The organism is Zwartia hollandica (genome assembly GCF_019923725.1).
GTDB classification, from domain to species: domain Bacteria; phylum Pseudomonadota; class Gammaproteobacteria; order Burkholderiales; family Burkholderiaceae_B; genus Zwartia; species Zwartia hollandica.
Map to the genome: position 1 here is coordinate 492226 of NZ_JAHXRI010000010.1, position 57383 is coordinate 549608.

Annotated in this window: 53 protein-coding genes, 2 tRNA genes and 1 pseudogene (2 of these 56 only partly in view); 22 read left to right on the forward strand and 34 right to left on the reverse strand. The window is 53.8% G+C overall.

Annotated elements, in window-relative coordinates:
* The 4 genes from KZZ10_RS13110 to fabL all read right to left on the reverse strand — a co-directional run.
* On the reverse strand, nt 1-760 hold the 5' portion of the coding sequence (locus KZZ10_RS13110) for an ApeI family dehydratase (protein ID WP_259661976.1). Its footprint begins 122 nt before the window's first position; only the first 760 of its 882 coding nucleotides appear in the window; it begins with the start codon at nt 758-760; its stop codon lies off the left edge, out of view.
* Complete coding sequence (locus tag KZZ10_RS13115) at nt 760-1188, reverse strand: acyl carrier protein (protein ID WP_259661977.1); 429 nt, start codon at nt 1186-1188, stop codon at nt 760-762. Before KZZ10_RS13115 ends, KZZ10_RS13110 begins: the two co-directional genes overlap by 1 nt.
* A 98-nt stretch (nt 1189-1286) precedes the next feature.
* A complete protein-coding gene (locus KZZ10_RS13120) occupies nt 1287-2045 on the reverse strand; it encodes an SDR family oxidoreductase (RefSeq protein WP_259661978.1) in 759 nt (252 codons plus the stop codon).
* Nucleotides 2046-2050: 5 nt separating this feature from the next.
* Nucleotides 2051-2806, reverse strand: a complete 756-nt coding sequence (fabL, locus tag KZZ10_RS13125) for an enoyl-[acyl-carrier-protein] reductase FabL (protein ID WP_259661979.1) — start codon at nt 2804-2806, stop codon at nt 2051-2053.
* A gap of 142 nt (nt 2807-2948) precedes the next feature.
* Between fabL and KZZ10_RS13130 the strand changes: the two genes are divergently transcribed.
* Together KZZ10_RS13130 and queC are read left to right on the forward strand one after the other, a co-directional pair.
* Nucleotides 2949-4472, forward strand: a complete 1524-nt coding sequence (locus KZZ10_RS13130; protein ID WP_375372567.1) for a CoA-acylating methylmalonate-semialdehyde dehydrogenase — start codon at nt 2949-2951, stop codon at nt 4470-4472.
* 14 nt (nt 4473-4486) lie between these two features.
* Nucleotides 4487-5179 carry a 7-cyano-7-deazaguanine synthase QueC gene (queC, locus tag KZZ10_RS13135; RefSeq protein ID WP_259661980.1) on the forward strand — a complete coding sequence of 231 codons (693 nt, stop codon included), beginning with the start codon at nt 4487-4489 and terminating at the stop codon, nt 5177-5179.
* Nucleotides 5180-5213: 34 nt separating this feature from the next.
* On the opposite strand, the gene KZZ10_RS13140 is transcribed toward queC, so the two are convergent.
* The 8 genes from KZZ10_RS13140 to ugpB form a co-directional block, all read right to left on the reverse strand.
* Nucleotides 5214-6482, reverse strand: coding sequence for a TRAP transporter large permease (locus KZZ10_RS13140; RefSeq protein ID WP_259661981.1), 1269 nt, complete (start codon nt 6480-6482; stop codon nt 5214-5216).
* Entirely contained in the window at nt 6475-6945 is a 471-nt protein-coding gene (locus KZZ10_RS13145; protein WP_259661982.1) for a TRAP transporter small permease, read from the reverse strand. The genes KZZ10_RS13140 and KZZ10_RS13145 overlap by 8 nt, the downstream gene beginning before the upstream one ends.
* A 13-nt stretch (nt 6946-6958) precedes the next feature.
* Complete coding sequence (locus KZZ10_RS13150; protein WP_259661983.1) at nt 6959-7954, reverse strand: TRAP transporter substrate-binding protein; 996 nt, start codon at nt 7952-7954, stop codon at nt 6959-6961.
* A 57-nt stretch (nt 7955-8011) separates the two neighbouring features.
* On the reverse strand, nt 8012-8884 hold the full coding sequence (locus KZZ10_RS13155; RefSeq protein ID WP_259661984.1) for an amidohydrolase family protein: 873 nt from the start codon (nt 8882-8884) through the stop codon (nt 8012-8014).
* A gap of 172 nt (nt 8885-9056) precedes the next feature.
* Nucleotides 9057-10064 carry a sn-glycerol-3-phosphate ABC transporter ATP-binding protein UgpC gene (ugpC, locus tag KZZ10_RS13160; RefSeq protein ID WP_259661985.1) on the reverse strand — a complete coding sequence of 336 codons (1008 nt, stop codon included), beginning with the start codon at nt 10062-10064 and terminating at the stop codon, nt 9057-9059.
* A gap of 24 nt (nt 10065-10088) precedes the next feature.
* Complete coding sequence (gene ugpE, locus KZZ10_RS13165; protein ID WP_259662214.1) at nt 10089-10943, reverse strand: sn-glycerol-3-phosphate ABC transporter permease UgpE; 855 nt, start codon at nt 10941-10943, stop codon at nt 10089-10091.
* A 2-nt stretch (nt 10944-10945) separates the two neighbouring features.
* The gene (ugpA, locus tag KZZ10_RS13170; RefSeq protein ID WP_259661986.1) at nt 10946-11830 is read right to left on the reverse strand and encodes a sn-glycerol-3-phosphate ABC transporter permease UgpA; all 885 of its coding nucleotides are present in this window, start codon (nt 11828-11830) and stop codon (nt 10946-10948) included.
* A gap of 62 nt (nt 11831-11892) precedes the next feature.
* Nucleotides 11893-13209, reverse strand: coding sequence for a sn-glycerol-3-phosphate ABC transporter substrate-binding protein UgpB (gene ugpB, locus KZZ10_RS13175; RefSeq protein WP_259661987.1), 1317 nt, complete (start codon nt 13207-13209; stop codon nt 11893-11895).
* Between the two features lie 201 nt (nt 13210-13410).
* On the opposite strand from ugpB, the pseudogene glpK reads away from it, so the two are divergent.
* Together glpK and KZZ10_RS13185 are read left to right on the forward strand one after the other, a co-directional pair.
* Nucleotides 13411-14923: pseudogene (gene glpK / locus KZZ10_RS13180) on the forward strand (glycerol kinase GlpK).
* 33 nt (nt 14924-14956) lie between these two features.
* Nucleotides 14957-16585 (forward strand): glycerol-3-phosphate dehydrogenase/oxidase, encoded by a 1629-nt coding sequence (locus tag KZZ10_RS13185; protein ID WP_259661988.1) that lies wholly within the window; start codon nt 14957-14959, stop codon nt 16583-16585.
* Here KZZ10_RS13185 and KZZ10_RS13190 read toward each other — a convergent pair.
* A complete protein-coding gene (locus KZZ10_RS13190; RefSeq protein WP_259661989.1) occupies nt 16582-18180 on the reverse strand; it encodes a GMC family oxidoreductase in 1599 nt (532 codons plus the stop codon). The two genes, KZZ10_RS13185 and KZZ10_RS13190, sit on opposite strands and share 4 nt — an antisense overlap.
* Nucleotides 18180-18977: a shikimate dehydrogenase family protein gene (locus tag KZZ10_RS13195; protein WP_259661990.1), complete on the reverse strand. Its 798-nt coding sequence runs from the start codon at nt 18975-18977 to the stop codon at nt 18180-18182. Before KZZ10_RS13195 ends, KZZ10_RS13190 begins: the two co-directional genes overlap by 1 nt.
* Before the next feature lie 46 nt (nt 18978-19023).
* Between KZZ10_RS13195 and KZZ10_RS13200 the strand changes: the two genes are divergently transcribed.
* Nucleotides 19024-19911 carry an alpha/beta fold hydrolase gene (locus KZZ10_RS13200; protein ID WP_259661991.1) on the forward strand — a complete coding sequence of 296 codons (888 nt, stop codon included), beginning with the start codon at nt 19024-19026 and terminating at the stop codon, nt 19909-19911.
* Here the strand turns inward: KZZ10_RS13200 and KZZ10_RS13205 are convergent.
* From KZZ10_RS13205 to KZZ10_RS13240, 8 genes are all read right to left on the reverse strand, one after another.
* Nucleotides 19908-20978, reverse strand: a complete 1071-nt coding sequence (locus tag KZZ10_RS13205; protein ID WP_259661992.1) for a hypothetical protein — start codon at nt 20976-20978, stop codon at nt 19908-19910. The two genes, KZZ10_RS13200 and KZZ10_RS13205, sit on opposite strands and share 4 nt — an antisense overlap.
* 44 nt (nt 20979-21022) lie before the next feature.
* Nucleotides 21023-21928, reverse strand: a complete 906-nt coding sequence (locus KZZ10_RS13210; RefSeq protein ID WP_259661993.1) for a DMT family transporter — start codon at nt 21926-21928, stop codon at nt 21023-21025.
* Nucleotides 21929-21938: 10 nt separating this feature from the next.
* Nucleotides 21939-23279 (reverse strand): serine--tRNA ligase, encoded by a 1341-nt coding sequence (serS, locus tag KZZ10_RS13215; protein WP_259661994.1) that lies wholly within the window; start codon nt 23277-23279, stop codon nt 21939-21941.
* A gap of 127 nt (nt 23280-23406) precedes the next feature.
* Nucleotides 23407-24411: a cytochrome d ubiquinol oxidase subunit II gene (gene cydB, locus KZZ10_RS13220; RefSeq protein WP_259661995.1), complete on the reverse strand. Its 1005-nt coding sequence runs from the start codon at nt 24409-24411 to the stop codon at nt 23407-23409.
* Nucleotides 24408-25835, reverse strand: coding sequence for a cytochrome ubiquinol oxidase subunit I (locus KZZ10_RS13225; RefSeq protein WP_259661996.1), 1428 nt, complete (start codon nt 25833-25835; stop codon nt 24408-24410). The genes cydB and KZZ10_RS13225 overlap by 4 nt, the downstream gene beginning before the upstream one ends.
* 3 nt (nt 25836-25838) lie before the next feature.
* Nucleotides 25839-27155: a replication-associated recombination protein A gene (locus KZZ10_RS13230; protein WP_259661997.1), complete on the reverse strand. Its 1317-nt coding sequence runs from the start codon at nt 27153-27155 to the stop codon at nt 25839-25841.
* Nucleotides 27152-27760 carry an outer membrane lipoprotein periplasmic chaperone LolA gene (lolA, locus tag KZZ10_RS13235; RefSeq protein WP_259662215.1) on the reverse strand — a complete coding sequence of 203 codons (609 nt, stop codon included), beginning with the start codon at nt 27758-27760 and terminating at the stop codon, nt 27152-27154. Before lolA ends, KZZ10_RS13230 begins: the two co-directional genes overlap by 4 nt.
* A 44-nt stretch (nt 27761-27804) precedes the next feature.
* Nucleotides 27805-30180 carry a DNA translocase FtsK gene (locus KZZ10_RS13240; protein ID WP_259661998.1) on the reverse strand — a complete coding sequence of 792 codons (2376 nt, stop codon included), beginning with the start codon at nt 30178-30180 and terminating at the stop codon, nt 27805-27807.
* Nucleotides 30181-30223: 43 nt separating this feature from the next.
* Here KZZ10_RS13240 and trxB point away from each other — a divergent pair, with 43 nt between their 5' ends.
* Nucleotides 30224-31180: a thioredoxin-disulfide reductase gene (gene trxB, locus KZZ10_RS13245; protein WP_259661999.1), complete on the forward strand. Its 957-nt coding sequence runs from the start codon at nt 30224-30226 to the stop codon at nt 31178-31180.
* A complete protein-coding gene (locus tag KZZ10_RS13250) occupies nt 31170-31835 on the forward strand; it encodes a Smr/MutS family protein (RefSeq protein WP_259662000.1) in 666 nt (221 codons plus the stop codon). Before trxB ends, KZZ10_RS13250 begins: the two co-directional genes overlap by 11 nt.
* Here KZZ10_RS13250 and KZZ10_RS13255 read toward each other — a convergent pair.
* On the reverse strand, nt 31818-33878 hold the full coding sequence (locus tag KZZ10_RS13255) for a sodium:solute symporter family protein (protein WP_259662001.1): 2061 nt from the start codon (nt 33876-33878) through the stop codon (nt 31818-31820). The two genes, KZZ10_RS13250 and KZZ10_RS13255, sit on opposite strands and share 18 nt — an antisense overlap.
* Nucleotides 33878-34162 carry a DUF4212 domain-containing protein gene (locus KZZ10_RS13260; protein WP_259662002.1) on the reverse strand — a complete coding sequence of 95 codons (285 nt, stop codon included), beginning with the start codon at nt 34160-34162 and terminating at the stop codon, nt 33878-33880. The genes KZZ10_RS13255 and KZZ10_RS13260 overlap by 1 nt, the downstream gene beginning before the upstream one ends.
* Before the next feature lie 322 nt (nt 34163-34484).
* Here KZZ10_RS13260 and KZZ10_RS13265 point away from each other — a divergent pair, with 322 nt between their 5' ends.
* Nucleotides 34485-34913 carry a DUF1841 family protein gene (locus tag KZZ10_RS13265; protein WP_259662003.1) on the forward strand — a complete coding sequence of 143 codons (429 nt, stop codon included), beginning with the start codon at nt 34485-34487 and terminating at the stop codon, nt 34911-34913.
* 18 nt (nt 34914-34931) lie between these two features.
* Here KZZ10_RS13265 and KZZ10_RS13270 read toward each other — a convergent pair whose 3' ends face one another.
* Both KZZ10_RS13270 and KZZ10_RS13275 read right to left on the reverse strand, forming a co-directional pair.
* A complete protein-coding gene (locus KZZ10_RS13270; protein ID WP_259662004.1) occupies nt 34932-35294 on the reverse strand; it encodes a c-type cytochrome in 363 nt (120 codons plus the stop codon).
* A 12-nt stretch (nt 35295-35306) separates the two neighbouring features.
* Nucleotides 35307-35699 carry a c-type cytochrome gene (locus KZZ10_RS13275; RefSeq protein WP_259662005.1) on the reverse strand — a complete coding sequence of 131 codons (393 nt, stop codon included), beginning with the start codon at nt 35697-35699 and terminating at the stop codon, nt 35307-35309.
* 137 nt (nt 35700-35836) lie between these two features.
* On the opposite strand from KZZ10_RS13275, the gene KZZ10_RS13280 reads away from it, so the two are divergent.
* Genes KZZ10_RS13280 through KZZ10_RS13295 form a run of 4 tightly spaced genes read left to right on the forward strand, consistent with a single transcriptional unit; the run spans nt 35837 to nt 41306 of the window.
* Nucleotides 35837-36727, forward strand: coding sequence for an AAA family ATPase (locus KZZ10_RS13280; RefSeq protein WP_259662006.1), 891 nt, complete (start codon nt 35837-35839; stop codon nt 36725-36727).
* A gap of 2 nt (nt 36728-36729) precedes the next feature.
* Nucleotides 36730-37338 carry a GNAT family N-acetyltransferase gene (locus KZZ10_RS13285; RefSeq protein WP_259662007.1) on the forward strand — a complete coding sequence of 203 codons (609 nt, stop codon included), beginning with the start codon at nt 36730-36732 and terminating at the stop codon, nt 37336-37338.
* Entirely contained in the window at nt 37328-38497 is a 1170-nt protein-coding gene (locus KZZ10_RS13290) for a vWA domain-containing protein (protein WP_259662008.1), read from the forward strand. The genes KZZ10_RS13285 and KZZ10_RS13290 overlap by 11 nt, the downstream gene beginning before the upstream one ends.
* 55 nt (nt 38498-38552) lie before the next feature.
* Entirely contained in the window at nt 38553-41306 is a 2754-nt protein-coding gene (locus KZZ10_RS13295) for a M16 family metallopeptidase (protein WP_259662009.1), read from the forward strand.
* On the opposite strand, the gene dnaJ is transcribed toward KZZ10_RS13295, so the two are convergent.
* The 5 genes from dnaJ to hrcA all read right to left on the reverse strand — a co-directional run bounded on the left by dnaJ (nt 41287) and on the right by hrcA (nt 47365).
* Nucleotides 41287-42417: a molecular chaperone DnaJ gene (gene dnaJ, locus KZZ10_RS13300; protein ID WP_259662010.1), complete on the reverse strand. Its 1131-nt coding sequence runs from the start codon at nt 42415-42417 to the stop codon at nt 41287-41289. The genes KZZ10_RS13295 and dnaJ overlap by 20 nt on opposite strands.
* 90 nt (nt 42418-42507) lie before the next feature.
* Nucleotides 42508-44451: a molecular chaperone DnaK gene (dnaK, locus tag KZZ10_RS13305; protein WP_259662011.1), complete on the reverse strand. Its 1944-nt coding sequence runs from the start codon at nt 44449-44451 to the stop codon at nt 42508-42510.
* 97 nt (nt 44452-44548) lie between these two features.
* The gene (gene grpE, locus KZZ10_RS13310) at nt 44549-45133 is read right to left on the reverse strand and encodes a nucleotide exchange factor GrpE (RefSeq protein ID WP_259662012.1); all 585 of its coding nucleotides are present in this window, start codon (nt 45131-45133) and stop codon (nt 44549-44551) included.
* Between the two features lie 140 nt (nt 45134-45273).
* The gene (hemH, locus tag KZZ10_RS13315) at nt 45274-46344 is read right to left on the reverse strand and encodes a ferrochelatase (RefSeq protein ID WP_259662013.1); all 1071 of its coding nucleotides are present in this window, start codon (nt 46342-46344) and stop codon (nt 45274-45276) included.
* Nucleotide 46345: 1 nt separating this feature from the next.
* Complete coding sequence (gene hrcA, locus KZZ10_RS13320; RefSeq protein ID WP_259662014.1) at nt 46346-47365, reverse strand: heat-inducible transcriptional repressor HrcA; 1020 nt, start codon at nt 47363-47365, stop codon at nt 46346-46348.
* 63 nt (nt 47366-47428) lie between these two features.
* Between hrcA and KZZ10_RS13325 the strand changes: the two genes are divergently transcribed.
* Nucleotides 47429-48328 (forward strand): NAD kinase, encoded by a 900-nt coding sequence (locus KZZ10_RS13325; RefSeq protein ID WP_259662015.1) that lies wholly within the window; start codon nt 47429-47431, stop codon nt 48326-48328.
* Nucleotides 48329-48333: 5 nt separating this feature from the next.
* Entirely contained in the window at nt 48334-49983 is a 1650-nt protein-coding gene (gene recN, locus KZZ10_RS13330) for a DNA repair protein RecN (protein ID WP_259662016.1), read from the forward strand.
* Between the two features lie 21 nt (nt 49984-50004).
* Here recN and fur read toward each other — a convergent pair whose 3' ends face one another.
* Nucleotides 50005-50424, reverse strand: a complete 420-nt coding sequence (fur, locus tag KZZ10_RS13335) for a ferric iron uptake transcriptional regulator (protein WP_259662017.1) — start codon at nt 50422-50424, stop codon at nt 50005-50007.
* 84 nt (nt 50425-50508) lie between these two features.
* On the opposite strand from fur, the gene KZZ10_RS13340 reads away from it, so the two are divergent.
* Nucleotides 50509-51096, forward strand: a complete 588-nt coding sequence (locus KZZ10_RS13340; protein ID WP_375372569.1) for an outer membrane protein assembly factor BamE — start codon at nt 50509-50511, stop codon at nt 51094-51096.
* 32 nt (nt 51097-51128) lie between these two features.
* Nucleotides 51129-51920 (forward strand): 4-hydroxy-tetrahydrodipicolinate reductase, encoded by a 792-nt coding sequence (dapB, locus tag KZZ10_RS13345; RefSeq protein ID WP_259662018.1) that lies wholly within the window; start codon nt 51129-51131, stop codon nt 51918-51920.
* A gap of 46 nt (nt 51921-51966) precedes the next feature.
* Here the strand turns inward: dapB and murB are convergent, their stop codons facing one another.
* Nucleotides 51967-53070: a UDP-N-acetylmuramate dehydrogenase gene (murB, locus tag KZZ10_RS13350; RefSeq protein ID WP_259662019.1), complete on the reverse strand. Its 1104-nt coding sequence runs from the start codon at nt 53068-53070 to the stop codon at nt 51967-51969.
* A gap of 104 nt (nt 53071-53174) precedes the next feature.
* Between murB and KZZ10_RS13355 the strand changes: the two genes are divergently transcribed.
* A tRNA-Gly gene (locus KZZ10_RS13355) sits at nt 53175-53250 on the forward strand.
* 56 nt (nt 53251-53306) lie between these two features.
* Here the strand turns inward: KZZ10_RS13355 and KZZ10_RS13360 are convergent.
* Entirely contained in the window at nt 53307-54293 is a 987-nt protein-coding gene (locus KZZ10_RS13360) for a Bug family tripartite tricarboxylate transporter substrate binding protein (protein WP_259662020.1), read from the reverse strand.
* A gap of 156 nt (nt 54294-54449) precedes the next feature.
* On the opposite strand from KZZ10_RS13360, the gene KZZ10_RS13365 reads away from it, so the two are divergent.
* The 5 genes from KZZ10_RS13365 to aat all read left to right on the forward strand — a co-directional run.
* Nucleotides 54450-54523, forward strand: a tRNA-Cys gene (locus KZZ10_RS13365).
* Between the two features lie 10 nt (nt 54524-54533).
* Nucleotides 54534-55790: an MFS transporter gene (locus KZZ10_RS13370; RefSeq protein ID WP_259662021.1), complete on the forward strand. Its 1257-nt coding sequence runs from the start codon at nt 54534-54536 to the stop codon at nt 55788-55790.
* Nucleotides 55771-56415: a DUF2946 family protein gene (locus KZZ10_RS13375; protein WP_259662022.1), complete on the forward strand. Its 645-nt coding sequence runs from the start codon at nt 55771-55773 to the stop codon at nt 56413-56415. Before KZZ10_RS13370 ends, KZZ10_RS13375 begins: the two co-directional genes overlap by 20 nt.
* A gap of 24 nt (nt 56416-56439) precedes the next feature.
* Nucleotides 56440-57030, forward strand: coding sequence for an NUDIX hydrolase (locus KZZ10_RS13380; protein ID WP_259662023.1), 591 nt, complete (start codon nt 56440-56442; stop codon nt 57028-57030).
* Nucleotides 57031-57055: 25 nt separating this feature from the next.
* A protein-coding gene (gene aat / locus KZZ10_RS13385) for a leucyl/phenylalanyl-tRNA--protein transferase (protein WP_259662024.1) crosses the window boundary here: on the forward strand, nt 57056-57383 show its 5' end (the start). Its footprint extends 413 nt past the window's final position; 328 of the gene's 741 nt are visible here — the first part of the coding sequence; its start codon is at nt 57056-57058; its stop codon lies off the right edge, out of view.

Consider the following 57383-nt stretch of genomic DNA (forward strand, 5'->3'; position numbering starts at 1 on the left):
CTTCGGCGGACAACACAAGCGAAGCACCTGGCGCGGTAAATGCGCGCACCTTCACGTTTGTAATACGACACACACGCACCGGACAGCCAGCCAGCGCCTGGGCAAGTCGCTGCGCCAGTTGCTGTTGCGCATAGAGCAACAGCGTGGCGGGGTACACGGGGCGTGAGGGGAAATGATCTTCAAAAAACGGTGCATGCTCAGGCACGGCGAGCGTCGCCTCGAGCCGATCCGAGCGGTCACTGGGGATATCCGTTAAGGCCGGCTGCGGCACACCACCGAAAGCGCCTGGCGCTCGTCCGACGTTTTTAAGCACCTCAAAATCTGCAGCAAGTGCTTCTGGGGCATCAAACTCATGAATGTCGAGCATCGATCCGAGGGTATCTTGCAACTCAAGCACCAACTGCCCGCCAACAAGCGCACGTCCCTTGTATTGAATAGCCTCTGCATCGCAGGACTCAATATCAACGATCAGCTCAAGCGTTTCACCCGGCTTGGGGAGACGGTGCATGCGCGTATCGCCCGCCAAAGCCGCAACGGGACGATGCGTGAATCCAACTGCAGACATACCGACCCAAGCAGCAAGTTGTCCAATGGCCTCGGCCACCAAACTGACGGGGAAGTGCGAAACAGTGCTTGGGATCGTATAGAGGCCGCTCACGCGAGTGACCCCTTCAATACTGGTAATACGGTCGACGAACGAAAAAGCGGCGAAGCGACCGGTTGGCGAGGCCTTGGCGGCACTCGCCCTGCCGAGAACCATCAGCCAGCGGCTTGTGATGCACGCTGAGCGCGGATCACGAGCTTGCAGAAGGTTTCCGGTGTGTACAAACGCGCGATGTGATCGACACGCATGGGAGTTTTGAAACGCGAAGCGTCGATTTCAGACAGGTATTCGCGCAAACGAGCCAAACCTTTTTCGGTCAGGATGCCGTTTTGCTCAAAATCGGCGACAGCCATATCACCGCGAACATCTTCAATAATCTTGCCGCGTGGCACCTTGATTTTGAAGGCGCGCTCGAGGCGAAACACCATATCGAGAAAATCGATCGATTCAGCATCCAGGCCCTCGATCAGGGATACATCGAGTTTGATGTCATCAACATCGCAGCCTAATGCATCGGCCATCGTTTTTTGGACGGTTGGGAAAACCGCCATGATTTCTTCTTTCGAGATGACTGCTTCAGCCATGATTTACTCCAAATATGTGTCAGCGCGCGTCATTTTAACCCAAGTATCAGGGAAATCCCGCCCTGAAAAAGGCCTAACCGAGGGTAAAAACCGGGCGACTAGCCCATTTTAAAGCCGCCATCCACATAGAGGACCTGTCCCGTCACATAACTGGCGAGATCTGACACCAAGAATCCGACCGCATTTGCCACCTCTTGTGCCTGGCCATAGCGCTTGAGCAAGATATTACGCTTGACCTCATCCTCAGCCAAATCGCGCACTTGCTGAGACATCTCCGTTTCAATCACCCCGGGCGCCACGGCGTTGACCAAGATTTTGCGAGGGGCCAGCTCGACCGCTAACGCACGCGTCAAGGCATCCACGGCTCCTTTACTCGCCGCGTAATTGGCCTGCCCTCTCCCCGCCTTGTTGCCAGCAACCGACGATAAATTGACAATACGACCAGCCCGCTGGGACATCATGTACGGAATGACGGGCCGGGTCACGTTGAAAACACCACCAACGTTGGTGTTGAGCACATCCGAAATTTCGTCGTCTTCCATCGCTGCCATTAAGTTATCGCGCACGACGCCAGCATTATTGACGAGGATATCGATGCGTTCGCAACGCTCGGCTACCGCCTCAACCGCAGCCGCGCAAGCGGCTGAGTCGCTCACATCCACCTGCATTGCGGTAGCTTGACCACCGGCTGCCTGCACACCCGCGACGACCTCGTTGGCGGCCGCTTCATTACCCCGATAAAAGAACGTCACATTGGCGCCCTGACCTGCCAATAGCTCGACAATTGCGCGACCAATGCCACGCGAGCCGCCTGTAACGATTGCAACCTTGCCAGAAAGTCCTGATTCAAATGCCATCGTGATCAACCCGAAATCGCAAAGCCGCCATCCACCACAAGGGTGTGGCCATTAACCCAAGCAGCCTCAGGCAAGCACAACAGATACACCGCATCGGCAACGTTCGTGGGCAACAAGCTGGGTCCGGCCGGCGTGCGTGCCGCAAACTCCGACAAGACCTGCTCTCGATTCGGAAAATGGCTCAAGGCATCAGTATCTACAACACCCGCGGAGACAGTGTTCACGCGAATGCCACGCGGCCCTAACTCTTGGGCAAGTGTGCGTACCAAGGACTCTAGCGCGGCTTTCGATGCACCAATAAACCCATAATGTGGCATCGCTCGCTGAGCACCCAAACTCGACATGGCTATGATGCGCCCCCCGTCCTTCATCAGCGGGGCCGCATGCTGCGCAAGCAAGTTAACTGCAAACGCGTTGGTTTCAAGGCACCAACGGAAATGTTTGAGCGTCATGTCCATCGCTGGTTTCAACACGCCTGAGGCCGCATTGCTAATGACGATATCTAGACGACCGAATTCTTTAGTGATGATCTCAAACATCTCAGTCACGCTATCAGGCACGCCCACACTGGCTTGCACAGCAATTGCCCGACGACCCATTGCGCGAACCTCTGCGCAGACCGCCTCGGCTTCATCCGAGCTGTTGTAATAATTGGCGATGATGTCACAACCGGCCGATGCCAGCTTGAGCGCGCAGGCGCGCCCAATGCCGCGCGCGGCTCCGGTGACTAAGGCAACTTTGCCAGACAGGGGCAGACTCATGATAGGGGATCGCTCCGAAGGAAAGGCAAAGTTTAACCAAGATCGAGGTCAACGAACAATTCTGAGGCTCTTTCCTGAGCCAAGACTTCTCGGGCATCTTACAATGTCAGATCTGTTCGCCTATTCCACTAAAGGATTCAGCATGTCCAAGCAGCCTCCGATGCCCGCCATTCCCGCTCTCGCCTCACACTGGATTCAAGGCAAGTCTGTCGCCGTTGCAGGCGCGCGCAATCAGGACGTCTTTAACCCCGCAACGGGCGAAGCTTCGCGCAAAGTGGAACTTGCCTCGACCGAAACAGTTGCCGCCGCCGTTGCCAGTGCCAAGAGCGCCTTCGCGGCCTGGGCTGACACACCGCCTCTGCGTCGCTCGCGGATCATGAATAACTTTTTAGCGTTGCTTAACGCACGCAAGGACGAACTGGCTTCGATCATTACGCAGGAGCACGGCAAAGTCTTCACAGATGCCCAGGGTGAAGTCATGCGCGGCATTGATATTGTGGAGTTCGCCTGCGGCATCCCTCAACTACTCAAAGGCGACTTTACTGATCAAGTATCTACCGGGATCGACAACTGGACCTTACGTCAACCGCTAGGTGTGGTGGCGGGCATCACGCCCTTTAACTTTCCTTGCATGGTCCCCTGCTGGATGTTCCCTGTCGCGATTGCAGCCGGCAACTGCTTTATTTTGAAACCCAGCGAACGCGACCCTTCGGCAGCGATTTTCATGGCACAACTTCTAAAAGAAGCTGGCTTGCCTGATGGCGTGTTCAACGTCGTGCAAGGCGACAAAGTTGCGGTAGACGGCTTACTCGAACACCCAGACGTCAAGGCCATTAGTTTTGTCGGCTCGACACCAATTGCCCAATACATTTATCAGCGCGGAGCAGACCTTGGCAAGCGCGTGCAAGCACTCGGTGGCGCCAAAAACCATATGGTTGTGATGCCCGATGCAGATATCGAACAGGCTGTGGACGGACTGATCGGCGCGGCCTATGGCTCGGCAGGCGAACGTTGCATGGCGATCTCGGTAGCCGTGTTGGTGGGAGATGTGGCAGACAAGATCGTGCCTTTGCTAGCTGAGCGTGCCAAAACCTTAAAAATTAAGAATGGTCTTGAACTCGACGCTGAAATGGGCCCAATTGTGACGCGTCAAGCACTCGAACGGATCGAGGGTTATATCGATATCGGCGTGAAGGAAGGTGCCAAGCTCGTCGTCGACGGTCGCGGGATCAAAGTGCCTGGCCATGAGCAGGGCTTTTTTACCGGGGGTTCGCTGTTTGATCACGTCACCCCCGAGATGCGCATCTACAAAGAAGAGATTTTTGGACCCGTGCTGTCTTGCGTGCGTGTCAAAGACTTCGCACAAGCGGTCGAACTCATCAACGCGCATGAGTTTGGCAATGGTGTGTCCTGCTACACGCGCGACGGCAACGTCGCACGTGAGTTCGGCCGTCGCATCCAAGTAGGCATGGTGGGCATTAACGTGCCTATTCCTGTCCCTATGGCATGGCACGGCTTTGGTGGCTGGAAGAAGAGCTTGTTCGGGGACATGCATGCGTACGGCGAAGAAGGCGTGCGCTTCTACACCAAACAAAAATCGATCATGCAGCGCTGGCCAGAAACGATTGGCAAAGGCGCCGAGTTCGTGATGCCCACCTCAAAATAAGCGGCGAGCTTCGTATGTCAAAAAGGGCTGTGTGCTTACTGAGCGGCGGCTTAGATTCAACAACATCACTAGCAATTGCCCAGAGCGAGGGCTTTGAAGTCTACGCTCTGAGCTTTCGCTACGGACAGCGTCATTCCATTGAACTCGAAAAAGCAGCTTCCTTTGCAAAGCTGCGCAGCGTGACTCGTCATGTGATCCTAGACATCGACCTGCGCAGCTTTGGTGGCTCGGCACTGACGGCAGATATACCCGTCCCCAAAGGGCATAGCGTCGAAGACATTTCCACTGGCATACCGATCACCTATGTACCTGCGCGCAACACGATCTTTTTGAGCTTCGCGTTAGGCTGGGCGGAAGTGCTAGGCGCCCAAGACATCTTCGTGGGCGTCAATGCGATGGATTACAGTGGCTACCCAGACTGCCGTCCCGAATACATTGCCGCATTTGAACATCTTGGAAATCTCGCCACCCAAGCAGGTGTAGAGGGCCACCAGCGCCTCAAGATTCGCGCACCACTCGTGAAAATGACCAAAGCGGACATCATTCGCAAAGGCATGGAGCTCGGCGTTGATTTCGCAGAAACCACCAGCTGTTACGACCCAGGCCCAACCGGCGCACCTTGCAAGCAATGCGACTCATGCCTGCTGCGCGCTAAGGGTTTTAGTGAAGTTGGCATCGCAGATCCGCTAGATGCCAAGTTCAAATAATTAAACTTGCCGCCAGCTAATGCGGCAAGTTTATCTACTGAAATGCCAGCGAGAAACCTGGTACATAAGTCACCAACATCAGCACCACTAGCATGATGCCAACAAACGGCCAGATCTTGCTCGCCACATCGCTAAGCTTGAGTCCGCTAATGGCCATGCCTACAAACAAACAATAACCAATTGGTGGCGCTGCCATACCAATCGCAACGTTCGTGACAATAATCGTACCGAAGTGAATCGGATCAATCTGAAAGCTGTTGGCGATCGCGATTAGCAGCGGCCCCAACACCACCATGATCGCGATCTCGTCCATGACTGCAGCAAGCAAGAAAAATGCAATATTCAGGACCAGCAGCATGAGCCATTTTTCTTGAATGTTTGCAGTGAGCCACGCAGCGAGCTTCGGCGCAAGTTGCTCTTGGGCCACAAGAATTCCGAAGCCGGTCGAAAACATAATGATCGCCATCACGATCGAGGTAATTTTGAGTGAACGCCAAACGATTGGACCGATATCGGCAATTTTTAGACGCTTCTCAATAAACATGCCGACAAGAATCGCATAAACACAACTAACAACCGCCGCCTCGGTTGGAGTAAACACGCCGCCGTATATGCCTCCGAGTACGATCGCTGGTGCAAGAAGAGCCCAAATCCCATCTCGTAGCGCCTGGCGAATCTCAACAAAAGAAGCCCGACTTTGCACGGGAATCTTGTTGCGCCGAGCATAAATCCAACACACTGCAGACAGTCCAAGGGCCATGATCAAGCCAGGAACAATACCCGCGCTAAACAATCGCGAAATAGATTGCTCAGCAATCACACCCCAAATCACAAACGCAATCGAAGGTGGAATCAGCGGAGCCAGAATTCCCGCACTCACTGCAAGCGCGGTAGCAAAACCCTTGTCATAGCCTCGCGCAGCCATCGCCGGAATCATAATGGCGCCAATCGCAGCGGTCGTTGCGGGTGCGGACCCAGAAATCGCTGCAAACACTGTCGCGGCGACAACAGTGACGTGTCCGAGACCACCCGTGAGATGGCGCACAAACACATCTGCAACCTTGACGAGTCTTGCCGACAAACCGCCCGCAGTCATCAACTCACCGGCAAGCATAAAAAATGGGATTGCAAGCAGCGAAAAAGATTGCGTACCTGCGACCATACTCTGAGGCATCAGCATGGGCTCAATACCCGAAACCACTAAAGAGACGGCCACCACAATACCAATACCAAATGCAAACGGCACACCCAGCAGCATCAGCACGCCAAAGCCAGCCGACAATAACCAAGCTGTGCTACTCATTTAACGACTCCGCATGCGGCAATAAACGCTCAAATGAAAACAAGGCAAGCAACACGCCAAAAGCAGGCGCAAGCGCATAAAGGAGCTCAATTGGAAAACCAATGGCAGCAGAGGTGGCGCCCCGAGTCTCCACCATATACTGCCAGCCGTAAACTGCCAGGAAGACGCCAAGCGCACATAACATCAACGAAATCAAACGCTCAAGCGCCCACCGCAAAGAGGAAGGCAAGACGTTTAGCAACAAATCCATTCGCGCATGCGTCATGCGACGCACGCCGATAGCTGTCGCAATGACAACTACCCAGCCAAAGCCGAGAAGCGCTAATTCCTCGCTCCAGGAGAGAGGAATTCCAAACACATAACGCAAGAAGACCTGCGCCGCCAGCGCCAAAAGCATGAGCAGCACAACAACGACCGCTACATACTTGAGGAGCTTCTCTACCAAATCACAAAAGCGACGCATGAGTCAGTCCAGATTACTTCACTGCGTCGAGCGCTTGATTCATCAACGAATCACCAACAGTCTTGCGGGCTTTTTCGTAAATGGGTTGTACCGACTGACGGAACGCAGTCACATCACCTACGCTATTAACCGTCATACCCTTCTTTTGCAGGCCGGTTAACAAGTCCTTGACGTCGCTACCAGCGGCTTTACGCTGAGCAGCAGTCGCCACTTTTCCAGCTTCGATCACCGCTGCACGTTGCTCTGGCGTGAGCTTATCCATCGTACGCTTCGAGATAATGAGCTCGATCGCCGAATAGGTGTGATTCGTCAACGACAAGAACTTGGTGACCTCATACATCTTGCTGCTATCGATCACAGCAATCGGGATCTCAAGGCCATCAATCGTACCCTGCTGCACGGCTGTAAAAGTCTCACCCCAAGCCATTGGGATGGCAGCGCCACCCAGTGACGTAAACATGTCAATGAACAGTGGGTTCTGCATCACGCGATACTTAACGCCTTTCACATCAGCCGGCACGGTCACAGGCTTTTTGTTATTGATCATCTGACGGAAGCCACCTTCCATGTAACCAAGAACAATAATGTTCTTCTTAGCCAACATAGCGGCCAACTCACCACCCAGCTTTCCATCGAGTGCTTTCTGAGCCTGCGCTTCGTTGGAGTACAAGAAAGGTAGGTCATTAATTTGAAATGCCGGCTCAATCTGAGCAATCACCGCATTCGTGATGATCGCGACATCCACCGTGCCGAACCGCACGCCTTCCATGACTTGCTTTTCTTCACCGAGCTGGCGATTTGGGTACATCTGGACCTGAATAGAACCCTTAGACAGTTTTTCAACTGCTTCTTTGAATGCGCGAGCACCAACAGAGTAAGGGTCCGTAGGACTGTCAGGCGTCGTCCAGCCCATTTTCAAAACAGTTTGAGCACTCGAGATTGCAGGCATAGAAAACGCGCATACAGCCGAAACCAAGGCCGAGAGCGCGAGCATGTTGCGTCGTTTCATTGGGAAGTCTCCTAAATAGATAAAAACGATAAAGCACTAACGTGATGAAGTGAAAACTTAAGCAATAAATGTTGGAAAGTCATAGAGCACCTCAGGATTGCGCACCAGTATCTGTTGACGCAAGCCTTCTGTGGACAACCAATCGAATACGGCGTCGGCGATATCGCCGTCATTGGGCATAGGCGTAGGAATGTTTGGATGAGGCCAATCCGTTCCCCAAACCAAGCGATCCGTGCGAGTTGCCAACAGTGCATCCACGAAGGGGTGAATCGCTGCCCATTTGTTTGTAGCCTCCACCACCCGGTATGCGCCAGACAGCTTGACCCATGCCGTGCCCTCTTTTACTAATGCGCACATATTTTGGAACCCCGCATTGCGCACATCCGGTGTTGAGGGATGCCCAAAGTGGTCGAACACAACGGGCACACCCAGCTTTGCTGCCCAAGAGGGGATGCCCGGCTGCGCACTCACATCCACCAAAAACTGAATGTGCCAACCGAAGGGCTTGATCCGCTCGGCCAGCGCCTCCGCGTCGCTCAATTGATTTCCACCGGCAAACAGGATATTGACCCGTGCACCACGCGTCCCCGCTTTGTGCAGACGTTCAATTTCTGCTTCAGGGGTATCGGCTGCTAGCACGCCCACCGCGCGCAACCTGCCCGGATGCGCCTGCATGGTGTCGTAAAGCGTTCGGTGATCGTAACCATAGACGGACGGATGCACTAAGACCGCACGGTCAGCACCGATCGTATCGTTCATTTTCTCAAATGCGGCCCAGGGCGCAAGGCTCGGCGTATAAGAGCGATTCGCGGTGAAGGGATAGGTTTGGGGGTCTTCAAACACGTGGAAGTGACAGTCCACTGTCCCCCGGGGCAGCCTCTTCTTTGACGCCACCATGGGATCAAAGGGTAAATATTCAGATGTATTCATACTGCAAACCTTGTCGTCCTGACACCGCTTGGCAAGGCAGTTTGCTCGCGGTTTTGCTCTCGATTGCGCTAGACGATATCACAGGCACAACTCGCCGAATACCTGATTAAACCAAACAACCTTGAGGCCGAGTGCTCTATTGGGGTAATTGCCTACATCCGGGGCTGGCCGATCAAGCCAAGCGCCTACCCGTAGATGCGTCAAAACGGTGCGTACGATCAGTGCGCGGCTTAATTCGCACAGAGGCACCAACGGCGGGGCAAGCCTGGTCTTCGTGAATGCGCACAATCAACACATCCTGATTAAGTTGGCAATACACCAAGCGTTCAGCACCCAAGAGTTCAACAGCAACTACCTGCGCCTCCCAACCGTCGTTTGCAAAGTCCAGGTGCTCGGGACGAACACCCAAAATCGTTCCTGCATCAACACCTGGAACGTTTTTCAGTAAGTTCATGGGGGGCGACCCAATAAAGCTCGCAACAAACGTTGTCGCCGGCTTGCTGTACACCTCTTCAGGCGTGCCGAATTGTTCCATCACCCCAGCGTTCATCACAATCATGCGCTGCGCCAAGGTCATGGCCTCAACTTGATCGTGCGTGACAAATAACGAGGTAATGCCCAACTCTCTGTGCAATTTTTGAATTTCAAGACGAGTTTGTGCGCGCAACTTGGCATCCAAGTTAGACAAGGGCTCATCAAACAAAAACACTTGTGGTTGACGCACAATTGCCCGACCCATCGCCACGCGCTGACGCTGTCCTCCGGACAGCGCCCGGGGTTTGCGATCTAGATAAGGCATCAGCTCCAAAATTCCGGCGGCCTTCTCGACGCGCGCACGAATCTCTTCTTTAGGTACTCGCGCAATTTTCAAACCATAGGCCATATTGTCGAAGACGGACATATGCGGATAAAGCGCATAGTTCTGAAACACCATCGCAATATCACGCTCAGCGGGCTCAAGATTATTCACGACGCGGTCGCTGATAGAAATCGTGCCGTCTGTAATTTCCTCCAGCCCCGCAACCATTCGCAGCAAGGTCGATTTGCCACAACCAGATGGGCCAACAATCACGACAAACTCACCGTGCTCGACGTTCGCCGAAAGGTTATGAATGACCTGCACAAAGCTTTTAGGCGTGCCATAACGCTTAACGACGTTCTGAAATGAAATAGCAGCCATCTCAATATCCGCTTTTTATAGACATTATTTTTCCGAATCCACCAAACCCTTCACAAACCACTTTTGCATCAGGATCACAACAAGCGCTGGGGGTAACATTGCCAACATTGCCGTAGCCATCACCACATTCCACTCGGTGTAGGCGTCTCCAGAAATCAGGCGCCGTATCCCAAGGACCACCGGATACATATCTTCTTTTGTCGTCACCAGCAGCGGCCAAAGGTACTGATTCCAGCCATAAATAAACTGAATCACAAATAAGGCGGCGATACTGGTCCGCGATAAGGGCAAGAGAATGTCCCAAAAAAACCGCATGGGTCCCGCTCCATCCATGCGCGCCGCTTCGACCAACTCGTCAGGTACGGTCAGAAAGAACTGTCGAAACAAGAAGGTCGCCGTCGCTGACGCAATGAGAGGAATGGTCAAACCGGCGTAAGAATTCAGCATCCCGAGACTCGCCACCACGCCATACGTGGGTCCGATGCGGACCTCGACAGGCAACATGAGGGTGATGAAAATCATCCAGAAAATCAGGCCGCGCAAAGGGAAGCGAAAATAGACGATCGCGAAAGCCGAGAGAATCGAAATCGCAATCTTCCCAAAGCTAATTAACAACGCCGTGACCAGACTCACCCACATCATGGGCCAAGCAGGATTAATGCGCCCCCCAGCCTCTGTTGAGCCGCCGAAGAGCGCTAGACGATACGTCTCAAACGCATGATCACCTGGCAATAGTGACATCGGCGTATTCTGCACAATCTGCGCAGTGGTTTGTGTGGAGGCAATAATCGTGACATAAACAGGGAACGCTACGATCAACACCCCAAGTATCAGCACGAGATGCGAAAGAACTGTTAAGCCGGGTCGACGCTCAATCATGCTCATGCGTATTGGACCTTACGTTCAATAAATCGAAACTGCACAATTGTTAGACAAATTACGATAGCCATCAAAATGACCGATTGAGCAGCCGAACTTCCCATATCCATCGCCTTAAAGCCGTCGTAGTAAACCTTGTAAACTAGAATTGCCGTCGACTTACCGGGCCCACCGTGCGTGGTCGCATCAATAATGGCGAAGGTATCAAAAAAAGCATAGACCACATTAATCACTAACAAGAAAAATGTGGTGGGTGACAGCAACGGGAAGATAATCGTGCGGAAGCGGTACCAGGGCGTCGCCCCATCAATCGCAGCGGCCTCAATCAAAGAGCGTGGTATCGATTGCAGTCCCGCGAGAAAAAATAAAAAGTTATAAGAAATTTGTTTCCATACTGCGGCGACAACGATCAAGGTCATCGCATCGCGACCATCGAGCATGTGATTCCAATCCACACCGAACCAATGTAAGGCGAAGGATACGACTCCCATCGGAGAGGCAAAAATAAATACCCATAAGACACCAGCGACCGCCGGGGCAACGGCGTAGGGCCAAATCAAGAGGGTTTTATAAATATTGGCTGCGCGCAACACCCGGTCCGCCATGACAGCCAACAGCAAAGCTAGACTCAGGCCAACTACGGCCACTAATAGCGAGAAAATAGCGGTCGTTTGAAACGACTCAAGATACAGCGGATCGTTAAAGAGTCTGGAAAAGTTCTGCCAGCCTACGAATTGCCGAGACAGTCCAAACGCATCCTCTTCGAGGACACTTTGATACAAGGCCTGACCCGCGGGCCAAAAGAAGAAAATCAACACGATCGCCATCTGGGGTGCAACGAGCAGCCAAGGCAACCATCGAGATTTAAAGCGAACTTTTTTTTCCATCAGTTTCTACAAAAAAACGCGACGGGCCTGTTACGAAACCCGTCGCGCTGTTTCTGCTCACTTTAGCGGCTGTTGGCCTTCTCAAAACGCTCAAGCAACTCGTTGCCACGCTTCACGATTGCGTCCAACGCGTCTTTCGCAGCCTTTTTACCAGCCCAGACCTGTTCAAGTTCTTCGTCAATAATGGTACGGATCTGTACATGATTACCAAGACGAATACCTCGTGAGTTGTCTGTGGTTTTGCGAATCATCTGCGTGACCGACACATCGGTGCCAGGATTCTGCTTATAGAAACCTGATTTTTCGGTTAACTCAAACGAGGCAATCGTAAGCGGCAGATAGCCGGTCCGCTGGTGGCTCTTGGCGGCCTCTTCTGGACGAGATAGGAAGTCAAAGAACTGAGCGACACCCTTGTATTCGTCTGGCTTACGTCCTGCCATCACCCAGAGACTGGCACCACCAATCACGGTGTTCTGTGGCGCACCTTTTACATCAGCGTAGTAAGGCAAGGTCGATGTACCAAAGGCAAACTTCGCATTGCGCTTCAAGTTACCGTATAAGGCCGAAGAGCCCGTGGTCATCGCGCACTCACCTGATACAAAGACTGGGTCTGCTGCATTGGCACGACCTTTGTATACGAACAAACCGTCTTTGGCCATCTCCGACAAATTCTGAATATGGCGCACCTGCAAGGGTTCATTGACCTTTAGTCGCGCGTCCATGCCCTTCATGCCATTACCTTGCGTGGCAAACTCAGTGTTGTGCCAAGCGCTAAAACTTTCGAGCTGCGTCCAACTAACCCAGCTCGTTGTGTAAGGACACTTATGGCCGGAGGCCTTGAGCTTCTTGGCCGCCTCGATCACCTCAGGCCAAGTCACTGGTGGTTTTTCAGGATCCAGCCCGGCGGCCTTGAAGGCGTCTTTGTTGTACCAGAGAACCGTCGTTGAGCTGTTGAAGGGGAAGCTGAGCATTTGGCCGTTGGGTGCCGTGTAATAGCCAGCAACCGCTGGGACGTACGCGGCAGGGTCAAACTTTACGCCAGCCTTGCTCATGATGTCAGCCACGGGCACGATCGCGCCCTTGCTGGCCATCATCGTTGCGGTGCCAACTTCAAAGACCTGGAGAATATGGGGTGCATTACCGGCACGAAAAGCGGCAACCGCAGCAGTCATCGCCTCATCATAGGTGCCCTTAAACACAGGAACAACTTTGTAGTTTTTCTGACTTTCATTAAAATCCTTGGCGAGATCATTGATCCACTCGCCAAGCGCGCCACTCATGGCGTGCCACCACTGAATCTCAGTTTGCGCCTGTGCGGGCAATGCGGTCAGCGCGCCTAGCGTTATTGCGGCTGTCGCCGCGGCAAATTTCAGTTTCATACGATCTCCTTGATTGGCGTGCTCAGCCACGCGTTGTCGACTTTGGTAATTGAGGGTACCGTCTTGACTGTACCCGTTCGAGATGACAGCTTTATTTATCTTTTTGACATCTGTTTGTAACATTTGCCGACCCAAGTTTGAATTAGGGTCTGCCCTGTATTCGCCCGGCAGTTCCATTTTTTGTTTTAGGCGTCCCCGATCATGCAATACATCCTCGCGCTCGACCAAGGCACCACCAGTTCCAGGGCAATTCTATTCGATAGGCAAGGCCGTAGCGTCAAGACCGCTCAGAAAGAGTTTCGGCAGATATTTCCGCAGCCAGGTTGGGTCGAACACGACGCCAACGAAATCTGGCAGACACAACGGGAGGTAATGGAACAGGTTTTAGGGTTGAGCGATACCCCTGCCTTGGTGAACCAGGTTGCCGGTATCGCCATCACAAATCAACGCGAAACCACCGTTTTGTGGGATAGACGGACGGGCGAACCCGTTGCAAATGCAATCGTTTGGCAGGATCGCCGCACGGCCGACACGTGTGACACGATGCGTAAACAAGGCCACACACCGTTATTGCAGGAAAAAACAGGACTCGTGCTGGATGCCTATTTTTCCGCCACTAAATTAGCCTGGCTACTTGACCATACACCCGGCGCGCGCGCAAGCAGAGCGCGGTGATTTAGCCTTTGGCACGATCGACACCTGGCTCCTTTGGAAACTGACAGGGGGTAAGGTGCATGCCACCGACCCTAGTAATGCCTCTCGCACCTTACTATTTAACTTGCACACGCTGCAATGGGATGATGCGCTACTAAAGCTCTTCAATATTCCGCGGGCCTTGCTACCCGACGTGCGTCCAAGCGGCGGTCTCTTTGGCGAAACGGACCCCTCGCTTTTTGGTCGCGCCATGCCAATTACCGCCATCATTGGTGATCAACAAGCAGCCACCTTTGGTCAGGCCTGCTTCTCCCCTGGCATGGCAAAGAACACCTATGGCACCGGCTGTTTCATGCTGTTGAATACGGGTAGCACGCCTGTTGCGAGTGCAAACCGGTTGCTCACCACGGTGGGTTGGCAGCGTGCAGTCGAACCCAAGCTTGCACCAGAAGCAACATATTGTCTCGAAGCGTCGGTCTTTATGGGTGGTGCAACCATTCAGTGGCTGCGCGACGGCCTAAATATCATCGACTCGGCGGCACAGGTCGAGGGTTTGGCGCAAAGCGTCTCGGATGTCGGAGACACCTACCTCGTACCTGCCTTTACGGGACTTGGCGCACCACACTGGGACGGACACGCACGTGGCACGCTGGTTGGCATGACGCGCGGCACAACCAAAGCACATATCGCCCGTGCGGCGCTCGAAGCTATTGCACTACAAGTCGCTGACGTATTCGCTGCGATGCAAAAAGACTCCGGCATTACGCTTGCTGAATTGCGTGTCGACGGCGGGGCCTGCAAAAACAATTTGCTGATGCAAATACAGGCCGACTTTCTAGGCATCCCGGTTGTACGTCCAGCGATCACAGAAACCACTGCGCTAGGTGCAGCCTACCTTGCCGGACTCACAATTGGATTCTGGTCAAGCACCGAGCAGATTGCCTCGCAATGGCTGATAGATCGACGCTTTGAGCCGAGCGTGTCTGAAAGCGCACGTCAGGCGAAACTGGCCCGATGGCATCAGGCGGTGGAAAGGGCAAAAGGCTGGGCACAGGACTAAACTACGTAATCCCTGCAACAAAAAGACTACAACATGCACCAGCCCGAGTCTCTTCCCAAAAAAAACGGCCAGAGCAGTACACCGCTTGACGCGACGCGGGCAAATCTGCTTTCTTGCCTTTCAACAGACGCGCCCTACGATCTCGCGATCATTGGTGGTGGCGCAACTGGCCTCGGACTCGCGTTGGATGCAGCCTCACGTGGCTATTCTGTAGTCGTCATCGAAGCGACTGATTTCGCTCAAGGCACATCGTCGCGCTCGACCAAGCTTGTGCATGGCGGAGTGCGATACCTCGCACAGGGTAATGTCTCGCTGGTATACGAAGCCTTGCACGAACGTACAACGCTCTTGCATAACGCACCGCACCTGGCACAACCTCTTGCATTCGTGATGCCTTGCTACAAGTTTTGGGAGCAACCCTTTTATGGGGCAGGTCTCATCCTTTATGATGCACTAGCCGGACGCCGCAGCCTTGGACGCACACGCTTTCTGGGTAAAGCACACACATTGCAAGACCTGCCCAACTTAAATACACGCGACCTAAAAGGTTCTGTTAAGTACTGGGATGGGCAGTTTGATGACGCCCGACTCGCCATCGCACTCGGACGTACGGCCGCGCAACACGGCGCGCTCCTGCTTAACTATTGTGAAGCTGTTGCGCTCACCCATACCGATGGCTGCGTTTCTGGTCTCGTGATCCGCGATGTTGAGACGAATGAAGAACATAGCATTCGAGCGAACTGCGTTGTGAATGCCGCCGGCGTGTGGGTCGATGCCCTACGTGATTTAGATGCGCAGGCAAGCAACACGCGTCATTCGAACATCGTGGCACCGAGTCAGGGTGTACATATTGTTGTCGATCGCGAGTTTTTGCCAGGGGATCATGCACTCATCGTCCCGCACACGGCTGATGGTCGCGTGTTGTTCGCTGTGCCATGGCTTGGCAAAGTGATTATCGGGACAACGGACACGCCACGTCAGGACTTAAGTCGAGAACCGACCCCGTTTAAGGAAGAGCTGGAGTTCATTCTTCGCGAGTCAGCCCGTTACCTTAAGCGTGCCCCGCAACGCGCAGACATCAAGAGCATCTGGGTCGGCTTGAGGCCTCTGGTCAAACCACCTGAGGATGACAGCGGAAATACCAAGAAGATCAGTCGCGAACATACCGTGCTGATCAGCAAAAGCAAGCTCGTTACTGTGACGGGAGGAAAATGGACAACCTACCGTGCGATGGCAGAAGATGTCTTGGCTCAGTGCACAAAGGCCTCTTTACTACCCAAACGCGCAAACTGCCAAACTGAAGATCTTCAACTGGTCGGCGCGCAATCGGGTCACGTTGTCACTCATTCCATGAACGCAGCACCTAGTGTTGCGGCTTATGGAGACGAGGCAGCTTATGTCGAAACCTTACCCGGCGCACAACGCGTGCTTGGTGGCGGACTCACCGAGGCCATGGTTCGCTTCGCCGTTAGACATGAGTATGCTCGAACCGTAGAAGACGTTCTAGCTCGCCGTTCGCGCTTACTATTTTTGGACGCGGAGCTCGCCTCGACCCTTGCGCAAGCGGTGGGTGAAATCGTTACAGAGGAAACAGGGCGCGACGCTGGAGTGGCTGCGTTCAAGGAGCTCGCGCAGCACTACCGCACGTTGCCCGATGCCTAAGACGCCAGCGCATCCTCAAGAATCATCTCTGCGCCCTTTTCTGCAATCATCATCACCGGCCCCTGCGTGTTACCTGAGACCATCGCTGGCATAACTGAGGCGTCAACGACCCTAAGTCCACTCAGTCCTTTAAATCGCAAGCGCACGTCTACAACAGCATTAGCATCGCTACCCATACGACAGGTGGCCACGGGGTGATAGGTAGTTTGTCCGTTGTTTCGCGCGAAGTCTAGCCATTGCGCATCTGTTTGCACAGAATCGCCAGGGCTCATCTCAAAATCGATATAAGACTTCAGTGCATCACGACCCATGATACGTCGTGCGATGCGCATACCATCGATAAGAGACTGCTGGTCTGTGCTGTTCGCAAGAAAATTCGGTCGTATTGACGGCCCAACCATCGGATCTGCAGACTTGATATGGATGCTACCTTGCGAGGTCGGACGAATGCCAGACACACCCATCGTCATACCCGGCGCACTATCTAGCTTACGTATCGCCGCATTCGCATAGCTCGCATGCATAAAGAAATATTGCACATCTGGCGTCGCAATCTCTGGGCGCGTCTTGACAAAGCCTCGCACCAGCCCGGTTCCTAGGGTCAGTATCCCTTTGCGTTGTAAAAAGTACTGCAGCGCAGCGACACCGACACGCCAGCCTTGCGCAAGCTCATTGAGTGTCTGCGTATTTTTGACACGCCAATTCATGCGGGTTGCAAAGTGATCGATATAGTTTTCACCAACTCGGGGAGAGGCATGTAGGCAAGTAATCCCGAACTTTTGCAATACGGACGGATCACCGATTCCCGATAGCTCTAAAATTTGAGGCGTCTGAACTGCACCTGCAGCCATGATGACCTCTCGGCTAGCCGCTACTTCATGCATGCCGTCTTGCTGCAAATACGCAACCCCGCTGCAGCGCTCTTGGGTGAGTAATACTTTAGTGACCTGCGCGCCGGTTCGGACGGTTAAATTTTTACGATGACGAACAGGTTGCAGATAGCCGTCTGCCGCACTCCAGCGTTGGCCACCTTTTTGCGCAACTTGATAGTAGCCAAAACCGTCTTGATCAACACTGTTGTAATCATCCGTCAGTTTTTGGCCGTCCTGAGCGGCCGCCTGTAGCACCGCCTCAGCGATAGGAAAACGTTCGCTCACATGATGAATATGCATCGGCCCAGACTTACCCCGATGCGCGCCCCCAGGCATATAGGTTTCGATTTTTTTAAAGTAGGGCATGACCTCTTTTGCCGACCATCCGTGCGCACCTAGCGACGCCCAGTGATCATAATCTTCAGGCTGACCATGCACATAAATCATGCCATTGATCAAGCTCGATCCACCCAAACCTTTTCCGCGAGGAATCGCGATCTTACGGCCGTAAACATTATCCTCTGGCTCGGTCTCGAAGCGCCAGTTGTAGATTGGATCATTCAATAGTTTCGTAAAGCCAGCAGGGATATTGATCCACATGCTCTTAGGCTCTCCGCCGGCCTCCAGCATCAGAACCGAGTACTTGCCACTTTCTGTCAAGCGATTAGCAAGTACGCAAGCGGCCGTACCGCCACCAACGATCACATAGTCAAACGTTTCCATTACTTTGCGACTCCCATAAAATCCGCCATCATTTCAATCTGACACTCAAGCATCGGAAGACCATACTGTATTCGACAACCCTTGGCCTGAGCGAATTCAAGCAATGGGGTTAACGCAGGTGTCATGATGATTTCCGCAACAATTTGATTGGGCTGCAGACGCGAAACATCAAACGCAAACGCATCTCCAGTTTTCATGCCCAAAGACGTTGCATTGATCACGAGGTCGGCATGCATTGGATCTTGAGATCCGAGCGCAGTCTCGACTTGTGGAAACAGTTTCTGGATACCTTGAAGAATCTGCTGCGCTGCCGCTTGTGTTCGGTTATGAATCGACAGCTTTCGAATTCCAGCCTGCGCGAGAGCAAACGCAATAGCGCGAGCCGCTCCGCCTGCACCGCACAGGAATACTGCCAGCCCCTCTGGATTGAACCCGCTTTGACGCAACCCCTCGACAAAGCCTTTGCCATCCAAGATATCACCCGCTAGTGTTCCGTCTGGTTCACGTCGCACAATGTTGACCGCACCTACCGCGCGTGCCTCTGGGGTCACGACGTCACAAAGTTCGACCATACCTGTCTTATGCGGCACCGTGACAACCATGCCACCAAAATTACGCAGACTGCGAAGCGCCTGAACGAGGTCTGACAAACCTTCAGGAGGAACGTGCAACGGCACGAGAACACCATCGGTACCACGGCGATCAAACACCTTGCGCATCGTTTGCGGCGTCTTAACTTGCGCGACCGGGTCTGCCACAATCCCATAGAGTCGCGTATTACCGGTAATTTCGATCATAATGTCTCACCATCAACATCTCGTTCGTGTTTTGAGTAGTGTACCCATGAACCGATTTCAACAACTGCTGGGCATACTTGGCTTAGTCTTATGCCCCTTTCTTTTGTGGGCAGCGCCTGTGCAGCACCATACATTCAAAACCTCTGACGGGGTACGGCTACATTACCTTGAAGCCGGTACTGGCCCTCAAACTATTGTCTTTATCCCCGGCTGGCTCATGCCAGCGGCAGTCTTCGAACAACAGCTCATAGGGCTATCTAAGCAATATCGTGTCTTGGCGCTAGATCCACGCTCGCAAGGGCTATCCGAACTAACCAAACTTTCGCATGCTCCGACACGCCGCATCAAAGACATGGACGAATTTATAAAATTCGCAAAGATCAAAGAGTACATCTTGGCGGGGTGGTCGCTTGCCGTACTTGAGTCCTTGGACTATGTCGCTAATTACGCACCGAAAGACCTGCGCGGACTGATACTGATCGACAACTCAGTCGGAGAAGGACGTCCTCCAGCAGGCCGAAAGTCCAACTTTCAACAAACGATGAACGATCCTAAGAAGCGCGAGCAATATATGCGTACGTTTAGTCAGGACATTTATCGTCAAACACCCCCTCCCCTTATCGCGCAAGCGGTGTTGGATTCAGCACTACGTGCACCGGCAAACGTGGCGATCCAGTTACTAAACCAACCGTATCCAAGGGAGTATTGGCGCGAAACACTCGAGAAACAAAAGATCCCTGTGCTCTTTGCCGTGCGACCCTGGCTCAAAGAACAGGCCGATGCTCTTGAGCGTAAGCGTGCGCCGGAACTCATCACAATCGCTATGTTTGAACAAGCGGGCCACGCTTTGTTTGTGGATGAGCCTGAAACCTTTAATCAGGCTGTTCTCAGCTTTAGCAAACGCGCTTTCGCTCAACCGCGCAACAATCCCTAACGCCTAACAATCTGAACGCTACGACGCTCTGTCGTCTTGTTGTAGCTAAACGCGAAGGGCAAGGGCTTGACGTCTTTGGACTCCCTGTAGGCTTGCGCAAGAGATTCTTGTTTTTTGCGATTGAATAGCTCATGCGGGTACAGGAAGCCACCATACAAATCGACTGGGCCAATTTGAGCAAGGTTGGTGTAATTCAACCCAGTCTCATCTTGCACAACCATCGGAGCGTTTTCGACCAAGATGTCTCTTAAGACCGAAAAATATGTTTCTTGCAGCAAATGCGACGCGGCCTTTAACAGAACGGGATGACGCGATTCACGCGCAAGCCATGCTCTGGTCGAAGCGCTTTGGCTGAGTGCACCATCAGATAAATCCAAACTGACATAATCGAGCACGACCGGTTTACCCGCTTTACTCAGCTCCAAGCGCACTGATTTCCAAGGTCCATTCGCTTTGACGTAATCGCCCGAGGCCTCATCGAAGACGATTGGATATACAGCCTTGACGTCGTACCCAGAGTACAGCGCGAAGGTGATCAAAATGGTGGTCACACCGATCTGCGCGTGTTTGTCGCGTAAATCTTCATTCAGGTCATCCGTACGAAAAAACGCCAGGCGGCTGAACTTCATCCACTCGCGCATAAACTTTGCCTGAAAGCTCTGCAGACGTACGCTCGACATATTTGCGACATCAGCAGGCTCGCCAGCCGCCTGCATCGCAACCATCACAAAACGGTCTGCCTGAGGAAACAAGTGTGACACTGTCACAAAATCTGGGCCGGAGAAAGGATAGAAAACAGTGCCACCAGGTGGGCGTCGGATTTCGGTCTTTGCCCATTCAGACATCGGTTGACCAATAGACTTCTGATAATAGTCCCAGGCACCATCGGCCTGCGCTTTTGAGCCTGCACCGAAAAACGGGATCGCGGCATTCGCTTGTGCTCCAGCGGCTAGGTAAGTCCCCTGCACCGCTTGTGCGTGCGCCAAGCGGTCCGAGATCGCGGTCAAGGCGAGAGCAGCCGTCAACCCAACTGTTACTTGCAACACGCTACGCAGGAGTCGCTTCATTTCTCTTTCACCTTAATCATTCAAGTTATTACCAACCATAAGCGCTATTTTTTAGCGCTCACAGTCGCCTCACTACGGTTCGAAAGCACAATGCCCAATACGATCAACGCTAGGCCAATTAAATGATAGATTTGCGGAAACTCACCTAACAACAACACAGCTAGAATTGCCGCAAAGACTGGCGTTAAGTTCAAAAAAAACATGGGCAGTTGCGAGCCAGTGAGCGCAACGGCACGTTGCCAGCAGATGTAGGCCAACAAAGCCGGACCAAGCGCAACATACACCACCATGCCCAACGTGTGCCCGTCCCACTGGATCGGAGCATAGCCCCCCCAGAGCACCTCAGCCAACACCATGGGTACCGCAAAAACAAGACCCCATAACATTTGTAATGCGAGCACACTATAGCCGGACATGGACTTGGGCCGCTCACGCAGCAGCCAGGTGTAGATGCTCCAGAGTGCGATTGCGAACAACATGAACAAATCGCCCGACACAAAGGCCACTTGGGTCAGGTTTTGAATCTCACCTCGCACTAAAACCCAGGCAACACCTAGAATTGAAAGCACCGCGCCTAATGCCGCCGACCGACCGATATGCGCCGAAAAAAATGCACGTCCGACCAACAACGTAAAAATAGGGCCCGCCGCCGTGATCAAAGCAATATTGATCGGGCTTGACGTAATAAGGGCTAAATACTGCAGTGCGTTGTAGCAGGTTGTACTTAAAAACCCAGTCGCAGCAAAGAGCTTCCAATGCTGGCGGCCGGTTGACCAGTCCACCTTCAGTTGTGTCAAGATAAACGGCAGCAATACGAGCAGCGCAACGACCCAGCGCAAAAAATTTAGGGTCAGCGGTGGTATAGCACCTGCTGCCATACGACCCACAATGGCATTGCTTGCCCACATCAAAGGTGGCACAGTCAACACCAGTAAGGTCGTCGCGCGCATGATTGGCGAGTCAGCCCGCTTGCAATACGCTGAGGCCACCCATGTAGGGACGCAGCACTTCAGGAATCACGATACTGCCATCAGCCTGCTGGAAGTTCTCAAGCACCGCTACAAGCGCACGTCCCACGGCAAGACCAGAACCATTGAGTGTATGCACGAACTCCGTCTTACCGGCAGGGGTGCGTGTGCGTGCCTGCATTCGACGAGCCTGAAAACTTTCGCAATTTGAAACCGAGGAAATCTCACGCCAAGTATTTTGTGCAGGCAACCAAACTTCAAGATCGTAAGTCTTGGTCGCACCAAAACCCATATCACCGGTGCACAGCAACATGACACGATACGGCAAGCCTAAGAGTTGTAGAACTTTTTCGGCGTGTCCCGCCATGTCTTCGAGCGCTTGATAGGAGGTCTCAGGCGCGACGATTTGCACCATTTCGACTTTATCGAACTGATGCTGGCGAATCAAACCGCGCGTATCACGTCCACCACTGCCAGCCTCGGAACGAAAACAAGGAGTGTGTGCTGTCATTCGCAAGGGAAGGTCAGCCGGTGGAACGATCGTATCCCGCACGAAACTTGTCAGGGTGATTTCCGAAGTTGAAATTAAGTACTGCTCTTCACGCGCCACCACATTGCCCTGCTCGTCTACGGACGGTTCATCTCCGCCTCGAGTGACCCAGAACATATCGTTTTTAAACTTGGGCAACTGCCCTGTGCCCATCAAGGTCGAAGCATTCACGATGTAGGGGGTGTAACACTCGGTATAACCATGCGCCCCCGTTTGAAGATCGAGCATGAATTGCGCTAAGGCGCGATGCAAACGCGCAACGGGGCCTCGCATAAAACTAAATCTCGCACCAGAGAGCTTTGCTGCAGTGTCGAAATCCAAACCGATTTTTTCACCGAGCGTGACATGATCCAGAGGTTCGAAGGCCAAACGCTGCGGATCTCCGGAGGCGTCCGGTAGTGGCACCCAACGACGGACTTCAATGTTGCCTTCGCTATCCACACCTTGTGGAACGCTCTCGTGCGGTAAGTTAGGAATCGCCATCAACATATCGGACAGCTGCGACTGTATCTCGGCAAGCTCCAACTCTAGGGCCTTGAGCTTGCCCGGTATGGATTGCGACTCCGCCAGCACGGCCGAAGCGTCCTCACCCCGTGACTTCAACGCGCCAATTTGTTTAGCCAGCGCATTACGTTGCGCTTGTAAGTTTTCGGTATCGGTTTGAACCGACTTGCGACGAGCCTCCAGCCCATTGAACTGATCCAACGGAAATGCGAAGCCACGCGCCGCCAAGCGACTGACGACGACAGCCAAATCTTTACGTAACAAAGCGGGGTCAAGCATGATTTTTAAGGGGTTAAGGCTAATGAAGCCAGTATTGTAAACGGCGCAGCAGCCAGGCAACGCTAGCGAGGCAAGCGACACTTGCCACCCAAATTAGCAGAAACCAAAGCCATCGTTTCATAGGGATCTAGTGGTAATGATGCTTTGCTTGGACCTTGCCGCGAAAAACCCAGTATGCATAGCCGGTATAGACCAAAATGACAGGGATCAGGACAAGCGCACCGACCAACAAGAATCGCAGGCTGTTATCGGGAGCAGCGGCCTGCCAAAGTGTCAGCGAAGACGGAACGATGTAGGGAAAAAAGCTAATTAAGAGACCGATATAAGACAATGCAAAGAGCCCTTGTGCAGCTAAGAAAGGCATTAATTCGGACTTATCTGCCAAACCCTTAAATAAAGCGTAGGCGCACACCAAAACCAAAAGAGGGACAGGGGCAACGAAAGCCATCGCTGGCCAGGCAAACCACTTTTGCATAAAGTGTTCATGCATAAATGGCGTCAGCAAACTCACCACACCAATCATGCACAACAAGGCCAATCCCAAGCCGAACGCCGCCTTTCTAGCAATCCGAGCGACCTCACCCTCTGTTTTTAAAATAAGCCATGTTGCACCGAGTAAGGCATAGCCGATCACAAGCGCCAAACCTGTGAGCAAGCTAAAGGGGGTTAACCAATCCCACCAGCCTCCGGCGTATGCTCTATTCTCGACGGGAATGCCTTGGACGAGCGCGCCAAGCGCAACGCCTTGAGCAAACGTTGCGACGGTGGATCCTCCTGCGAAAGCCCAATCCCAAAGATACTTACGCGCGTGGCTCTTCCATCTAAATTCAAAAGCGACTCCACGAAATACAAGCGCAAGCAACATGATGATGATGGGTGCATACAAAGCCGGCATAATCACTGCGTAAGCGAGAGGGAAAACTGCAAAGAGCCCTCCTCCCCCTAAGACGAGCCACGTTTCGTTACCGTCCCACACGGGCGCAACGGTATTCATCATCTGATCGCGGCTTTCTTCACTACGACCCCACGGAAACAAAATGCCAATTCCGAGGTCAAAACCATCGAGAACGATATAAGCCAAGACTGCGAAAGCAATCAAGCCGGCCCAAACAAGCGGGAGATCGATCGTCATACCTGACCTCCTGAACCGGAGTGCCCCGCGACACCGGTGCGGGCACCCGCCAGTCCAGCCGCACGCATGGGCTCCTGCACAGATAACGCGGGATCTGACATAGACGGCGGATTCGCCATTTGCCTAAGCATGTAATAGACACCCGCACCAAACAAAGAGAAATAAACTACGACAAACGCCAGCAAGGAAAATGCAATTGCCGTTGCATCAATAGGAGACGCGGAGTCAGCCGTGCGCAGCAGGTTATAGACCGTATAGGGCTGGCGCCCGACTTCAGTGACTGTCCAGCCCGCGAGCACGGCAACAAATCCCGAAGGACCCATCCATAAAGCTGCACGATGCATCAGTGGCGTGTCATACAACCGACCTTTGTAACGCAGCCATAAACTCCAAAGACCGAGCAAACACATCAGCGTACCGATACCCACCATTACTCGGAACGCATAAAACACAATACCCATCGGAGGCTGCTCATCAGCGGGCCAACTGTCCATGCCGCGGATCTCACCATCAAGGGTATGCGTCAAAATCAAGCTCCCCAAATACGGAATCTGCACCACGCAATCCATCCGTCTCTCCTTGGCATTAGGCACACCAAACAGAATCAGTGGCGCCCCCTTGACGGTCTCATAGTGGCCTTCCATTGCTGCAATTTTGCGCGGCTGATGTTCAAGCGTATTGAGGCCATGGGCATCGCCCGCCGCAATCTGTATCGGCGCGACGATTGCCGCCATCCATAGGGCCATAGAAAACATCACAGCGGTTCCAGAGCCTTTAACACGCTCACTCTTTTGGCGCAGCAAATGGTAGGCGGCAACCCCGCCCACCACAAAAGCCGTGGTGAGATAGGCCGCTAGCAACATGTGCACTAAGCGATAGGGAAACGAGGGATTAAAGATAACCGCCCACCAGTCCACAACAATGAACTGCCCAACATCATTCATTGCATAGCCAGCCGGTGTTTGCATCCAACTATTGACTGACAGAATCCAAAAGGCAGACATGAAGGTACCGAGTGCCACCATGGCAGTGGCAAAGCAATGCAACTTTGGCCCAACACGCTCACGGCCAAATAACATCACACCAAGAAATCCAGCCTCAAGGAAAAATGCCGACATCACCTCGTAGCCCATTAGTGGCCCAAGAACGGGACCCGTCTTCTCGGCAAATACGCTCCAATTCGTGCCGAACTCATAGCTCATGACTATTCCCGACACGACACCCATACCAAACGCAATGGCAAATATTTTCTTCCAATAGTTAAACAGCATGAGGTAGACGGGCCGCCCCGTCATCAAGTGCAAGCCATTAAGCACAGCCAGATAGCTTGCCAACCCGATCGAGAAGGAGGGGAAGATAATGTGAAAACTGACGGTAAACGCAAATTGAATACGGGCTAACGTCAGCGCATCAATCCATTCCATTTTTTAGTCCTTTGACTGTTTGCGCGCTTGCGCATCGAGCTCACGCAAACGCGCAAGCTTTTCAGCGATTTTCCCTTCAAGCCCACGAGGCGTAGGCACATACCACCCCGGTTCACGCATGCCGTCAGGCAGATAGGACTCGCCAGCTGCGTAAGCTTCAGGCTCGTCGTGTGCGTAACGATAGGCGTGCCCGTGTCCAAGTTCCTTCATCAGCTTAGTCGGCGCATTACGCAAATGAATCGGCACAGTGCGTGAACTATCACTCTTAATATAGGCGACCGCTTGGTTATAGGCCATATAACCCGCATTACTTTTAGGCGCGACAGCGAGATAGAGCACAGCTTGGGCCAAAGCAAGCTCACCCTCAGGGGATCCTAGTCTTTCATAAGTCGATGCGGCATCATTCGCAATTTGCATCGCCCGAGGGTCTGCTAATCCGATATCTTCCCATGCCATACGTACGATCCGTCGCGACAGATACTTTGGATCAGCACCGCCATCCAACATACGCGTCAGCCAATACAGAGCTCCATCAGGGCTAGAGCCACGCACCGATTTATGCAGAGCCGAAATCTGATCATAAAAATTATCGCCCCCTTTATCGAAGCGCCGTGCATTCATACTTAGCGCGTTTTCGACCAAGGCGCTATCCACGAGTGTCTGTCCTGCATTTTGTGCGGCGACACTTGCTTGCTCTAATAAGCTCAGAAAACGGCGCGCATCACCGTCCGCATAACCAATCAAGGTGTCAAGTGCGACCTCTTCGAATTGCAGGTCACGCAATACCGTGGCTTGGGCGCGCGATAAGAGTTCGCGCAACTCATTCTCATTGAGTGACTGCAGCACATAAACCTGCGCGCGGGACAATAACGCTGCATTCACTTCGAAAGACGGGTTTTCCGTCGTTGCACCGATAAACGTCACAAGACCCGACTCTACGAAAGGCAACAGGGCGTCTTGCTGTGCTTTGTTAAAACGATGGATTTCATCAACAAATAAAAGTGTGCGGCGCTGATACTGCTCGAGCGTCATTTGTGCTTCATCCATGGCAGCACGTATATCTTTGACTCCCGCGAACACTGCAGAAATCGCAATAAATGCGCAATCAAAGGCCTGCGCAGTCAAGCGCGCGAGCGTTGTTTTCCCCACACCGGGTGGGCCCCACAAAATCATGGAATGCGGGCGCCCAGATTCGAACGCAATACGCAAGGGCTTGCCGGGCCCGAGTAAGTGGCTCTGCCCCACTACCTCGTCTAAGGTTGTAGGACGCAACGCCTCAGCAAGTGGGGGGATAGGCTTGGCTTTAAATAAATCCGTCATTGCATACGCACGACATCAGCGCCGGGGGGTGGCACAAATTTAAAAGCGTCTGACGCCAAGCCTGGGTTACGTACCAAGCCAGAAAGCTTGACATGTGTTGTCTGGCCAAACGCGTCAAGCAAAATGATATGCGCGGGGAGCCCCCCCTGAAAGCCGATGTCTACGTGGACAAATCCTGCATCACCCGTGCGAGGTAAGGCGCGCAACCACGCCAAACCATCCTTGTCAGGCAAGACGGAAACCTTGAAAGCCTGATCCAAAGCGCCGGAACCGAACAAGATCGCCGCGGGCGAAGCACCGATTGCCTGGTCGACTTTACGCACACTGACTTGATTAAGATCTGGATCAAATTGATACATCTCTTGACCGTCAGAGACGATCTGCTGCGCGTAAGGTTTTAGAACTTCCCAATTAAACTGCCCCGGACGCTTAAAAGAAAAACGCCCTGTTTGTGCGGGCTTTGTTTGGCCTTGCGGACCCACTGTAAACTGAGAGAAGCTACCCCTGGCCGATTGAACCGCCTGAACAAAACTACTCAATTGGTCTGACGCTGTTTGTGCTTGCAATGTTGTTGAACAACAGCCCAAGCCCAGAGCGAACGACATGAAATAAAAAAACTGCCTCAATCGTCGCAAGGTTGTGTAGCTAATCATTCTTCGATTGCAGTCTTAGGCGCGAGGATCTCGCGATTACCATTAGACTGCATCGCCGACACCAAGCCGGAGTTCTCCATCTGCTCGAGCAGGCGTGCAGCGCGGTTGTAGCCGATGCGCAGATGACGCTGAACGAGTGAAATCGACGCGCGACGATTTTTTAAGACGATCTCTACCGCCTGGTCATACATGGGGTCCGCTTCTACATTCGCAAAACCGGTCACACTGCTGACGCCATCGCCAGTCTCGCCTTCGACGCCGCCCTCAAGCAAGCCATCGATATAGTCGGGCTCGCCTTGGGCCTTCAAGGACTCAACAACACGATGCACTTCCTCATCGGAGACAAATGCGCCATGCACACGCACGGGCAATCCGGTACCTGGGGGCATATACAACATGTCTCCCTGACCTAATAAAGCCTCTGCACCCATCTGATCGAGAATCGTGCGGGAATCAATTTTGGAGGACACTTGAAAGGCGATACGCGTCGGGATGTTTGCTTTAATCAAACCGGTGATCACGTCAACGCTTGGGCGCTGTGTGGCCAGAATCAAATGGATACCTGCGGCACGCGCCTTCTGCGCTAAACGCGCAATCAACTCTTCAATCTTTTTACCTACCACCATCATCAGATCGGCCAACTCATCGATCACGACAACAATCGTCGGGAGCTCTTTCAAGGGCTCGGGTGCATCGGGTGTGAGTGAAAATGGGTTCGGGATCGGTTCTTCGCGCTTGATGGCGTCGCGTATTTTGTTGTTATAGCCGGTCAAGTTACGCACGCCTAATTTACTCATCAGGCGATAACGCTTTTCCATTTCCCCGACACACCAGTTCAGCGCGTTTGCAGCCTGCCGCATGTCCGTCACAACCGGTGCAAGCAAATGAGGAATGCCTTCATAGACGCTCATCTCGAGCATCTTTGGATCAATCAGAATCAAACGCGTCTGAGAAGCGTCAGCTTTGTAAAGAAGCGACAGAATCATCGCATTGATACCGACAGATTTCCCAGACCCCGTTGTACCCGCCACTAGCAAGTGTGGCATCTTAGCCAGATCTGCTACCACTGCGTGACCAGCAATATCTTTACCCAACGCCATGGTCACAACGGAACTACTGGAGTGATAGACCTGCGAACCCAGAATCTCAGAGAGCTTTACCATTTGCCGTCTTGGATTGGGCAGTTCAAAACCCATCAAATTCTTGCCTGGGATCGTCTCCACCACACGGATACTGACCAAACTCAACGCACGCGCAAGATCTTTCGCCAAGTTAACGATTTGGCTTCCCTTAACTCCTGTTGCAGGCTCGATCTCGTAGCGCGTAATAACCGGGCCGGCTTGTGCCGCAACCACTTGCACCTCGACACCGAAGTCAGCAAGTTTTTTCTCGATTAACCGCGAAGTGAATTCAATTGTTTCAGCAGAGACCGTCTCAAAAGCCGGTTCGGGCTGATCCAGCAAACTCAATGCGGGCAAGTCACCGGGTGCTACGGGTTCCAAAAATAAGGTTTGCTGTTTCTCTTTTTGCAAACGCTCGGACTTTTGCACCTCAACGATTGCTGGCTCGATGCGTATGGGCTGCTCATGCACGGTTTTTTCGTGCTTAGCTTCGACTTGCTCATGACGCACGGCCTGCGCCACCTGCCCTGCGCGTCGATCCTGACGCGCAGTGCGAATCGTAGTGAACTTAAGCATCACCCACTCAAGCGCCGCCCCCACTTTTTCAGCGACGGTCATCCAAGAGAAACCAAAAAACAAACTTGACCCAATCACGATCATTGCGATCAAGATGATCGTGCTACCAGCAAAACCAACGGACTGTGCCAGAAAGCCAGACCATACGTGACCGATTACACCGCCCGCTCCACTGTTGTAATCCATGCGTCCAGGCAACTGCAGCCCCAGAGAGCTCAACCGGTACGCCTCCAGCCCAACAGACCCAAGTAAAGCGACAAAAAACCCAATCCCCTGCTCCCACCTGACGCGAGCGAGAGTTTCTGGTTCGCCGCGCGTACGAAGCTGCGCCGCAAGACGCAGATAACCCGCTCGCACGCGATGAATCAGCAATATGACCCACCACCACGCCGAAAACCCAAAGAGGTAGAGCAAGATGTCCGCCAAATAGGCTCCGATCAAACCCCCACGATTGTGGAGCTGTTCGGCATCGCGGCCTACGGAGTGAGACCAAGCTGGGTCGGCGGCATTCCACGTGGCCAGCACCAAGGTCAGCCAAGCAGCCAGCGCCGCGAACAAAATCCAGCGCGCTTCCCTCGCAATGGATAGGAGCCGCGTTTGTAACGCTGATGGCCCATTTCGGGTGTTTCGGGTCGTGCGCGAAGGGCGCGTCGTGGCGGGAGAGAGTCGAGGCATGGAGAACATTATAATTTGCAGGTCAATATAGAGGGTAAATTCAATGTCAACGCCAAAACATGCCAAAGTTCTCATTTTGGGCTCAGGCCCGGCCGGCTATACCGCCGCAGTCTACGCTGCCCGCGCCAACCTGAACCCCGTCATGATCACCGGGATGGCCCAAGGCGGTCAACTCATGACCACCACAGAGGTCGATAACTGGCCCGCGGACGCGAACGGCGTGCAAGGACCAGAGCTCATGCAACGCTTTGCCGCACACGCAGAGCGCTTCAATACCGAGATGGTATTCGACCACATCGCCAGTGTCGACTTTTCCAGCCGACCGTTCCGCCTCACCGGTGACGGTGGCGCGCAATACACCTGTGACGCCCTCATTATTGCCACGGGTGCTTCCGCCAAATACCTAGGGCTCCCCTCCGAGGAAGCCTTCATGGGGCGCGGGGTGTCTGGTTGCGCGACTTGTGACGGTTTTTTCTACAAGAATCAAGATGTTGCGGTAGTTGGGGGTGGTAACACCGCAGTCGAGGAGGCGCTTTACCTCTCCAATATTTGTCGCTCAGTCACCGTCGTGCATCGCCGCGACAAGTTCCGTGCTGAGCCCATCATGATCGACAAAATGATGGAAAAGGTCGCGAACGGCAACATGAAGATAGCCGCCTTTCGCGAGGTCGACGAAGTACTGGGCGACCAAAGCGGTGTCACAGGGGTACGTCTGCGCTCCACCAAGGGCGAGCCTGCGCTGGATTTGGCTGCCACGGGCGTGTTTATTGCGATTGGCCATCAACCAAACACAAGTATTTTTGAGGGAAAGTTAGAGATGGCGAACGGTTACATCGTGACCAAAAGCGGCTTAGCGGGCCTGGCCACCATGACCTCTGTGCCAGGCGTGTTTGCGGCTGGTGACGTACAGGATCACGTCTACCGCCAGGCGATTACCAGTGCAGGAACCGGCTGCATGGCCGCTCTTGATGCGCAACGGTGGCTGGAGAATGCGGAGTAATAAGGCAGGCTTGGCCGACCTCAAACGCCTACATGCGGCCGCACAAGCCGCAAGCAAGGCGGAGGAGGAGCGGGCGACGATACAAAAAAAGCAGCAACAGGCTGACATCGTAGCCAGCGCAGCCGATCGTCAACTGTTTGCGCGGATGACCGAGGCAGTCAAGCCATTGGCGGCAGACCCTCGTATATTGCATCGTGCGGCCTCAGGGCAGGCCAGGGGCGCCGAACTCGAGCAACGACGGGCACGTGCAGCAGGTCAGGCGCCTGAACCCGCCTTGGGGTTATCTGATGGCCTCGCGGGCTTCGCCGAGGATCAGTCCGATTTGCATTGGGCCGCACCGGGTATCGGTCCTGATGTTCAGCGGCAACTGCGTCGCGCCTATTGGCCGGTGAGCGCCCATCTAGACTTACACGGGCTGAACAGCGACCAAGCGCGCACGGCCCTTGCCTCTTTCGTGGCGCAAAGCCAAGGTCACGGAGCGCGTTGCATCCGCATCGTGCATGGAAAAGGCTATGGCTCGCAGAACGGTCAACCGGTCTTAAAAAGCCGTGTTGCCCATTGGTTAACTCAGCTACCTGCCGTGAGTGCTTTTGCCAGCGCTCCGGCCGCCCATGGCGGTCAAGGGGCACTGTTGGTGCTAATCCGGCTGCCTTAAGTAGTCCACCATCTGTTGGGTGACAGCAAGTGGTGCAGGCGTGAGCAAGGAAACCACGACAATCACAACAAACGCCACGGGTGCACCAAAAACGCCAGCAGCGATCGGCTGAATGTGCCACCACAAATCTACTGGTACTCCGGTTGGGACACCGAGCACCAGCTCTCGCAGCCAAGGTTGCGCTTGGACCATGTAGTAGATCGTGACGCCCAGCCCCGTCAGCATTCCACTCGCTGCCCCATATTTATTGGCGCGCTTCCAAAATACTCCCATGACCAATACAGGGAAGAAAGAAGCCGCGGCAAAGGAAAACGCCGCTCCGACTAGAAACAAAATATCGGCCGGCGTGCGCGTTGCTGCCCATGCGGCAGCAAAAGCGACAACCAGTAAAAGCATTTTAGAAAGAATCACTTGTCGCCCTGCACCCATTCGGGGAGACACCACTCTAAACAAGGTGTCATGCGACAACGCATTGGATAACGTTAACAACAAACCATCGGCTGTCGACAGTGCAGCAGCCAGCGCTCCCGCAGCAACAAGTCCCGAAATGACATAGGGTAAGCCTCCGATCTCTGGCGCAGCGAGCACCACAACATCGGCGCCTAGTTGTACCTCTGCAAGCTGCACAATCCCATCCTGATTGAGATCCACGATACTGATTAAAGAGCGATCTACAGCAGACCACGCGTTGACCCAGGCCGGGAGCTGAGCATAAGGAATACCCACCAAGTCGGAATAGATTTCGAACTTAATCAAAATCGCTAAAGCGGGTGCCGTCATGTAGAGCAAGAGGATAAACAGCAACGACCAAAACACCGACTTTCGCGCCTCGCTCACCGAAGGAGTCGTCAGAGATCGCATCAAAATATGCGGCAACCCTGCTGTGCCAAGCATCAAACACAACACAATCGCCAAAAAGTTATTACGCGCTGCGTCGGAGCTTACGGGATTTTTACTCGCAAACGGATCCGCGTGAGGGACAGGCGGAGATGCCCGAGCACTGAAGTCTTCGCGGGCCTTCGTCCAAACAGTACGTGCTGATTCAATCGAGCTAGGATAGCTTGCATACTCGCGCTCGAGCGAGCGTATTTCGGCCATTGGCGCATCATTGGCTCGGGCACGCAACAAACGCCAGTGCAACCGCTGCTTTTCTTCCTCGAACGAGGAGGGCAACGCATCAATGCGTACTTGCATCGCATCCGCACGGGTTTGCCAAAGCGCTCTAACTTGTCTTTCTGCTTCATCGTGGGTGAGTTCGCGCTCACGCTCGGTCACTTGCTGTAAGACTGCACTTGCTGCCACCTGAGGTATGGGCTCACCCGTCTGCTTAACTGCCAGCCACACAACTGGCACCAAGTAGGCGATCACCAAGATGATGTACTGACCGACCTGAGTCCAGGTCACAGCGCGCATACCACCTAAAAACGAACAGACAAGCACGCCTCCTAGCCCAATAAAAATACCTAGCTCGAAGGAAATACCGGTCATTCGGGTGGTGATAATGCCAACGCCATAAATCTGTGCCACCAAATAAATAAACGAGCACAGTACCGCGCACAGCACGCCGATCAGGCGCGTGAGGTTACCCTCGTAACGCGCACCGAGAAAATCCGGAATCGTGTATCCACCGAACTTGCGTAAATAAGGTGCAAGAAAAAGTGCGACCAACACGTAGCCTCCGGTCCAGCCTAGGATATAGGCCAAACCGTTGTATCCAGTCAAATATAGTGTTCCGGCAATTCCGATAAAAGAAGCCACTGACATCCAATCAGCCGCTGTTGCCATCCCGTTGTAGAACGCTGGCACGCGTCGACCCGCTACGTAATACTCAACTGGGTCTGAGGTCCTGCACATGATGCCAATACCGGCATAGAGCGCGACGGTCGACAACAAAAAAACATAGCCAATCCATTGGCGCGCTAACCCGAGCACCTCAAGGACCGACAACAGACCAACAAGAGCAACGAACCCCAAGGAATAAGCCGCATAACCGCGAAAAAGCTGTGCGGATTGGGATCGAGGTCCCTTAGTGCTCAGCCGCATTAACGCTCCTGCTCTCGACGAAGGCGTTCGCGGCGATCCAGGCGATCCATACCCCACGCATACAAACCAATAATCAACAGAAAGCAGAATTGCGCACCGAAGGCCGCCATCCAAAACGGAAAGGGCCAATCAAATACGAAGAGACCCGTGAGCCCGCGCGCGAAATAGGCCGGTACGAAGGTAACAAGCAGCCAGACCAAAAGCAGACACAGAATCAAGAGCAGATTGCTGCGCCAATAATTGACGGAGCGGTCACGCGTTTTGGGGGGGAGATTGGGAGTCATGATGTTCAAAGAATACTCGAGCCAACCGTGTAAACGACAACGGCCGACACGAATGTGCCAGCCGTTGCGCTTTTCTTATATTTTGACACCACAAGCTTTACGCCCGCAGAGTAATGTCCCCTCACCTGCATGCAAAGGATTCTGCACGACACTGGACGTCGATACATCAGGGTATGCCCTAGTTTTGCACTAAATAAGGGAGTTTTTTGGTGAATTTGCGACATTCGTGCCCCCAAAAAGATCATCACTGTTGTTTCGAGCCTGCCTCGGGGCTCCACTTGCTAGACTAGCGGTCACCCCCTCGTTTTATCAGGTAGCACCCATGTTTAACCCATCCCGCGATCAAGTTCGTCAGTTTTTTATCGACGCATGGAACAAACACAAAACACAGCAAATTCTGAGCCCACTCGAAGCGATTGCGTTGGACTGGATTGAGCAACATCCCGAGTACCACGACGCCTTAGAACGGCCGGACTCTATGGCTCGCGAGTTCAATGTAGAGGAAGGAAAAACAAACCCCTTTCTACATCTGTCGATGCACCTCGCCATTGCAGAGCAACTGTCGATTGACCATCCGCGGGGAATTCGCGATGCCTTTGACAAACTTGCCTCGCGCACAAATCAACACGAGGCCACACATGAGATCATGGAATGCCTAGGTACGGTCGTGTGGGAATCTCAGAGGCTAGGCAAAGCGCTGGACAGCGATGCCTATATTGAACTCATTCGTCAGCGGGTCAGTCGAGATTAACGACCGACCTCTGAACAACTAGCGACGAACCGCGAGTGGACTGGGCTGAGCAGCCAACCAAGCCGACACGTTGTCGACGTCTTGCTTAGACAACTGCTTAGCGAACGCACCCATGACTGCGTTCTTGCGCACGTTTGCCGAAGCAGGAGCGCCCGAAGCACCGCGCTGATACGAGCGCAACGCTTGCACTAAAAAGTCAGCATGCTGACCAGCGAGGATGGGGTAGGACGGATCGATAGACTTGGCGCCATCTGCTCCATGGCAAGATGCGCAGTTCAGTTTCTCCCAGACAGCTTTACCAGCAGCCAAGTCGGCGGCATGGCTCGTCGCAGCCGCAGCAAACAATACAACTGAACCAAGGGCGAGCGAAGTGAGTTTCATAGGGGCCCCCGATTATTTGAGCGAAGAGTAATAGGCAGCTAAGTCAGCGATGTCTTGTGCCGACAGACTTTTAGCAATGGCATCCATCGTGGGATGTGTGCGTTCGCCCGAAGCGTATGCACGCAAGGCTACCTGAAGGTACTTGTCATTTTGTCCGGCGATTTTAGGCACCGAGTAGACCTCCGGAAAACTTGCCTTGTAACCGACAATGCCGTGGCAGCCAATACACATGGACACCTTGGACTTGGCGGCTTCAACGTTACCTTTCGGCTCGTCGGCAGCCGATGCTGGCAGAGCAAGCAGACAGGTGGCGGCAACCGCCGCGGTAGCGATCTGGCGCGCAAGCGTGACGGCCTGGTGCGAAAGACCCTTTGATAAGCTTAGCGTAGTGTTCGAAAACTTCATATTGGACTCTTGGTCTGGCAGGGAAATGACCCGGGATCAAATCCCGGCCGCAAAACGTGAGGATTGTACGATAATTGGGGAAATTACACTTTCAATTCCAACAAAATCACCCCATCCTCTTATCATTTTAGCCACCGATGACCAACGCTCACCCCGCTTCAGACCTGACCACCCGTTTCGATGGCACAGCCCGTTATGTGGCCACCGATGACCTGAAACTAGCGGTTAATGCTGCACTGACGCTTCAGCGACCTTTGCTCATCAAGGGCGAGCCAGGAACCGGTAAAACGATGCTTGCGGAAGAGGTCGCAAGCGCCTTAGGACGGCCTTTGCTTCAATGGCATATCAAATCGACGACTAAAGCCCATCAAGGACTATACGAATACGACGCCGTATCGCGCCTGCGCGACTCGCAGCTCGGCGACGAGAAGGTCAAAGACATCCGGAACTACATCATGCAGGGCGTCCTTTGGCAAGCATTTGACTCGCCCGAGCCTGTTGTCTTGCTAATCGACGAAATCGACAAAGCCGATATCGAGTTTCCAAACGACTTGCTGCGCGAACTCGATCAAATGGAGTTCCATGTTTACGAAACGCGCACAACGATTAAGGCTCGGCACCGCCCGTTGGTGATCATCACCTCGAACAATGAGAAAGACTTGCCAGATGCCTTTTTGCGTCGGTGCTTTTTTCACTACATCCGCTTTCCCGATCGCGACACGCTGCGAAGCATCGTCGATGTGCACTTCCCTAACCTGCACGCCGAAGTCTTGCGCGCGGCACTCGACACGTTTTTTGCGTTACGTGAAGCGCCAGGCCTCAAGAAAAAACCATCGACGTCTGAATTTTTGGACTGGCTGCGCCTCTTGATCGCAGAGGATGTGACAGCCGCCGAAATCGATGCACACGCGGCGACATCGATCCCTATGCTTGCCGGTGCCTTACTCAAAAATGAACAAGATCTTCAACTACTCGAGCGTCTAGCCGCTGTCACACGGAACAGCACGCGTCGTCCAACGGGATCTTAAGCATGGCGGTTTCCCAAACTTTTCGTGTTGCGCCCGCGCCTTGCACATTGCGTGGCCACGGCCTGCGGCTGGAGCCGCTCGGCCATCAGCACCTTGATGGCCTGAAAGCCGCGGCGCGCGACGGTGAACTCTGGACGCTGCGCGTGACATCCGTTCCCGAACCGGATAAAACGGCTGCCTACATCGATACAGCTCTGGCAGAAGGCACTCGGCTCGCATTCGCCGTCATCGATGAGTCAACCGAAACCGTCATCGGCTGTACGAGCTACCACGACATCGTCCCTGCCGTGGCGCGCCTCGAGATCGGCTACACCTGGTACGCAAAAAGTCGTCAACGTACGTACGTCAATACGGCATGCAAACTCATGCTGATGACACACGCGTTTGACACCTTGGGTGCAGCGGTCGTCGGCTGGCGTACCGATAACTTCAACTATGCCTCGCGACGCGCCATTGAAAGACTCGGTGCAAAGCTCGACGGAATCCTGCGCCACCATGCTTTGCGGCGCGACGGTACAGTGCGCGACACCGTTATGTACAGCGTCATCGCGGGTGAATGGCCCGAAGTGCGCGATCACCTGACCTACCAACTTAAACGCCATGCTGGTTGATTTTTTTTATCACCTTCGCAGCCAGAAGCTTCTGGTTTCGGTCAAAGAGTATCTGACACTGCTCGAAGCGCTGTCGAGTCCCATCATGCCGCCCACACTAGAGGATTTCTATTTTCTCTCGCGCACCACGCTGATCAAGGATGAAACCTTATTCGACCGTTTTGATCGAGCCTTTGCAACGTATTACCGAAACCTAGAGCAGAAGCTACCCGCGGGTAAAAAAATTCCTCTGGACTGGCTCATCAGCAAGCTTGAAAAAAACCTCACACCAGAACAAAAAGCAAAACTAGAAAAGCACGGCTGGGACAAGCTCATGGAGATGTTCAAGGAACGACTCGAAGAGCAAAAAGCCCGTCATGAGGGCGGTAACAAATGGATCGGTACAGGCGGTACTTCGCCGTTTGGTAATGGTGGAGTCAACCCTGAGGGCATCCGCGTGGGTGGCTCGGGCGGCGGGCGCTCGGCCATCAAGGTGTGGGACGAGCGCAATTTTCGTGATTATGACGATTCAATTGAACTGGGCACACGCAACTTTAAAGTGGCACTGCGTCGACTACGGCGCTTTGCCCGCGAAGGATCGGACTTTGAACTAGATTTGGGTGACACCATCACCAGCACCGCCCGCAATGCGGGCTATCTAGATATCAAGATGGTGCCCGAACGTCATAACAACGTCAAAGTGTTGATGCTGCTTGACGTGGGTGGCAGCATGGATGATCACATCGCTCGTGTGGAGGAACTGTTTTCCGCGGCAAGTAGCGAGTTCCGCAACCTCGAGGTGTATTACTTCCATAACTGCCCCTACGAGCATCTATGGAAATCCAATCGACGACGTCAGATGGAACGCTTCGAAACGTGGGATGTTCTGCGTAAGTTCAATGCAGATTGGCGTTTGATTTTTGTTGGAGACGCTACCATGAGCCCCTACGAGATTTTGCAACCAGGCGGTTCGGTCGAACACTACAACAAAGAGCCCGGCGCGGAATGGCTACAGCGCATGGTAAGTGCTTGGCCCAAATCCGTCTGGTTGAATCCCGAACCGCAAGCCTCCTGGCAGTACCGTCAGTCGATTGCCCTGATTCGCAATATCGTGCAAGACAAGATGTTCCCGGTGACGGTCTCAGGCATCGAACAGGCTATGCGACTGCTTTCGAAGTGAACCTATTACGAACCGGACACTCCAACCGGTTCCACTCCCTTTCAGGAATGCCCGTATGTTGCACCAATTTAGCGCTCTAAAAAATATTTTAGCTGGCGTAGCGCTGGTTCTGCTTAGTGCAAGTGGATGGGCTGCTAATCCACCTGCTGGGGTCACCGCACTGCAGTCGGTGGAAGGTGTCACAGAATACCGCCTGAATGCGAACGGCCTAAGAATCCTGCTGGCACCGGACGACTCGAAACCCAGCACAACCGTCAACATGACGTACTTAGTGGGATCGCGTCACGAAAACTACGGCGAATCAGGCATGGCCCACCTTCTCGAGCATATGTTGTTCAAGGGAACACCCAATATGCCGAATGCGCTGGCGGAGTTTTCCAAACGCGGCTTGCAAGCAAACGGTACGACCACGGTCGACCGCACCAACTATTACGCAAGCTTCTCGTCAAACCCAGCAACGCTGGCTTGGTATTTATCGTGGCAAGCCGATGTGATGATTAACGCAAGCATCAAACGCGAAGATCTCGACACAGAAATGACGGTCGTGCGAAATGAAATGGAAAATGGCGAGAACAACGCTTTCAGAATCCTGATGCAGCGAATGCTAGGCGTTTCTTACGAGTGGCATAACTATGGCAAGACAACCATCGGTGCGCGTTCTGACGTAGAAAACGTCGACATCCCAAAGCTACGTGAATTTTATAAAACATACTACCAACCCGATAACGCCGTATTAGTCATCGCCGGGAAATTCGACCCAGAGGCCGCATTAAAAGATATTGTTCAATCTTTTGGCAGTATCCCCAAGGCAACTCGAAAGCTCCCCCCCGAATACACCGTTGAACCCGCTCAAGATGGCGAGCGTCGCGTGACGCTACGCCGCACTGGCGGCTCGCCTCTTGTCGCCGCGATGTACCACACACCATCGGCTGCGCATAAAGACTTTGCTGCCTTGGATCTGGCCAGCATGATTATTGGTGACACGCCCTCGGGCCGACTTTATAAGGCACTCGTCGCAAATAAATTAGCAGCAGGCGTGTTCGCTTTTACGATGGATCGAACTGCGCCAGGCAGCGTCATCTTTGGTGCAAACTTACAAACAGACATGGATCAAGCGCTAGCGCTCAATACACTGACCGCAACGATTGAAAGCATCGCAAAGCACCCCTTCACCACTGAGGAGCTCGAGCGCGTGCGTAACCAATGGCTTAAAGCATGGGATCAAGGTTTCAGCGATCCACAAAAGATAAGCGCCACGCTCACGGAAGCCATCGCTCTCGGTGACTGGCGTCTATTTTTTGTGATTCGCGATCGTATTCGTGCGGCCACGCTGGTGGATGTTCAGCTGGCTGCCGAGCGCTTTCTGGTGCAATCCAATCGCACAGAAGGCGTCTATATCCCTACGGATAAGCCAACCCGTTCTCCACAGCTCAGCAAGCCAAATTTACAAGAGGAATTAAAAGATTACACCGGTGATACGGGTCTGAAGCAAGCATCCGCATTTGATCCGGACCCAAACAATATTGATGCACGTACGCAACGTAAAACCGTAGCCTTGCAGAAGGGTAAGCTCCAACTCGCCCTACTGCCCAAAGAGTCTCGCGGTGATCGCGTGAACGTCGCCATTCAAATGCAGTTCGGTGACGTCGACTCACTCAAGGGTCAACGTTTAAACACCATTGCTGTGGCGGAACTACTTTTGAAAGGAACGCCAACACAAACACGCCAGCAAATCACTGACCGTATCGACGCATTGGGCGGGCAGGTCGGCGTATCGGGGGCGGGCGGCGGCCTTGTCATACAGCTGTCAACCACTGCAAAACATATCGATGAGCTCACAAGTTTTGTGCTTGAGGTCATACAACAGGCAAACTTCGCCCAAGAGCAGCTCGACGAATACGTAAGCAAAACGACCACAAGCATTAAGAGCTCTATGACTGAGCCCAACGCGATCGCCTCGCGCATGCTCGCTCGCCATAGCAACCCTTGGCCAAAAGACGATATTCGTTACACGCCAAGCTTCGAGGAGTCTTTGACGGCCGTCGCTGGACTGACACGAGAGCAGTTGGTCGCATACCATCAGAAATTCTTTGGTGTGTCGCAAACGTCAGCCTCAGCGGTCGGCGCCTTCGATGCAGCCAAACTCGAGCAGACGCTTGTACAAGCGCTTGGCAAATGGAATGCAGGCGCTGCCTATAAGAGAACGCCTGAGCCCTACCGAGACATTAAGCCGGCCCAAATGCAAGCGGAAACGCCTGACAAAGCCAATGCGTTCTACATCGCGAGCAGTATGCTCAAGCTGCAAGACACTGATCCTGACTTCACGGCACTATCTTTGGCAAACTTTATGTTGGGTGGATCCGAGACCTCTCGGCTCTGGATGCGTATTCGCGAGAAGGATGGCCTCTCCTACAATGTACGCACCCGCCTGAGTGTCTCGTCCTTCGAGCAAAGCGGCTCGTTGTCGGTCTATGCAATCTTTGCACCGGAAAACAGGGTCCGCATTGAGTCTGGGATTCGCGAGGAGTTCGAGCGTGCCCTCAAAGACGGGTTTACCGAGACGGAAGTGAAAGAAGCGATCGCCGCTTTGTTGAACTACCGCAAACTCTCTCGCGCGCAAGACGCGAATCTGGTGACCGGCTGGATAACCTACATGGACACCGGCCGGGATTTCAAATGGTCAGCCGAGTCCGACAAGAAAGTTGCCGCACTGACTGTTGAACAAGTTAATGCGGCGTTACGTAAGTATGTGCAGCCACAAAACTTTAGCAGTGTGGCTGCAGGCGACTTTAGGAGAAAAACTCCTTAACGCGATCTGTCCAGGACTTACTTTGCGGCGAGTGGCGTTCACCGCCCTCGCCAAGCGAAGCCTCGAACTGTCGCAAGATTGTCTTTTGAGCGTCGTTAAGCTTGACTGGCGTCTCGACCACGACATGGCAATACAAGTCGCCGGGATACGCGCCGCGTACGCCCTTGACGCCCTTTCCACGCAAGCGGAAAGTTTTCCCCGACTGTGTACCTTCGGGAATCGAAATCTCAGCCTTGCCGCTGAGCGTAGGAACCTGAATCTCGCCACCTAGCGCCGCTGTGGTGAAGGGGATCGTCAACTCACAATGCAAGTCGTCATTGTCCCGCTGAAAGATCTTGTGCTGCTTGATGTGAATCTCAACAAACAGATCACCGGATGGCCCACCATTGATGCCAGGCTCGCCGTTTCCTGACGAGCGAATACGCATTCCGTCATCAATACCAGCTGGAATCTTGACCTGCAGCGTCTTGTTACGACGTGTACGACCCACACCATCACACGACACGCAAGGGTCCGTGATTTCTTTGCCACTACCATGGCATGTTGGGCAAGTCTGCTGCACGCTAAAAAAGCCCTGCTGCATCCGAACGGCACCTGAACCGCCACAAGTACGGCAGGTTTTAGGCGAGGTGCCGGGTTTAGAGCCACTCCCTTTACACACCTCGCAGTTTTCCCAGCTTGGCACGCGGATTTCCGTATCAAAGCCGGCGGCCGCCTGCTCGAGCGTGATTTCCATCGAATACTTCAGATCTGCGCCACGGTATACCTGAGGTCCACCGCCACCACCGCCTCGCTGACGCGCACCACCAAAAATCTCACCAAAGATGTCACCAAACGCATCACCAAAGCCAGCACCGCCCGCACCACCCATCCCTGCAGCATTCGGGTCAACGCCCGCATGCCCATAGCGGTCGTAGGCCGCACGCTTGTTTTCATCGGAGAGAATTTCATACGCCTCTTTGGCTTGTTTGAATTTCTCTTCGGCCTCCTTGCTATCCGGATTACGGTCGGGATGGTATTTCATCGCTAGCTTGCGATAAGCCTTTTTCAGGTCATCATCCGAAGCGTTTTTGGCCACACCAAGGGTTTCGTAGAAGTCGCGTTTTGCCATGATCTCAGGCTCGTCAAAAGGTGAAACAGAAAAAGCTTGCCCGGGATGCTCTAAAAGAGTCCCGGGCGGTTGCTACTGACGTCTAGGCGATCACTTCTGGTCGCGTTTGACTTCTTTAAACTCGGCATCGACAACGTTGTCATCCGCTGGCTTGCTTGAACCTGGCTCTGCACCGCCAGGGGCACCACCCGCCGCAGCTTGCGCTGCTTGTGCATCGGCGTACATCTTCTCGCCAAGTTTTTGTGAAGCCGTGGAAAGCGCTTCAACTTTGGCATCAATCGCAGCCTTGTCGGCGCCGTTCTTCAAGACTTCTTCAACTTCAGCGATGGCTGCTTCGATTGCTGTTTTTTCAGCAGCTTCAAGTTTGTCGCCATACTCTGTCAACGACTTACGTGTCGCGTGGACCAAGCCGTCAGCACTGTTACGCGCCAAAGCCAGTTCCGCCATACGGTGGTCTTCCTCGGCATTTGCCTCGGCATCCTTCACCATGCGCTGAATTTCTTCTTCAGTCAGACCCGAGTTTGCCTTAATGGTGATCTTGTTCTCTTTGCCGGTACCTTTGTCTTTGGCAGAGACGTGAACAATACCGTTCGCATCAATATCAAACGTCACTTCGATCTGCGGCGTACCACGTGGTGCGGGTGGAATACCTTCAAGATTAAACTCACCGAGCGTCTTATTACCTGCGGCGATTTCGCGCTCGCCCTGGAACACTTTAATGGTCACGGCTGGCTGGTTATCATCCGCGGTCGAGAAAACTTGCGAGTGCCGGGTCGGGATGGTCGTGTTCTTGGTGATCATCTTGGTCATCACACCACCAAGCGTTTCAATACCAAGCGACAACGGCGTCACGTCGAGCAACAACACGTCTTTACGATCACCAGACAATACCGAGCCCTGGATTGCAGCACCGGCTGCAACTGCTTCGTCAGGGTTCACGTCTTTACGTGGTTCGCGACCAAAGAACTCTTTGACCTTCTCTTGCACCTTAGGCATACGTGTCATGCCGCCGACCAAAATCACGTCGTCGATTTCACCGACTTTCACACCTGCATCTTTAATCGCGATGCGACAAGGGTCCATGGTGCGAGCGATCAACTCCTCCACTAGCGACTCGAGCTTAGCGCGTGTCATCTTGAGGTTCAAGTGCTTGGGGCCAGAAGCATCAGCAGTAATGTAGGGCAAGTTGATTTCAGTTTGCTGGGCTGAGGACAGCTCAATCTTGGCCTTTTCAGCCGCTTCTTTCAAACGCTGTAGTGCCAAAACGTCTTTACCCAGATCAACACCCTGCTCTTTCTTGAACTCGGCGATGACGTATTCGATGATGCGCTGGTCGAAGTCTTCTCCGCCCAGGAACGTATCACCGTTGGTCGACAACACTTCAAACTGTTTTTCGCCGTCCACATCTGCGATCTCGATAATCGAGATATCAAACGTGCCGCCGCCCAAGTCAAACACAGCAATCTTGCGATCGCCTTTTTCTGACTTGTCCATCCCGAAGGCCAACGCAGCTGCGGTTGGCTCGTTGATGATCCGCTTGACATCCAGACCAGCAATACGGCCTGCGTCTTTCGTCGCTTGGCGCTGGCTGTCGTTGAAGTACGCAGGCACGGTAATCACGGCCTCGGTCACTTCTTCGCCCAAGAAGTCTTCGGCAGTTTTTTTCATTTTGCGTAAAACGTCTGCAGCAACCTGCGAGGGTGCGAGCTTTTTGTTTTGTGCCTCAACCCAGGCATCGCCGTTTTCAGCCTTGACGATTTTGTAAGGCATCAAGTGGATGTCTTTCTGCACCGCGTCTTCCGTGAACTTACGTCCAATCAGGCGCTTAACGGCATAGAGTGTGTTGGTAGGATTAGTGACTGCCTGACGCTTTGCAGGTGCGCCAACGAGCGTCTCACCGTCTTCCATGTAAGCGACGATTGAGGGAGTCGTGCGAGCGCCTTCTGCGTTCTCGAGAATTTTGACCTGACCGCCGTCCATGACGGCAACACAACTGTTGGTCGTGCCAAGGTCGATACCGATAATCTTACTCATGGTGAATTACCTTTAAAGAAATCAGAATAGGGGGAATGCTTTAAAACTTAAATGCTTAGATGTTTCGTAATTGGGGGCTAGTCGAACAATTTCAAGACTAGGAAGATACGGTCACGAGTGCCGGGCGCAATACACGATCAGCGATCAAATAACCCTTTTGCAAGGTCTGCACGACAGTATTGGGCTCTTGTTCAGCAGGAACAGTCGCTATTGCTTGGTGCTGATGCGGATCAAACTTGGTTCCAGCCGAGGGCGCAATTTCCTTCAAATGGTTTTTCTCGAAAGCGCTCACCAGTTGTTTGAGCGTCATTTCGATCCCTGCACGCATATCGTCGGTGCTCTGTTCGGTCTGGGCTAGCGCGGCTTCAAGACTGTCTTTCACCGGCACAAGCCCCTCAGCAAACGACTCAATCCCAAATTTACGTGCCTTGGAGACTTCGTCTTGGGCCCGACGACGAACGTTTTCCATCTCGGCGTGCGCACGCAGCACTTGGTCCTTGTATTCAGAAAGCTGTGCCTGAGCAGTCACCAACTCGGCCTGCAGTTGCGCAATCGGATCAAGCGGTTGCGCCTCTGCTTGGGCGGTTGCGTCAGACTGCCCCTGTGCGGCGCCATGCTCAGCCGACTTGTCGAACGACGAATCGCCAGATTGGTTGGCAGTCGGATCTTGGTGAGCGGTCATTGAATTTCTCCAGAAAATGCTTTGGTTGACTCAAAGTTGGGGGCAATCCCCTCAGATTCAAGGTCAAAAAACACAGTTTCTGGAAAAATTCGGTCGTTTTTTAGCCGAACATTGACTAAAAATTCATGACGAGCAAACTTTTACTTAGCCAGGCGAGTCGGCCAGCCTTGCAACTGCGACTCCACCAAATCGGCCAAGCCGAGCATCCAAGCTGGATCGTCGTTTAATGCAGGGATGTAACGAAACTGCTTACCCCCCGCATGAAGGAAGGTCTCGCGCACTTCAATACTGATTTCTTCAAGTGTTTCAAGACAATCCGCCAAGAAGCCAGGACACACAACATCGATCTCTGTCACTCCTTGCTGCGCCAGCTTCTCGAGCGTGGGCTCAGTGTAAGGTTCAAGCCACTTGGCTGGACCAAACCGGCTCTGGAAAGTGACTAAATACTGGTCGTCATTTAGGCCTAATAACGCGGCCAGCGCGCGAGCCGTTTCGTAACTATCGCGACAGTACGGGTCGCCCATATCCACGCATTGACGCGGCAACCCATGAAAACTCATCACTAACTTTTGCGGACGACCTTGCGCCTGCCAAAGCGCCGAAATCTTATCGGCTAATGGTTGTAAAAACCTTGGGTCTGTGTGGAATCTCTTAACAAACCGCAAAGCAGGCTGGTTGCGCATATGGCCCGCCACGCGCGTGGCTTCGTCGACGACGGTAGCCGTCGTACTGGAAGCGTACTGGGGATACATAGGTACCACCAAAATATGCTCACAACCGCTATCGCGCAGCTTGAGCATCGCGTTCTGTATAGACGGTTTGCCATAGCGCATGCCGGTCTCAACCTGAACGTCAAGCCCACGGTCTGACAAGATGCGCTGCACCCCAGCGGTCTGACGCTGCGTGTAAACCAATAGCGGCGAGCCGCCCTCCATCCATATGCTTTGATAGCGCGGCGCCAACTTGCGCGGACGCGCCAGCAAAATCGGGCCATTCAAAATAGGCCACCACAGTAACTTGGGGATCTCAATGACGCGGGGGTCCGACAGAAACTCGCGTAAATACTTGCGGATTGCTGGGGCGGTTGGGGCTTCGGGCGTGCCGAGGTTGACCAACACCACACCGACGCGCGGGCGCACGAAAGGCTCCGGCCAAGTGAGGAAACGCTTGCCATCAGCGCGTGCGCGCTTAGGTTCGGGCCAAAATCGCATGCTAATACCGTTCGGAAGGGTGATGGCTAAGCGCGCTGGAAAGTAAGCGCGCGGTGATATCAACGATGGGAATCACACGCTCATAGGCCATACGGGTCGGACCAATCACGCCCAGTGTGCCAATAACGTGACCATCGATGCTGTAGGGTGCTGTAATAACCGACAAGTCCTCGGTAGGGACGAGCTCGGAGTCGCCCCCGATATAGATTTGTACGCCTTGCGCACGGCTCGAAACCTCAAGCAACTGCATGAGATCAGTCTTCTTTTCAAAAAGAGAAAACGTTTTTCGTAGGCGGTCCATGTCACCGGCCAATTCATTGACGTCCAACAATTTGCGCTCGCCTGAAATGACAACGGTTTCGCTTTCGTCGGCGGCCTGGGCACCTGCCTCGACGGCGGCTTGCATCAAGCGGGACATATCCTCTTGAAGGCGCGCCAAGTCATGCGAGAGGGTTTGACGCACTTCCGCAAAGGACTTGCCCGCAAAATTATGATTAAAGAAGTTTGCGGCCTCGATGAGTGCGGTGTTGCTATAGTCCCGAGGCGTCAGCAAAATACGGTTCTGCACATCGCCATCGGGGGTCACAATAATCAGCAGAATCCGTTTTTCTGACAAACGAATAAATTCGATCTGTCTAAACACCTGGGCACGACGCGGCGACAACACCACGCCGGCAAATTGCGTCAAACTCGAGAGCATAGAGGCCGCAGCGTTGACCGCACGTGAAGGATCAGAGGCCGACTGCAATTCGCGAACATTGGCCGTGGAAGCTAACTCAAAGGGCTGTGCAGTGAGCATCGTGTCGACAAACAGCCGGTAACCGCGTGGGGTAGGAATCCGGCCTGCCGAGGTATGGGGACTGTGAATCAGACCAAGCTCTTCGAGATCAGCCATCACATTGCGGATGGTCGCGGGGGACAGGTCAAAGAGTTTGGAGAGCGTACGCGAGCCGACGGGTTGACCGTCGTCGATATAGCGTTCGATTAATGCTTTAAGAAGGGTACGGGCACGATCATCCATGATTGCCCTATTTTACCTTCCCCGACCCTATAATCGGGTAGTTTTTCGACGATCAGGGGTCGCATGCACTTTCCCACCATCGCGCTTATTGGCAGATATCAAGACTCGGGCCTCCACGCTCCGCTGCGCGCCCTCGCGACCCTGCTTGGGCAGGATGGCCGCAAAGTGCTAGTCGAGGCAGATACAGCCCGTCACACCGGCGTCAGCGAGTACCCGACTGCAACGTTTGCACAAATTGGACAACAGGCTAGCCTCGCGATCGTGATGGGCGGAGACGGCACAATGCTTGGCGCAGCACGCCACCTCGCTCCGTTCGATGTGCCGGTCGTCGGAATCAACCATGGCCGTCTTGGCTTCATCACGGACATTCCAGTCGAAGCGGCTCAGGTTGCCCTCACAGATCTTTTGCAAGGCCGTTACGAAACTGAAAAGCGCATGCTCTTGAGCGCTACGGTCTGGCGCGGCGACCAACAGATGTACACCGCCACTGCTCTCAATGATGTCGTACTTAACCGTGCAGGTCGTGGGGGAATGATTGAAGTGCGGGTCGAGATCGACGGCACTTACATGTACACGCAGCGTGCAGACGGACTGATTGTTGCCACCCCAACGGGCTCCACTGCCTACGCCTTATCTTCGGCCGGTCCGATTTTGCACCCAGAAATTAGCGCCATGGTGCTCGTTCCCGTGGCACCACAAACGCTCTCAAATCGCCCGATTGTGGTCCCGGCCAACGGCGTCTTGAACATGACACTCACGGCCATGGGCCGTGTCGATGCGGGCGCGAGCGTGCATTTTGATATGCAGACTTGGTCTGACTTAGTGCCCGGCGATCGGATCGTCGTGCAGCGCGCGGCACATACTATTCGTTTTTTACATCCGGCCGGCTATAACTTCTTTTCCACACTGCGTCGCAAGCTCGACTGGAACCGCATGCCGCGCTCCGGCAACGACGGGGACTAGCGCCCATGCTGCGCGCTCTGCAAATCCGTGACTTTGTTATTGTCACCCAGGCGGATATTGATTTTGCGTCTGGTTTTACCGTGTTCTCTGGCGAAACGGGCGCTGGCAAATCCATACTAATCGATGCGCTAGCGCTGACGCTCGGGGAACGCGCGGATGTCTCTGTTTTGCGGCAGGGCGCCGAACGCGCCGAGGTCAGTGCGATTTTCGATACTCCGCCCGAACTCCAGCACTGGCTGACCGAGCATGACCTGCACGCCGGAGACGAACTCGTTTTGCGCCGCGTGATTGACGCTCAAGGACGTAGTCGCGCCTATATAAACGGTACAACAGCGACCGTCACGCAATTGCGTGAAGTGGGCGAACGTTTGATCGACATCCACGGTCAGCACGCACACCAAAGTCTGCTGCGTCCGGACAACCAACGCGATATGCTGGATGCGCATGGCGGTCATCAGACGCTTCGGCAACACGTGACGAACGCTTGGAAAGCCTGGCGAAAAGTCGAACGACAACTCTCGCTAAGCGAACAGGATGCCAGCGTCATTGCAGCAGCTCGCGAAAAGCTCGAATGGCAAACAGCGGAACTCGATCGTCTGAGCCTCGGACCGACCGAGTGGCAAGACATCTCATCTGAACACACCCGCCTTGCGAACGGACAGGCCCTCATCGATGGAGCCGCGCAAGCGCTGGCTGCGCTCGACGAAAGCGAAGGTTCGGCGCACCATCAAATCGCAACAGCCGTGCAACGTATTAACCAACTGTTGCGCCATGATCCTGCCTTGCAATCTGTCTATGAGGCTCTCGAGTCGGCGCGTATTGGCGTAAGTGAAGCGGTATCAGATCTCAATGCCTATCTGTCGCGTGTCGAACTCGACCCAGCAAGGCTTGCAACGGTCGAAGAGCGCATGCGAACAATTTTTGATCTGGCGCGCAAGTTCAAAACCGAACCAGACCAACTCTACGGGTTACATCAAACACTTCACGGCGAGCTCAAGTCTCTACAGGCGTCTGCCGACATTGAGGCGCTGCGTGCAACAGCCGCTGCGCTCAAACAAGACTACGACCAACATGCGCAAACTCTTTCCGCCGCTAGGCAAAAGGCGGCAAAAGACTTAGGTAAGCTTGTGGGCCGCGCTATGCAAACCCTAGCCATGGAAGGCGGGCAATTCACTATCTCGCTCACCGAAGCCCCCGCTTCGGCCCAAGGCCAAGATCATGTTGAGTTTCTAGTCGCAGGCCACACCGGCACAACGCCAAAACCACTCGCTAAAGTCGCGTCCGGCGGCGAGCTCGCAAGAATCTCGCTCGCCCTCTCGGTCATTGCCAGCCGTGCGGCAAGAGTTCCCACACTGATTTTTGACGAGGTTGACAGCGGTATTGGTGGCGCGGTCGCTGAAGTCGTTGGTAACTTACTGCGTGAACTCGGACAGCGCCACCAGGTGCTTTGCGTCACCCACTTACCTCAGGTAGCCGCCCGAGGCCAACATCACTTCCAAGTCAGTAAACAGCAGACCAAAGGCGTAACGAGTTCAAGCATCCTGGCTTTAAATGACGCCGCTCGCATTGAAGAAATCGCCCGCATGCTCGGTGGAATCAAAATTACCGACACGACGCGCAAGCACGCTTTAGAAATGTTGAACATAGGATCCTGAGCGGGATCGCCCAACGTCGCCCTAAACGCAGTCTTTGCAGACCCCGTACAACACCATATCGTGACTTTCGAGCCTATAACCATTGGCTCGGGCAATCTTGTGCTGGCGCTTTTCAATTTCTTCGTCAGCAAATTCAGTCACCTTGCCGCAATGGGTACAAATGAGGTGATCGTGATGATCTCCGTCATTGAGCTCAAAAATCGCTTTGCCTCCATCAAACTGGCTTCGAGCCAAGATGCCCGCCTGCTCAAACTGGGTCAACACCCGATAAACGGTGGCTAGCCCAATATCAATCTTGTCGTTGAGCAAAGAGCGGTAGATATCCTCAGCACTCAGGTGTCTTTCACCAGATTTGCGGAACATATCGAGAATTTTTAGTCGTGGAAACGTGGCCTTGAGGCCGACATTTTTAAGGTCGCTTTGGTCGTTCTCGGTATCCAAGAAAAATCCCCTGTTTTGCCTACTAGGCTTGCGATTAAGGCTTTATGATAGCGTCTTTGGTTGCGAAACCTATAGAGGTCTGCAGTGTTCACATCTCGTACTCTCACTTCTTACCTGCGCGCCAGCCTGTTGGGGGTCGTCTGCGTAGCTGGCTTAACTGGTTGTTCCTCCACGCAATGGGGCTTTCCGTACAGGGTGGGCATCCAGCAAGGTAACTGGGTCACCAAAGATCAGGTCTCGCTTTTGCGCCCAGGCATGTCGCGCGAGCAAGTACGCTATGCGCTTGGCACTCCGACTCTAGCCAGCGTCTTGCATGCAAACCGGTGGGACTATCCTTACTACTACCGGGCAGGCAATGGTAAGGTCGAAGAACGCGTGCTCACAGTTATCTTTGAAGGCAGTCAGCTTGCCAGCTGGCGCGGCGACGAGCAACCAGATCTGCAGCCCTTCCAGATCGCGCGCGAAGAAATTCGAACCTCACAAAAAGAGGCTGCACAGCATCAGCTGAACATGACGCGCGAAGCGAACGATGCGGCGGCGGCCTCGGGAGCGTCAGCCCCGGTAGAAATTTTGCCAGGCGTGACATTCGGTCAAACAACCGGCGACATAACACCGTCTGACCCATCGGCTTCGCCGGCCGCTCCGCTTGAAACACCAATGCCCCTGCGTTAAACCGTTATTCACCTATACAACAAGAGTTCATCATGCGTATTGCAATCGCCGGAGCCAGTGGTCGTATGGGCCGTATGCTCATTGAAGCCGTCACCCAATCCACTGATTTAAAGCTTACGGCTGCGTTGGATATCGCTGGTGCGCCTATGCTGGGTCAAGACGCGACCGCCTTCTTGGGTAAGCTCAGTGGGGTTTTAATCACAGATCAGTTATCTGCACTCAAACAGGCGGATTGCCTGATTGATTTCACGCGCCCGGAGGGCTCACTCGAGCACCTGAAGGCCTGCGTGACACACGGCGTCAATATGGTTATCGGAACGACGGGGTTTGACGATGCAGGCAAAGCCGCCATCAGTGAAGCAGCCAAATCGGTTGGTATTGTGTTCGCACCCAACATGAGCGTCGGCGTCAATGCAACGCTCAAACTGCTTGATATGGCCGCTCGCATTCTGAACTCGGGCTACGACGTAGAGGTCTTTGAAGCACATCACCATCATAAAGTGGATGCTCCCTCAGGTACTGCGCTCAAAATGGGCGAAGTCGTTGCAGACGCTTGGGGCAAGAAGCTAGACGACATCGCCGCCTGGACCAGGCACGGCCACACGGGTGCACGCAAGCCGGGTGAGATTGGTTTCTCCGTTGTACGAGGTGGTGACATCGTCGGCGACCACACCGTTTATTTCTGCGGTGTCGGTGAACGCATCGAGATCACCCACCGTTCAAGCAGTCGCGCGGGCTATGCCGAGGGTAGTTTGCGTGCCGCACGCTATCTTGAAGGCAAAAAATCCGGCTTGTTTAACATGCAGACGGTGCTCGGTCTCTAAGCAAGCAAACAGCCACCCCTACCGTTCTGCCCTCTGGATGACGGCATCAAGCAGCAGGTGCGACAGGCTCCATTTCAAGTTCGACACCGAACCTCTCTTGAACGCTTGAGCGTACCGCACGCGCAAGCGCCAGTACCTCGTGCGCATGCGCTCCGCCGTAATTGACTAAAACCAAGGCTTGACGGGCATGCATGCCAACGGCCCCAACCCGACGCCCCTTCCATCCACACTGGTCAATTAGCCAGCCAGCTGCAAGTTTGTAACTGCCATCAGGCTGCGGATAAGAGACTAATGTTGGCTCTGTCAGCTTTAGCGCGTCATGCTGCGCTGCCGTCACCACAGGATTCTTGAAAAAACTGCCCGCATTACCTAGCTCGGCCGGATCGGGCAGCTTGGCACGACGTATGGCACACACTGCGTCGAATACTTGTCGTGCGGTCGGCATGGCGGTGTCGGCCGCCCCAATCCGAAAGTGTCTTTGAAGGTCTGGGTACTGAAGCACAGGCTGCCAGACCTTGAGCAGCCGAAAGCGTACGGAAACAATCAGCCAAGTTCCTTGCGCGGCCCGCTTGAAAATGCTGTCACGGTAGGCAAACTCACACTCGGCACGCGTCAGTGTGATCAAGACGCCTTGGGGAATGTTCCAGGCAGTAACCGACTCGATACGGTCTTGCAGCTCAACACCATATGCACCGATGTTCTGCACCGGCGCCGCCCCCACCGTTCCGGGGATTAAGGCGAGGTTCTCCAACCCCCTCCAGCCACGCTGCGTGGCGTGACACACCCACTCGTGCCAACCTTCTCCGGCGGCCACATCAACGAGCCAGCAGTCAGGCAAGTCATCAGCCAGTGCAATGCCCTTGAACTCGACTTTTAAAACCAAAGCAGAAAACTCTGGGGGCAATACAACGTTGCTGCCACCGCCTAATACAAATACCTGAGGAAACTGGCGCGCGAGCTCAGTTAGGCCGGACAGTTGCGTTGTGTTGTGCAACAAAATTAGGCTCTGCGCTCGGCAAGCAAGCCCCAAGGTATTTTGAGTTGATAGCTCCACCGACTCAACCCGCACGTCTGTCTTGGCCCCGAGGTGTGCCGCAAAGATCGACTCGGCAACTTCCACAATAGGCAGAGGGACTGGCGGGTTTGACATAGGGGTGGGAGGGTATGCTATAGTCTTGGTCTTCGTGAATCGTACTTGAATGCAGTGCTGAAAGGCACTAGAAATTTTGCACTTCAAGAACGGTAAGCGGCAAAGCGGGAGTAGCTCAGTTGGTAGAGCGCAACCTTGCCAAGGTTGAGGTCGCGAGTTCGAGACTCGTCTCCCGCTCCAAATTCTGGCAAAAGCCTGATCTGTCGATCAGGCTTTTTTCTTGCCCAGACAAAACATCAGTCAAGTTTGGCGCCAGAAGTTTTGACAACTTCGCTCCAACGCTTAACTTCATTATCAACAAACGCACCGAACTGAGCGCCTGTTAGGTCTGGAAATTCAGCGCCGTTTGTTGCCCACACCGTACGGATCGTCTCGTCTTGCGGCAGTTTTTTCAGTGCCGCGATGATTTTATCTGTGACAGCCGCTGGGGTATTTTTGGGTGCCCACAAAGCGTACCAGGTGCTAACCACGTACTGAGGAAGCCCAATTTCAGCTGTCGTGGGCACATCAGGGATAGCAGGGTTACGCTTTTCACTTGCAACAAAGAGAGGCGTAATACGCCCTGCTTTGATTTGCGCAGAGGACGAACCTAATCCGTCAAACATCATATCTACATCTCCTGCAATCAAGCCTTGCATAGCAGGACCCGCACCGCGGTAGGGGATGTGCGCGATGTCGGTTTTCGACTGGATCTTGTACAACTCACCCGCGAGATGGTGCGATGTTCCGCTACCAGCAGAGCCATAGTTCATTTTGCCTGGATTCGCTTTTACCTGCGCCAAGAACGCCTGGTAGTCTTTGCCGGGGACTTTCTTGGGGTTCACGACCAACACTTGCGGCACACGCGCAATCACTGCCAACGGGATAAAGTCCTTCTGAATGTTGTAATCCAGCTTTGGGTACATTGACGGTGCAATCGAATGGTGCACTGCTCCAACAAACAAGGTATAGCCATCAGCCGGCGCCTTGGCTGCAGCCGACGCACCGACTGTACCGCCCGCACCGCCACGATTATCGATAATGAATTGCTGACCCAACTCTTTGCCTAACACTGCAGCAAGGGGGCGAGCGAAGGCATCAGTCCCGCCACCAGCAGGAAACGGCACGATGAGCGTGACTGGCTTGGTCGGCCAGTCGGACTGCGCCCAAGTAGGCCCGGCCAGTAGCGCTAGTGCGCCAACACCCAAATGCATTAGCGCTCGGCGCGTCATCATTGTTTTCATCGTCGTCTCCAGATTGTCTCGAACAAAAAATCCACGGACCATCCCTTGCCGACATGGCAAAGGCTTCGTCCTGAGGTTATAGCCAGTATAGTTTGAGTCAACCAAGTTAAAAAGACCTTTTGTAGTATGATCTGCGCCGGCGTAACGCTTAATGTTGGCGCAATGGCAGAGTGGTTATGCAGCGGATTGCAAATCCGTGTAGCTCGGTTCGATTCCGGGTTGCGCCTCCAGTAGATAACAATGACAAGCGTGAGCTCTAGCCCCTCCCCTTCTGCAATGCCCACAGGCTTCGTGGCGTTGCGTATCGTTCTCGTGTTTGCCGTTGGATATTTTCTATCCTACGCCATGCGCTCGGTCAACGCTGCCATCGCACCCCTCTTAGTTTCAGATCTGAATCTCTCAGCCAGCGAACTGGGCTGGCTCTCTTCGGCCTATATTCTTTCCTTTGCCGCGATGCAAATCCCTGTGGGGGTCTGGCTCGACCGATACGGCGCGCGCAGAACTGAATCTGCGTTGCTGTTGATTGCAGCCGCCGGAGCCGCACTGACGGCCATTGGAGAGACGCTCTTGATCCAGTCGCTGGGACGCATCCTCATAGGAATCGGCGTATCGGCCTGCCTGATGGCCTCCTACTCCTACTTCCGACGATGCTTTCCACCTGAGCGGCAGCCGCGTCTAGTGATGTATATGTTGATCTCAGGCACCTCGGGCGCCTTAATGGCCAGTCAACCCGCGCTAGCGCTAGCAGAATGGGTCGGCTGGCGACATGTTTTTAGTCTCACGGCCCTGCTCTTTCTCTTTAGCGCTATCGCCATATTTGTCTTCACCGGCGACCTCGACCGTCAGACCAGTGCGAGCAAAACACAAATCTCAAATGCTGGTTTTTTCTCGCTTTGTCGACATCCATTTATGCTTCGCGTCTTACCAGCGACCGTGTTTACAATCGGTGGTTTTGGCGCGCTACAAACCCTTTGGGCGGGTCCCTGGTTTACACAAGTGTTGGGAATGAGCCCTGACCGAGCAAGTCAAACCCTGCTCTATATGAATGCCAGCATTCTGTGCTCCTATTTTTTAATGGGCGAATTGAGCCCGCGGCTCATCAAACGCGGCGTTTCCTTACTGAACCAGTCATTAGGCGCGCTGATCTGGCTGCCTGTGTGTTTAGGCATCATCACGTTTTGGCAACACTCTGCATCCTGGATCCTATGGTTGATTATTGCCCCGGCCATACCGGCGATGTTCTTACTCCAGACGCAAGCTGCGCTCGAGTTTCCCAGAGAAGTCGCCGGACGCGTGCTGACAACCTATAACCTGCTGGTATTTGCGGGTACGTTTATTGTTCAATGGGGCTTTGGTGCGCTGACCGATTTGTTTCAGCGTCTAAACAACAACCCGAGTCAGTCGCTCACTTACGCCATGACCTGTCTGGTCATACTCCAAGCGGGCGGCCTACTGTGGTTTTTTGTAAAAAAACCTGATGGATCAATCCGTACTTGATGCGATCGCCCGCTGGCCGAATGTGCCGGTGGTCTACGGCTGGCTTTCCCTCAGTGCACGCGGGGCTTGGCGTCTGCACCCTCTGGGCGATGCGCAACTTGGGGGCGAAGGCACAGGTATCACCAACACCCAAATCTTGGGGTTTATTGGTCGGAACTATTCGAACGAGCCTAACGGACAGTGGTTTTTTCAAAATGGTCCACAACGCGTGTACGTTCGATTAGACGCTGCTCCGCTGATCCTCCACCTGCGACCAGATCTCAACGCACTTGTCACGCATAACGAGCTCATCGTCAAAACAATCACACAGTGGTTTGCAGACGATCTCGGGCAACTTTATGCCCAAACCGATCTAGGGCCTGCCCGTGTTGATGATCGCGACCTGCTGGGCCTTACCGAGGTGCTTCGAAGCGAAACGGGTAAAACAGCGCTCGAAGTCCTGGACAACCTTTCCCAGCACGACGACCTGTCCTCCCAACAAACGGGGATGATTCGTTTATTTGACCCTTTGGCGCAATATGCGGCCCTAAGTAAGCCTGCCCCCCTACAGCGCATCTTGCAAAGCGACCTTGCAAAGACTTTGGGTTTTGTAATGAATCCTGCACCAATACGCACCGATTCGTAATCATTAGCCTTAAAATACAGGTCTATGAGCCACGATCCCGACTTCTATTTCCCTGCACCACGTCTGCAAAAATTCTGCGGACAATGTGCGACTCCCATTACGCGTCGTATTCTCGAAGGCGATAATCGGGAACGGGATGTGTGTGAAGCCTGCGGCGCAGTCCATTACCAAAACCCCAGACTTGTGGTCGGCACCCTGCCAATCTGGAACGACAAAATCCTTTTATGCCTGCGAGCAATTGAGCCGCGCGCCAACACCTGGACTTTACCGGCTGGCTTTATGGAGCTTGGGGAAACCATTGGCCAAGGTGCTGAACGCGAGACGCAAGAGGAAGCCGGAGCGCAAATAACGCTGGGCAAACTCTATACGGTTGTTGACATACCCCACGTCGATCAAGTGCACGTGTATTTCCTAGCGCACGCGATCAGCCCAGATCTTGATCCCGGTCCAGAAACCCTTGAGGCACGCTGGTACGGCATTGACGAAATCCCCTGGGATAATCTGTCTTTTCGCTCTGTCTCAACAACGCTCAAACACTATCTGCGCGAGCGCGAGATCGGCCACTTTGACACCCACCATTACTCTTTGTTCGCAGCCAACCGGCCAGGCGACTGAGTGCAAAGGCCCGCTTGAGCCTGCCATGAGACTGACCTGGCTCGACCCCGACACCCCCTTTCCTAATCCGGAAGAAGCGCTGCAGGAGCCCGCCGGGCTATTAGCCGCTGGGGCTGACTTATCAATCCCACGTTTACGCGCCGCCTATCGCCAAGGCATCTTTCCTTGGTTCTCGGCAGACGAGCCGCCGCTCTGGTGGTCGCCCGACCCAAGAATGGTGCTGCAGTGCGACTCATTGCATCTGTCCCACTCCTTGGGCAAGCGCCTGCGACAAATCGCTCGCGCGCAAGCCGCTGGGGACTACTCCACCGTCGTCAAAGTCGACACGGCTTTCACCGCCGTTTTGCGCGCTT

What these genes read in the sequence shown, in the direction of transcription:
- KZZ10_RS13255 (WP_259662001.1), bottom strand. Translation starts at nt 33,878, where the DNA reads ATGCGGCTGAGCACTAAGGGACCTCGATCCCAATCCGCACAGCTTTTT.
- KZZ10_RS13290 (WP_259662008.1), top strand. Translation starts at nt 37,328, where the DNA reads ATGCTGGTTGATTTTTTTTATCACCTTCGCAGCCAGAAGCTTCTGGTT.
- dnaK (WP_259662011.1), bottom strand. Translation starts at nt 44,451, where the DNA reads ATGAGTAAGATTATCGGTATCGACCTTGGCACGACCAACAGTTGTGTT.
- KZZ10_RS13370 (WP_259662021.1), top strand. Translation starts at nt 54,534, where the DNA reads ATGACAAGCGTGAGCTCTAGCCCCTCCCCTTCTGCAATGCCCACAGGC.
- recN (WP_259662016.1), top strand. Translation starts at nt 48,334, where the DNA reads ATGCTGCGCGCTCTGCAAATCCGTGACTTTGTTATTGTCACCCAGGCG.
- KZZ10_RS13275 (WP_259662005.1), bottom strand. Translation starts at nt 35,699, where the DNA reads ATGAAGTTTTCGAACACTACGCTAAGCTTATCAAAGGGTCTTTCGCAC.
- KZZ10_RS13240 (WP_259661998.1), bottom strand. Translation starts at nt 30,180, where the DNA reads ATGCCTCGACTCTCTCCCGCCACGACGCGCCCTTCGCGCACGACCCGA.
- hrcA (WP_259662014.1), bottom strand. Translation starts at nt 47,365, where the DNA reads ATGGATGATCGTGCCCGTACCCTTCTTAAAGCATTAATCGAACGCTAT.
- KZZ10_RS13285 (WP_259662007.1), top strand. Translation starts at nt 36,730, where the DNA reads ATGGCGGTTTCCCAAACTTTTCGTGTTGCGCCCGCGCCTTGCACATTG.
- lolA (WP_259662215.1), bottom strand. Translation starts at nt 27,760, where the DNA reads ATGTCGTTCGCTCTGGGCTTGGGCTGTTGTTCAACAACATTGCAAGCA.
- ugpA (WP_259661986.1), bottom strand. Translation starts at nt 11,830, where the DNA reads ATGGAAAAAAAAGTTCGCTTTAAATCTCGATGGTTGCCTTGGCTGCTC.
- ugpE (WP_259662214.1), bottom strand. Translation starts at nt 10,943, where the DNA reads ATGATTGAGCGTCGACCCGGCTTAACAGTTCTTTCGCATCTCGTGCTG.
- murB (WP_259662019.1), bottom strand. Translation starts at nt 53,070, where the DNA reads ATGTCAAACCCGCCAGTCCCTCTGCCTATTGTGGAAGTTGCCGAGTCG.
- KZZ10_RS13120 (WP_259661978.1), bottom strand. Translation starts at nt 2,045, where the DNA reads ATGGCATTTGAATCAGGACTTTCTGGCAAGGTTGCAATCGTTACAGGC.
- KZZ10_RS13230 (WP_259661997.1), bottom strand. Translation starts at nt 27,155, where the DNA reads ATGACGGATTTATTTAAAGCCAAGCCTATCCCCCCACTTGCTGAGGCG.
- KZZ10_RS13380 (WP_259662023.1), top strand. Translation starts at nt 56,440, where the DNA reads ATGAGCCACGATCCCGACTTCTATTTCCCTGCACCACGTCTGCAAAAA.
- KZZ10_RS13185 (WP_259661988.1), top strand. Translation starts at nt 14,957, where the DNA reads ATGCACCAGCCCGAGTCTCTTCCCAAAAAAAACGGCCAGAGCAGTACA.
- cydB (WP_259661995.1), bottom strand. Translation starts at nt 24,411, where the DNA reads ATGACGATCGATCTCCCGCTTGTTTGGGCCGGCTTGATTGCTTTCGCA.
- KZZ10_RS13195 (WP_259661990.1), bottom strand. Translation starts at nt 18,977, where the DNA reads ATGATCGAAATTACCGGTAATACGCGACTCTATGGGATTGTGGCAGAC.
- KZZ10_RS13130 (WP_375372567.1), top strand. Translation starts at nt 2,949, where the DNA reads ATGTCCAAGCAGCCTCCGATGCCCGCCATTCCCGCTCTCGCCTCACAC.
- ugpC (WP_259661985.1), bottom strand. Translation starts at nt 10,064, where the DNA reads ATGGCTGCTATTTCATTTCAGAACGTCGTTAAGCGTTATGGCACGCCT.
- dnaJ (WP_259662010.1), bottom strand. Translation starts at nt 42,417, where the DNA reads ATGGCAAAACGCGACTTCTACGAAACCCTTGGTGTGGCCAAAAACGCT.
- serS (WP_259661994.1), bottom strand. Translation starts at nt 23,279, where the DNA reads ATGCTTGACCCCGCTTTGTTACGTAAAGATTTGGCTGTCGTCGTCAGT.
- KZZ10_RS13200 (WP_259661991.1), top strand. Translation starts at nt 19,024, where the DNA reads ATGAACCGATTTCAACAACTGCTGGGCATACTTGGCTTAGTCTTATGC.
- grpE (WP_259662012.1), bottom strand. Translation starts at nt 45,133, where the DNA reads ATGACCGCTCACCAAGATCCGACTGCCAACCAATCTGGCGATTCGTCG.
- queC (WP_259661980.1), top strand. Translation starts at nt 4,487, where the DNA reads ATGTCAAAAAGGGCTGTGTGCTTACTGAGCGGCGGCTTAGATTCAACA.
- KZZ10_RS13150 (WP_259661983.1), bottom strand. Translation starts at nt 7,954, where the DNA reads ATGAAACGACGCAACATGCTCGCGCTCTCGGCCTTGGTTTCGGCTGTA.
- KZZ10_RS13190 (WP_259661989.1), bottom strand. Translation starts at nt 18,180, where the DNA reads ATGGAAACGTTTGACTATGTGATCGTTGGTGGCGGTACGGCCGCTTGC.
- hemH (WP_259662013.1), bottom strand. Translation starts at nt 46,344, where the DNA reads ATGCGATTTTGGCCCGAACCTAAGCGCGCACGCGCTGATGGCAAGCGT.
- KZZ10_RS13375 (WP_259662022.1), top strand. Translation starts at nt 55,771, where the DNA reads ATGGATCAATCCGTACTTGATGCGATCGCCCGCTGGCCGAATGTGCCG.
- KZZ10_RS13145 (WP_259661982.1), bottom strand. Translation starts at nt 6,945, where the DNA reads ATGCGTCGCTTTTGTGATTTGGTAGAGAAGCTCCTCAAGTATGTAGCG.
- KZZ10_RS13265 (WP_259662003.1), top strand. Translation starts at nt 34,485, where the DNA reads ATGTTTAACCCATCCCGCGATCAAGTTCGTCAGTTTTTTATCGACGCA.
- dapB (WP_259662018.1), top strand. Translation starts at nt 51,129, where the DNA reads ATGCGTATTGCAATCGCCGGAGCCAGTGGTCGTATGGGCCGTATGCTC.
- KZZ10_RS13260 (WP_259662002.1), bottom strand. Translation starts at nt 34,162, where the DNA reads ATGACTCCCAATCTCCCCCCCAAAACGCGTGACCGCTCCGTCAATTAT.
- ugpB (WP_259661987.1), bottom strand. Translation starts at nt 13,209, where the DNA reads ATGAAACTGAAATTTGCCGCGGCGACAGCCGCAATAACGCTAGGCGCG.
- KZZ10_RS13360 (WP_259662020.1), bottom strand. Translation starts at nt 54,293, where the DNA reads ATGAAAACAATGATGACGCGCCGAGCGCTAATGCATTTGGGTGTTGGC.
- KZZ10_RS13225 (WP_259661996.1), bottom strand. Translation starts at nt 25,835, where the DNA reads ATGGAATGGATTGATGCGCTGACGTTAGCCCGTATTCAATTTGCGTTT.
- fabL (WP_259661979.1), bottom strand. Translation starts at nt 2,806, where the DNA reads ATGAGTCTGCCCCTGTCTGGCAAAGTTGCCTTAGTCACCGGAGCCGCG.
- KZZ10_RS13280 (WP_259662006.1), top strand. Translation starts at nt 35,837, where the DNA reads ATGACCAACGCTCACCCCGCTTCAGACCTGACCACCCGTTTCGATGGC.
- KZZ10_RS13270 (WP_259662004.1), bottom strand. Translation starts at nt 35,294, where the DNA reads ATGAAACTCACTTCGCTCGCCCTTGGTTCAGTTGTATTGTTTGCTGCG.
- KZZ10_RS13205 (WP_259661992.1), bottom strand. Translation starts at nt 20,978, where the DNA reads ATGAAGCGACTCCTGCGTAGCGTGTTGCAAGTAACAGTTGGGTTGACG.
- KZZ10_RS13115 (WP_259661977.1), bottom strand. Translation starts at nt 1,188, where the DNA reads ATGGCTGAAGCAGTCATCTCGAAAGAAGAAATCATGGCGGTTTTCCCA.
- KZZ10_RS13155 (WP_259661984.1), bottom strand. Translation starts at nt 8,884, where the DNA reads ATGAATACATCTGAATATTTACCCTTTGATCCCATGGTGGCGTCAAAG.
- KZZ10_RS13325 (WP_259662015.1), top strand. Translation starts at nt 47,429, where the DNA reads ATGCACTTTCCCACCATCGCGCTTATTGGCAGATATCAAGACTCGGGC.
- trxB (WP_259661999.1), top strand. Translation starts at nt 30,224, where the DNA reads ATGTCAACGCCAAAACATGCCAAAGTTCTCATTTTGGGCTCAGGCCCG.
- KZZ10_RS13250 (WP_259662000.1), top strand. Translation starts at nt 31,170, where the DNA reads ATGCGGAGTAATAAGGCAGGCTTGGCCGACCTCAAACGCCTACATGCG.
- KZZ10_RS13140 (WP_259661981.1), bottom strand. Translation starts at nt 6,482, where the DNA reads ATGAGTAGCACAGCTTGGTTATTGTCGGCTGGCTTTGGCGTGCTGATG.
- KZZ10_RS13210 (WP_259661993.1), bottom strand. Translation starts at nt 21,928, where the DNA reads ATGCGCGCGACGACCTTACTGGTGTTGACTGTGCCACCTTTGATGTGG.
- KZZ10_RS13295 (WP_259662009.1), top strand. Translation starts at nt 38,553, where the DNA reads ATGTTGCACCAATTTAGCGCTCTAAAAAATATTTTAGCTGGCGTAGCG.